The 57,671-nt window shown below is 58.8% G+C and carries 50 protein-coding genes and 1 riboswitch (2 of these 51 cut by a window edge); of the genes, 31 read left to right on the top strand and 19 right to left on the bottom strand.

Features of this window, described 5'->3' with window-relative positions:
- Positions 1-71 carry the 3' end of a GlsB/YeaQ/YmgE family stress response membrane protein gene (locus tag R3D51_18700; protein MEZ5901514.1) on the top strand. It extends 211 nt beyond the left edge of the window, so the window shows 71 of its 282 coding nt (coding positions 212-282); its start codon lies off the left edge, out of view; it ends in the stop codon at positions 69-71.
- 141 nt (positions 72-212) lie between these two features.
- Here R3D51_18700 and R3D51_18695 read toward each other — a convergent pair whose 3' ends face one another.
- Positions 213-341: a hypothetical protein gene (locus R3D51_18695; GenBank protein MEZ5901513.1), complete on the bottom strand. Its 129-nt coding sequence runs from the start codon at positions 339-341 to the stop codon at positions 213-215.
- A 176-nt stretch (positions 342-517) separates the two neighbouring features.
- On the opposite strand from R3D51_18695, the gene R3D51_18690 reads away from it, so the two are divergent.
- The 8 genes from R3D51_18690 (at position 518) to R3D51_18655 (ending at position 7,514) form a co-directional block, all read left to right on the top strand.
- The gene (locus tag R3D51_18690) at positions 518-760 is read left to right on the top strand and encodes a hypothetical protein (protein MEZ5901512.1); all 243 of its coding nucleotides are present in this window, start codon (positions 518-520) and stop codon (positions 758-760) included.
- Between the two features lie 109 nt (positions 761-869).
- Entirely contained in the window at positions 870-1,202 is a 333-nt protein-coding gene (locus R3D51_18685) for a hypothetical protein (protein MEZ5901511.1), read from the top strand.
- A 111-nt stretch (positions 1,203-1,313) separates the two neighbouring features.
- On the top strand, positions 1,314-1,820 hold the full coding sequence (locus R3D51_18680) for a hypothetical protein (GenBank protein ID MEZ5901510.1): 507 nt from the start codon (positions 1,314-1,316) through the stop codon (positions 1,818-1,820).
- Positions 1,821-1,956: 136 nt separating this feature from the next.
- Positions 1,957-2,700, top strand: a complete 744-nt coding sequence (locus R3D51_18675) for a hypothetical protein (protein ID MEZ5901509.1) — start codon at positions 1,957-1,959, stop codon at positions 2,698-2,700.
- 134 nt (positions 2,701-2,834) lie between these two features.
- The gene (locus R3D51_18670) at positions 2,835-3,521 is read left to right on the top strand and encodes a DUF2270 domain-containing protein (protein MEZ5901508.1); all 687 of its coding nucleotides are present in this window, start codon (positions 2,835-2,837) and stop codon (positions 3,519-3,521) included.
- A gap of 94 nt (positions 3,522-3,615) precedes the next feature.
- On the top strand, positions 3,616-4,431 hold the full coding sequence (locus R3D51_18665; protein MEZ5901507.1) for a hypothetical protein: 816 nt from the start codon (positions 3,616-3,618) through the stop codon (positions 4,429-4,431).
- A 962-nt stretch (positions 4,432-5,393) separates the two neighbouring features.
- Positions 5,394-6,071 (top strand): response regulator transcription factor, encoded by a 678-nt coding sequence (locus R3D51_18660; GenBank protein ID MEZ5901506.1) that lies wholly within the window; start codon positions 5,394-5,396, stop codon positions 6,069-6,071.
- 3 nt (positions 6,072-6,074) lie between these two features.
- Positions 6,075-7,514, top strand: a complete 1,440-nt coding sequence (locus R3D51_18655) for a HAMP domain-containing sensor histidine kinase (protein MEZ5901505.1) — start codon at positions 6,075-6,077, stop codon at positions 7,512-7,514.
- Positions 7,515-7,938: 424 nt separating this feature from the next.
- On the opposite strand, the gene R3D51_18650 is transcribed toward R3D51_18655, so the two are convergent.
- The 5 genes from R3D51_18650 to R3D51_18630 form a co-directional block, all read right to left on the bottom strand.
- A complete protein-coding gene (locus R3D51_18650) occupies positions 7,939-8,979 on the bottom strand; it encodes a DUF3445 domain-containing protein (GenBank protein MEZ5901504.1) in 1,041 nt (346 codons plus the stop codon).
- 19 nt (positions 8,980-8,998) lie between these two features.
- Positions 8,999-9,961, bottom strand: coding sequence for a PDR/VanB family oxidoreductase (locus tag R3D51_18645; protein ID MEZ5901503.1), 963 nt, complete (start codon positions 9,959-9,961; stop codon positions 8,999-9,001).
- Positions 9,958-10,563, bottom strand: a complete 606-nt coding sequence (locus R3D51_18640; GenBank protein MEZ5901502.1) for a dimethylamine monooxygenase subunit DmmA family protein — start codon at positions 10,561-10,563, stop codon at positions 9,958-9,960. Before R3D51_18640 ends, R3D51_18645 begins: the two co-directional genes overlap by 4 nt.
- 131 nt (positions 10,564-10,694) lie before the next feature.
- On the bottom strand, positions 10,695-10,886 hold the full coding sequence (locus R3D51_18635; GenBank protein ID MEZ5901501.1) for a hypothetical protein: 192 nt from the start codon (positions 10,884-10,886) through the stop codon (positions 10,695-10,697).
- Positions 10,887-10,947: 61 nt separating this feature from the next.
- Positions 10,948-12,360: an ammonium transporter gene (locus R3D51_18630; GenBank protein ID MEZ5901500.1), complete on the bottom strand. Its 1,413-nt coding sequence runs from the start codon at positions 12,358-12,360 to the stop codon at positions 10,948-10,950.
- Between the two features lie 341 nt (positions 12,361-12,701).
- On the opposite strand from R3D51_18630, the gene R3D51_18625 reads away from it, so the two are divergent.
- Positions 12,702-13,427 carry a type 1 glutamine amidotransferase gene (locus R3D51_18625; protein MEZ5901499.1) on the top strand — a complete coding sequence of 242 codons (726 nt, stop codon included), beginning with the start codon at positions 12,702-12,704 and terminating at the stop codon, positions 13,425-13,427.
- 13 nt (positions 13,428-13,440) lie between these two features.
- On the opposite strand, the gene R3D51_18620 is transcribed toward R3D51_18625, so the two are convergent.
- On the bottom strand, positions 13,441-14,997 hold the full coding sequence (locus R3D51_18620; protein ID MEZ5901498.1) for an AAA family ATPase: 1,557 nt from the start codon (positions 14,995-14,997) through the stop codon (positions 13,441-13,443).
- Positions 14,997-15,572 (bottom strand): hypothetical protein, encoded by a 576-nt coding sequence (locus R3D51_18615; GenBank protein MEZ5901497.1) that lies wholly within the window; start codon positions 15,570-15,572, stop codon positions 14,997-14,999. The genes R3D51_18620 and R3D51_18615 overlap by 1 nt, the downstream gene beginning before the upstream one ends.
- 205 nt (positions 15,573-15,777) lie before the next feature.
- Here R3D51_18615 and R3D51_18610 point away from each other — a divergent pair, with 205 nt between their 5' ends.
- Positions 15,778-18,450 (top strand): bifunctional acetate--CoA ligase family protein/GNAT family N-acetyltransferase, encoded by a 2,673-nt coding sequence (locus R3D51_18610; GenBank protein ID MEZ5901496.1) that lies wholly within the window; start codon positions 15,778-15,780, stop codon positions 18,448-18,450.
- A gap of 21 nt (positions 18,451-18,471) precedes the next feature.
- Here R3D51_18610 and R3D51_18605 read toward each other — a convergent pair whose 3' ends face one another.
- Entirely contained in the window at positions 18,472-19,002 is a 531-nt protein-coding gene (locus R3D51_18605) for a DUF2478 domain-containing protein (protein MEZ5901495.1), read from the bottom strand.
- Positions 19,003-19,293: 291 nt separating this feature from the next.
- Between R3D51_18605 and R3D51_18600 the strand changes: the two genes are divergently transcribed.
- The 8 genes from R3D51_18600 to R3D51_18565 all read left to right on the top strand — a co-directional run bounded on the left by R3D51_18600 (position 19,294) and on the right by R3D51_18565 (position 29,463).
- Positions 19,294-21,015, top strand: coding sequence for an L-lactate permease (locus R3D51_18600; protein MEZ5901494.1), 1,722 nt, complete (start codon positions 19,294-19,296; stop codon positions 21,013-21,015).
- 133 nt (positions 21,016-21,148) lie between these two features.
- Positions 21,149-22,522 carry a LutB/LldF family L-lactate oxidation iron-sulfur protein gene (locus R3D51_18595; GenBank protein MEZ5901493.1) on the top strand — a complete coding sequence of 458 codons (1,374 nt, stop codon included), beginning with the start codon at positions 21,149-21,151 and terminating at the stop codon, positions 22,520-22,522.
- The gene (locus R3D51_18590; GenBank protein ID MEZ5901492.1) at positions 22,519-23,166 is read left to right on the top strand and encodes an LUD domain-containing protein; all 648 of its coding nucleotides are present in this window, start codon (positions 22,519-22,521) and stop codon (positions 23,164-23,166) included. The genes R3D51_18595 and R3D51_18590 overlap by 4 nt, the downstream gene beginning before the upstream one ends.
- Before the next feature lie 498 nt (positions 23,167-23,664).
- Positions 23,665-24,264 carry a ubiquinol-cytochrome c reductase iron-sulfur subunit gene (locus R3D51_18585; protein ID MEZ5901491.1) on the top strand — a complete coding sequence of 200 codons (600 nt, stop codon included), beginning with the start codon at positions 23,665-23,667 and terminating at the stop codon, positions 24,262-24,264.
- A gap of 41 nt (positions 24,265-24,305) precedes the next feature.
- On the top strand, positions 24,306-26,063 hold the full coding sequence (locus R3D51_18580; GenBank protein MEZ5901490.1) for a PQQ-dependent dehydrogenase, methanol/ethanol family: 1,758 nt from the start codon (positions 24,306-24,308) through the stop codon (positions 26,061-26,063).
- Positions 26,064-26,072: 9 nt separating this feature from the next.
- Positions 26,073-26,570 (top strand): hypothetical protein, encoded by a 498-nt coding sequence (locus R3D51_18575; GenBank protein ID MEZ5901489.1) that lies wholly within the window; start codon positions 26,073-26,075, stop codon positions 26,568-26,570.
- A 59-nt stretch (positions 26,571-26,629) separates the two neighbouring features.
- Positions 26,630-27,082, top strand: a complete 453-nt coding sequence (locus R3D51_18570) for a (2Fe-2S)-binding protein (protein ID MEZ5901488.1) — start codon at positions 26,630-26,632, stop codon at positions 27,080-27,082.
- A gap of 2 nt (positions 27,083-27,084) precedes the next feature.
- Positions 27,085-29,463, top strand: coding sequence for a molybdopterin cofactor-binding domain-containing protein (locus tag R3D51_18565; protein ID MEZ5901487.1), 2,379 nt, complete (start codon positions 27,085-27,087; stop codon positions 29,461-29,463).
- 85 nt (positions 29,464-29,548) lie between these two features.
- Here R3D51_18565 and R3D51_18560 read toward each other — a convergent pair whose 3' ends face one another.
- Positions 29,549-31,492: a sigma-54-dependent Fis family transcriptional regulator gene (locus R3D51_18560; protein ID MEZ5901486.1), complete on the bottom strand. Its 1,944-nt coding sequence runs from the start codon at positions 31,490-31,492 to the stop codon at positions 29,549-29,551.
- A 179-nt stretch (positions 31,493-31,671) separates the two neighbouring features.
- On the opposite strand from R3D51_18560, the gene R3D51_18555 reads away from it, so the two are divergent.
- From R3D51_18555 to R3D51_18545, 3 genes are all read left to right on the top strand, one after another.
- Positions 31,672-35,184, top strand: coding sequence for a pyruvate carboxylase (locus R3D51_18555; protein ID MEZ5901485.1), 3,513 nt, complete (start codon positions 31,672-31,674; stop codon positions 35,182-35,184).
- A 128-nt stretch (positions 35,185-35,312) separates the two neighbouring features.
- Complete coding sequence (gene dusA / locus R3D51_18550; GenBank protein MEZ5901484.1) at positions 35,313-36,323, top strand: tRNA dihydrouridine(20/20a) synthase DusA; 1,011 nt, start codon at positions 35,313-35,315, stop codon at positions 36,321-36,323.
- Positions 36,324-36,331: 8 nt separating this feature from the next.
- Positions 36,332-37,159 (top strand): sulfite exporter TauE/SafE family protein, encoded by an 828-nt coding sequence (locus tag R3D51_18545; GenBank protein ID MEZ5901483.1) that lies wholly within the window; start codon positions 36,332-36,334, stop codon positions 37,157-37,159.
- Between the two features lie 55 nt (positions 37,160-37,214).
- Here R3D51_18545 and R3D51_18540 read toward each other — a convergent pair whose 3' ends face one another.
- The 5 genes from R3D51_18540 to R3D51_18520 all read right to left on the bottom strand — a co-directional run bounded on the left by R3D51_18540 (position 37,215) and on the right by R3D51_18520 (position 42,117).
- Complete coding sequence (locus R3D51_18540; protein MEZ5901482.1) at positions 37,215-38,720, bottom strand: phosphomannomutase/phosphoglucomutase; 1,506 nt, start codon at positions 38,718-38,720, stop codon at positions 37,215-37,217.
- A gap of 121 nt (positions 38,721-38,841) precedes the next feature.
- Positions 38,842-39,396, bottom strand: a complete 555-nt coding sequence (locus R3D51_18535) for a TIGR02281 family clan AA aspartic protease (GenBank protein MEZ5901481.1) — start codon at positions 39,394-39,396, stop codon at positions 38,842-38,844.
- Between the two features lie 45 nt (positions 39,397-39,441).
- Positions 39,442-40,140 (bottom strand): TIGR02281 family clan AA aspartic protease, encoded by a 699-nt coding sequence (locus R3D51_18530; protein MEZ5901480.1) that lies wholly within the window; start codon positions 40,138-40,140, stop codon positions 39,442-39,444.
- A gap of 18 nt (positions 40,141-40,158) precedes the next feature.
- Entirely contained in the window at positions 40,159-40,335 is a 177-nt protein-coding gene (locus R3D51_18525) for a DUF1289 domain-containing protein (protein MEZ5901479.1), read from the bottom strand.
- 138 nt (positions 40,336-40,473) lie between these two features.
- Positions 40,474-42,117: a HAMP domain-containing sensor histidine kinase gene (locus R3D51_18520; protein ID MEZ5901478.1), complete on the bottom strand. Its 1,644-nt coding sequence runs from the start codon at positions 42,115-42,117 to the stop codon at positions 40,474-40,476.
- A gap of 161 nt (positions 42,118-42,278) precedes the next feature.
- Between R3D51_18520 and R3D51_18515 the strand changes: the two genes are divergently transcribed.
- Positions 42,279-42,794, top strand: a complete 516-nt coding sequence (locus tag R3D51_18515; protein ID MEZ5901477.1) for a thermonuclease family protein — start codon at positions 42,279-42,281, stop codon at positions 42,792-42,794.
- Between the two features lie 68 nt (positions 42,795-42,862).
- Complete coding sequence (locus R3D51_18510) at positions 42,863-43,489, top strand: uracil-DNA glycosylase family protein (GenBank protein MEZ5901476.1); 627 nt, start codon at positions 42,863-42,865, stop codon at positions 43,487-43,489.
- 16 nt (positions 43,490-43,505) lie between these two features.
- Here the strand turns inward: R3D51_18510 and R3D51_18505 are convergent, their stop codons facing one another.
- Positions 43,506-44,000: a sulfur transferase domain-containing protein gene (locus R3D51_18505; protein MEZ5901475.1), complete on the bottom strand. Its 495-nt coding sequence runs from the start codon at positions 43,998-44,000 to the stop codon at positions 43,506-43,508.
- A gap of 185 nt (positions 44,001-44,185) precedes the next feature.
- Between R3D51_18505 and R3D51_18500 the strand changes: the two genes are divergently transcribed.
- A complete protein-coding gene (locus R3D51_18500) occupies positions 44,186-44,689 on the top strand; it encodes an Lrp/AsnC family transcriptional regulator (protein ID MEZ5901474.1) in 504 nt (167 codons plus the stop codon).
- 37 nt (positions 44,690-44,726) lie between these two features.
- Here the strand turns inward: R3D51_18500 and R3D51_18495 are convergent, their stop codons facing one another.
- Complete coding sequence (locus tag R3D51_18495) at positions 44,727-45,608, bottom strand: NAD(P)-dependent oxidoreductase (protein MEZ5901473.1); 882 nt, start codon at positions 45,606-45,608, stop codon at positions 44,727-44,729.
- 198 nt (positions 45,609-45,806) lie between these two features.
- Here R3D51_18495 and R3D51_18490 point away from each other — a divergent pair, with 198 nt between their 5' ends.
- Positions 45,807-47,060, top strand: coding sequence for a threonine ammonia-lyase (locus tag R3D51_18490; protein MEZ5901472.1), 1,254 nt, complete (start codon positions 45,807-45,809; stop codon positions 47,058-47,060).
- A gap of 429 nt (positions 47,061-47,489) precedes the next feature.
- On the opposite strand, the gene R3D51_18485 is transcribed toward R3D51_18490, so the two are convergent.
- On the bottom strand, positions 47,490-49,124 hold the full coding sequence (locus R3D51_18485; GenBank protein ID MEZ5901471.1) for a thiamine pyrophosphate-binding protein: 1,635 nt from the start codon (positions 49,122-49,124) through the stop codon (positions 47,490-47,492).
- A gap of 228 nt (positions 49,125-49,352) precedes the next feature.
- Here R3D51_18485 and R3D51_18480 point away from each other — a divergent pair, with 228 nt between their 5' ends.
- Positions 49,353-51,272 carry a caspase family protein gene (locus tag R3D51_18480; GenBank protein ID MEZ5901470.1) on the top strand — a complete coding sequence of 640 codons (1,920 nt, stop codon included), beginning with the start codon at positions 49,353-49,355 and terminating at the stop codon, positions 51,270-51,272.
- A gap of 209 nt (positions 51,273-51,481) precedes the next feature.
- A complete protein-coding gene (locus R3D51_18475; GenBank protein MEZ5901469.1) occupies positions 51,482-53,896 on the top strand; it encodes a DUF4384 domain-containing protein in 2,415 nt (804 codons plus the stop codon).
- A 37-nt stretch (positions 53,897-53,933) separates the two neighbouring features.
- Here the strand turns inward: R3D51_18475 and R3D51_18470 are convergent, their stop codons facing one another.
- Positions 53,934-55,001, bottom strand: coding sequence for a YeeE/YedE family protein (locus R3D51_18470; GenBank protein MEZ5901468.1), 1,068 nt, complete (start codon positions 54,999-55,001; stop codon positions 53,934-53,936).
- Positions 55,002-55,275: 274 nt separating this feature from the next.
- On the opposite strand from R3D51_18470, the gene R3D51_18465 reads away from it, so the two are divergent.
- The 3 genes from R3D51_18465 to R3D51_18455 all read left to right on the top strand — a co-directional run.
- Positions 55,276-56,451 carry a type III PLP-dependent enzyme gene (locus tag R3D51_18465; GenBank protein ID MEZ5901467.1) on the top strand — a complete coding sequence of 392 codons (1,176 nt, stop codon included), beginning with the start codon at positions 55,276-55,278 and terminating at the stop codon, positions 56,449-56,451.
- A 229-nt stretch (positions 56,452-56,680) separates the two neighbouring features.
- A complete protein-coding gene (locus R3D51_18460; GenBank protein ID MEZ5901466.1) occupies positions 56,681-56,881 on the top strand; it encodes a hypothetical protein in 201 nt (66 codons plus the stop codon).
- Between the two features lie 127 nt (positions 56,882-57,008).
- Positions 57,009-57,136, top strand: a riboswitch (guanidine-I (ykkC/yxkD leader).
- 129 nt (positions 57,137-57,265) lie between these two features.
- Positions 57,266-57,671, top strand: the 5' end (the start) of a protein-coding gene (locus tag R3D51_18455) for a putative urea ABC transporter substrate-binding protein (GenBank protein ID MEZ5901465.1). 659 nt of this gene lie beyond the right edge of the window; 406 of the gene's 1,065 nt are visible here — the first part of the coding sequence; the start codon lies at positions 57,266-57,268; its stop codon lies beyond the right edge, outside the window.

The raw sequence follows: 57,671 nt of genomic DNA, 5'->3' as shown, positions 1-57,671 counted from the left end.
TCGTTGCAGCGTTTGCAGGGTCTTTGATTGTTCTGATTGCGCGCTGGTTCTGGCTGAAGTCCAAGACTTGAGTGACGAGAGCATCGTCGGGCTTAAGAACTTGTAGTTGGTCCTCGCGCGCGACCACCAATAAAAAAACTGAGCTCCGGGCGCAGCGGAGCTCAGTTCTGTTTAGGACACAATCAATTGCGCGGAAGTTCCGCGCCGGATGATTATTTTGCAGCTTGAACAGCGGCTGGCGCTGCTGCGCCGAGTTTCATTGGCACGTACTCAGCCTCACGACGGCACGCACCCAATGCGACTGCGGCGACAATCAACGTCAAAGCGATCATCGATCTCATTGGCATAAACTCCCAAATAAATGCCCGGTCTTCAATTGGCCGGAGAGCCGACGATAGCGAGGTTGGATCGCTTGAGACATACAATGCGGTCGCTGACGTCCATAATGTGCCGAGCCGGTTGCGCAAGTGACACACACTGTTTGATCCATATCTCTCTTTGGAGCTGAGCGAAATGAATGTCTGGACCAGCAATTGCTGGTCTGCGTACTAAGAACTTCCGTGCCGTTTCGGCTACTCTGGCGTCGGGTGCTTTATGCACAGGGCCGACGCGGGATGTGGAAAAATGGCGTGCGTTGGCATTCGTGCACGTCCTGCTTCCTGCATTCGATGCAGGTGCGCATCACTGCGACAGTGAAATGACAGCGGATGGACGCGATCGCTTTTCCACAAGTTATCAACAGTCTATGGCTGCTGCCTGAGATTTCCGTTCAGCCTTAATCGAGCTGGCGAGATCGGCAGTGAATTGCGAATAAAAACAATCATTTGGAATACGCTCCTTCTTTGGTGTTCAGCGTCGGGAGAGCAGTCATGTTGCGTTTGAGTTACTCGGCTTTTGCCGCAGCCAATCTTATGAGTGCACTCGTTTCGAGCAAATCGGCGCGCGCCGATGAATATGTGGGAAGCCTCAAAGACAGCCCTCCACCTCCGAATGAATATGTCTGGGATGGACTTTCCGTCGGCGCTGGAATTGGCGTCGGCTCCTTCAATCACAACGTCAATGTTAATCAGGGTAATCACGGAGATGGAGATAATGAGTGTTTTGAGTGTTCCGAAATCTATCGGGTTCAACTGCAGATGGGATTTGGAACTCAATCGTTCAGTGATGACGATTGGAACGTCTTTGGTACCCTCCAAATTTGATACGACAGGGTCCTTGGTAATCGCTTCCTGATCGGTGCATTTCTCGATTTTGACTTTTATCCAGATGCGGACAGTTCGTTCTCCAGCGCGCCGATCAAGAAACCGGGCGACATGAATTACGTGCCGGTCCTCAATGGTCCGGGTTCTAGTGTGAGCGGAAAAGTATCGCTCGAGCACGCTTGGTATGCGGGTGCCCGTATCGGTGTGCTGCTCAGGCCCGATTTTCTTCTCTTTGCTTCTGGTGGCTACACGGAAGCGAGTCTGGATGGGTCGATTAACTTTGGCGGCCCGATGATCATGCCTGCCTTTGATATGATGATGCCTCCGCCACCGCATGGTGCAACGCTGTCAGCTCCAGATGAGCTTCATGGTTGGTTTATGGGGGTTGGCGGCGAACGCAAACTCGATAGCAATCTCTCCCTAAAGATTGAGTATAGGTATGCCCGGTACCAGGGCGAGTCCTTCTCCAGCAGCCATCACAACGGCTATCAGGTGAGCGCGCTGGACGGTTATGGCCCGGGGATGAGCGCCGACATTGATGCGGACATACATACCGTAAGAGCGGCGCTCGTTTTCAAATTGAATGACTGCGAGCGGGACGCGGTTCCTTTGAAGTGACGGACGTTTTTGTTGTGCCGCAAGGCGCCGGTCTCGATCTTTCCCAGACCAGCGCCTTGTTATTTTCGCGCGAATGCGGTCGCATTTGCTGACGTTGGGTCTTCCGGCTATCCTCCGTTTAGCCTTGGAGGCCCACATGGCGATGTGTTTGAGCCATTCGCGGACAGAGAAAGGCACGATTGCCGGCTTGCGATTGCGCTGGAGCTTCGCAATGGTCGTGTGGCTCGTGGTCAGCCTGTTGTGCGCGATGCCGTGTGATGTTTTCGCACGGCCCCCGAGCAAGTGCCGGTTGGGCAATCAGTCCGACTACGTTGCAATCGCAAGCGCGTCAGTTTCGGAAGACATGCGCAAGGACCTTCGTCTTCGTGTTCTGATCGATGCGTTGGACGACGTTGACGTCGTTTTTCGCGGGCAGCTTGCCAGGCGCTGGTATCTCTCCGACGTTCTTGAAACCGATAGTCCAAAGATCCTGGAAGTCTATGATAATGTTACTGTGTTGAAAGGCAGTCTGCCTCAGACCGCCAAAGACCGAAAAGCCTACATTATTCGCGAGAGGATTTGCGATGGCGGTTGCTGGCTCAATGCATTGCCTGAAGTCTTCGATGGCCGCGACGAGCCGGAAGTCACAGTTCTTGCGATGACCAACTCGCTGTCCGGCGAAGTAAGGGACCGGCGATCGAACAGGGTCATTTATACTGGACGCGTAGATGCGCTCGCTGGTCCGTGCGATCCGCGCATGATCAACGGTGATGCGGTCGCCAGGCTGATCGCTTCACCCGGCGAGGTTGATCGGTTGAGGCGCGCCTACCCGCCACGCAGCGATGAAGAAAAGCAGCGGGACGAGGATCTCATTATTCGTCGCGTGATCGGTGCTCATTAGCCTTGTGCACCCGCGAAGAAGCTACGGAGCAGATTGCCGATTAGAGGTTGAGGCCGATCTACGACAAGCTAGACTGAACTCTAATTGGCGAAACTGGATAGCTTCTCCCACAGATCTATCGCATAGAGTGTCTCATGGTGGCGATACCACAATCTTCGGCCCACAAAGACTTCCCTGCATTCAACGCTGCGGAGATGGGAGCCATAGCTCATCTGTACCGAGGCGAGGTTTACCGGAGCACCGTTTGGCGTACGCGGCTCGACAACACGACGAACTGGGCCGTCGCCGCTCTTGGCCTTGCAATGTCGGCTTCCTATTCGCACCCGGATGCGTCTGCGCTGCCGCTCATTCTCATCGGTATTCTTATCGTCGTATTTCTGCTATTTGAGGCCCGACGTTATCGCTATTTCAACGTCTGGCGTGCTCGTGCGCGATGGTTGGAAACGCATTTCTATGCTCCCATGCTGCGCGGAGAAGACGGAGCAAGTAAAGAAGATTGGGAACTGGTGCTGGCGCGCGATTATTGCGAGCCGCGCCACCATATCAGCATGGCCCGTGCGGTGGGCAGGCGTTTGAGGCGCACCTACGCCTGGCTTCTGCTCATTCAAGCTCTCGCGTACCTCGGCAAGATTGCGATACATCCTTCTGCCGTCGAGAGCTTCGGCCAGTTTGTCGATCGAGCCGCCATAGGCCCAGTGCCTGGTGCCGTCATCCTGCTTGGCGGATTGGCCTTTTATGGTGTCTGGATCATTTTCGGCATCGTTACGCTGCGTGTGGAGCGCCAAGCCCATGGCCGCGCGCGCTCCGTCAGCATGGGCTGAGGCTCGTGGCGTCGCGCGAGCGGCGACCAGAGGTTAGCAGTCGCGTAAGACTCTTGCGTCAAACTTGTCGCCCGGTAGAGCCGGAGGCGAGGTCGTGCAGGCGCGGACGGTGCGTGCAGGTTTGAGGACTTTGCCGATTGGCGTTGCCTTGCCGACGCTGGTCATGCTCGGGGCTGTCGTCAACGCGCTCGCCGTGCGCATCGCCGAGTCCCTGACTCAGGGGCACGGGCTGCTTGGTGCCGGGATCGGTCCCTTCCTGCTGGTCAGCCTGTTCGTGGCTACCCGGTTGAGCATGGGAACGGGTGAGGTTGGCCGCCCACGGTTTGCCCTCGCGCTCGATGCTGTGACCGTGATGCTGGTTCTGGTGCCGAGCAGCGCAGTCTCATGGTTTGCTCTTTTGATCTATGCCGGGTGTCAGGCTGCCACCTCGATTGGGGAACGGCGCAAGCGTGCGCTGATGTTTCTAGCCATCGCGGCAACCGCGCTGTGGTCGTCTGTGATCATTAAGCTCATAGCGGGGCCGGTTACGACATCGGAAGCCTTTCTGCTTGGCAAGCTGCTGGCGAGTCTCAGGCCCGATATCGTGCAGACAGGGAACGTCATCGGCGATCCCGAAGGGCACAGTCTTATTTTGATGACGCGATGCACGACGCTCAATGCGCTGCCGTCAGCATTGGTTTCACTGGTTGGCGTCGCCTTGCTATTGGGACGGATCAATCTCGATCGCCTTTGGCAATCGGCCGTTATGTTGAGCGTGCTTCTCCTCGGCGCAAACCTGATCCGGCTTGGGGCCATGGCGTGGTCGGCGGATAGCTACACGATGGTACACGGGCCGATAGGCGCAAACGTGTTCGACGGGTTCCAGGCTTTGACGGTTCTCACTCTGGGTAATTGGTTGAGCCGCCCATGAGAAGCGACCTTCTACGTGCGGGTTTGATTGTAGTCTCGATGGTGCTCGCGCTGGCGCTTAAGTTCGAACGCTAGCGGGAGGCGTGTTCGTTCTCTGGCGTCGGCGGCGCAAGAAGCGATAGACGCAACTCACCCGGCTTCCTCAAAATTTCAGCCTACGCGTGTCTGAGCTTTGGCCGATGCGCGTGGATGCGGAAGACGAGCGTGTCCGCGCAAACGCGCTGGCGACGGAAAATATCTAGCGGGCTCTCCTCGTAAGACCCTCGTAAGTTGGGACTGATCAACCCCCACAGGCGTGTTGCCAAACACCATCCTCCGTACCCGCCGATCATGCTAGTATGCGCGGCTAAGTCGGCTGGTTTGGCCGTCTTGATGTGACAAACCGGGTCCGATTGCACCGTTATGCAGAGATATCAATCCAGAGGGAGAGGCGCGGCTTTCGTTAGGCTTGCGGCGGTCTGCGTGGTCGCCATTTCATTCGCGGCGCCTGGCACTGCACGGGACGAGTCGACAACTCCCGATCATGTCACGGCCGAAAGCAGATTCGGTCACGGGAGCATCGAAGGGAAAGTGCGCGGCACCAACCTTGGGCCGCAAGTAGAATTGCCAAGCGGGATTTGGATTTATTGCCGCCGCAGCTGTTCTGAAACGCTGCGCGTAGAGACGATCGATTTCTTCGAGGCCAACATCAATAGTCCCCCCCAGCCGGGCCAGGGCGGCGTCGGATCTGAGTGCGGAATATTCGGCTGCCTGGACTTTAATATCTCGCATTAGGCGCGATCTGAGCGTCTTTCCCAATCCCCTCCTGGAATTGAATTTGTAAGGAAACGGTAAGGTTGCGAGCGCAAACCGGCCTTTCATTAGCCGTAAAAGACCAGAAGTTCCGCGTTGCGGCAGCTATTTGGCACCGCACTCAGGGTTCAATTCGGCTGGTATGGCGGCCACGAACGGGGGATCGAAGAGTTGCGACTTCTATTGATCGAAGACAACCAGCGCTTGTCCGAGTATGTCGCTTCCGCCTTGAGGCGCGAAGGTTTCGCCGTTGATACGGTTTTCAACGGCGCCGACGGATACGCCGCGGTTACGACTATGGCCTATAACGCTGTCGTGCTGGATCTGGGCCTGCCCGATGTCGATGGACTTCACTGGCTGTCCGATGTGCGCAAGCAAATCGATCACACGCCGATGCTGGTTCTCACCGCGCGCGACGGGGTCAATGATATTGTGAATGGACTGAACTCAGGCGCTGACGACTATATGCGCAAGCCATTCGAGGTCGATGAGCTGGTAGCGCGTGTGCGCGCTCTGTTGCGGCGACCCGGTCAGGCCTTGGGCTCTGTACTTTCCCAGGGCAATCTCACGTTCAACGTGAACAGTCGGGAGATAACGATAAACGGAGCAGCGCATGATCTCGGCCGCCGGGAGGCGGCAGTTCTGGAGCTGTTGCTGCGGCGGAGCGGGCGTGTGGTCTCCAAGGCAGTTATCGAGGAGGAGACCTATAGCTTTGGCGAAGAGCTTGCGTCCAATGCCATCGAGGTTCTCATACATCGATTGCGCAAGCGCCTGAGCGAAGCGGGCGCGGACGTTCACATTCATACGCTGCGGGGCGTCGGCTACGTCTTGAACAATGCAACGGCCTGACGCATGCAGGTCTTCAAGGCGGCCAGACAGTCCATCTGGAGCCGGTTGATTGTTGGCCTGGTCACCGTTGCCGTTCTAGCAGCCCTCGCAACGAGTTACCTGATCTATACTCGGTTTGTTGCCATCAACAGCGCATTCCGCGATCGCACGCTTCAAGGTGATGCGATGATTATGCGCAAGCTCTTGAAACGCGCCTCCGAAGGAAAGCCTCTGCAGTTTCCGGACTTCCTTGCGGACAATTTTCAACAGGGGCGAGGCAAATACGCCATCGTTAGCGACAAGGGCGTATTGATTTCGGGCTCGCCGGGCGTAAACGAGCCGCTTGCAGCAATCGACGACGACAAAGAGCGTGATTTCTTCTTGTCCGACAACGACCACGATGGTCGCATGCTCTATGGATATACGCTGCGCGGCACTTACGGCACGCGCCCAGTGTGGATACAGGTAGCTGTGCCCGATGGCGAGCTTGCCGCTGACACAGTCCTTGCGGAGTTCGTAGAGGATATCGGCTGGGTCTGGGTGCCTGTCTTGTTCGGCCTGTTGGGCATCAACCTTATGGTGGCACGTATTGGTCTGGCGCCATTGCGCGAAGCGGCCTCGCAGGCGGAGGCCATCGGGCCCAACGCGGTCTCCGGTCGCCTCGACGCTAGTGGCCTCCCGCGCGAGGTCGAGGCGCTCGTGAACGCCATCAACCGTGCTTTCGATCGTTTGGAAGATGGGCTTGAAGCTCAGAAGGCGTTCATTGCGGATGCCGCGCACGAGCTGCGGACGCCGGTCGCGGTTCTCAAAGCTCATTCATCTTTGCTGACGCCTGGGCCGGAGGTTGAAAAGCTGAAAGAAGAGATCAGAGCGATGGAGCGCTTGGTCAATCAGCTTCTCGACTCAGCAAGAATTGGCGCCATGAACGTCGAGGCTGGTGCCAGGGTAGATCTCACGGACGTTGCCATCAACGTTGCCCATCACCTTGGACCGATATGTTTGCAAAGGGGGAGATCGATAGAGGTCGATTCGCCTGGGCCGGTCCTTATCAACGGATCGGCTGAGCTGCTGCGCTGTGCGGTGCGAAATCTGGCCGAGAACGCCATGCGCTTCACACCGCGCAATACCAGTATCGAAATCACTGTCGCACAGGATGCCAACGATGCAGTGATTTCCGTGCGCGACCATGGTCCGGGCGTGAAGCTTCAAGAGCGCGCCGATATCTTCAAACGATTCTGGCAGGGCGGTCGGGATCGCGGCGGTGGCGCGGGGCTTGGCATGGATATCGTTGCACGGATCGTAAAGGTGCATTCCGGCTCGATCGAGTTGAAAGACGCGCCAGGCGGCGGTGCATTGTTCGAGATGCGCTTTGCGAAGGCCCCCGAGGAAATCGTGAAGGGGGCGATGTCGTCGCTTCCCGGCACGAGCGAACGAAATACGTTGGCAGCGATTGCGACGCGCTAGAGCGCGTCGCTTGCCTTCGTTCATACGATGGTCTGCATCTTTGCCAACAAACCTGCACCTCAGAAGCGCGCTATGACAGCGATCTTGAAGAGATCGAGATCGGCGCCGACGTCTTGAGGCCCAGATACTATCGAACTGAAGTTCTCCCGAACCGAAGGAGTAGTGATCGTATTCACCGCGAAGGGTGAAACGGTCGTTCCAAACCCATTCCACGCGCTTCCATAGCTTCCGCAACTCGTTGACCGATCTGTGGCGCAGCAGATGGCCGATAAGCGCATCCGCTCCTACCTCGTCAGCCAAGGCGCCTGGCCAGCCGCGCTTGAGGGCAGGCTGCGTCACGCAGTTCGCCGCTGAATCCAAAAGTGCATTTGGAACAGGTCAGAGCGCGATTTGCGACGTCTGAAGTCATTGGTGCTGTGTTCAATTATTCAGGCCAAGTGCCGAGTGATGTCGGTGCTCCATCATCGTATTTGGACAGCCATGCGATGGTGGTGTCGCGATAACGCGACAGACCTTTGTAGTTGGCGATCTCGGGATGAAGATCGCGCAAAACGCGGTGCATCCGACGGCCCCACTTCGGCACCGTCACAAGTTCGTTCATCTTGATCAGATAGCCGCGAATGGAAAACACGATGGCGTTTGATCGCGGCAGCCGCCACAGCCCCTGCAACTCGACGCGCAGATGCACCTTGTCCCCGACGTTTTTCGGCGTCACGGTCGTGCGATCCGTGCCCCACTGGGGATAGGTTTCCGGCGAAGTATCGAGCCGCGGATTGATCGTCATCGTCCAGTTGAGACGTCGCACGGGACGCCCCAATTGCATGTTGAGCAGAAACCTGAGGGCACGGTCGAAGACACCAACCTGATGAGCCAAGGGCACGGGTGCGTGCCATTCCATGAAGCTCATGCCGATGTCAAAATCCAAAGACCAGTCTGCCTGGGAGGTGACCATGCCTGCATCGATCCAAAGATCGCCGTCGCGCTGATCCAGGATGCAGAAATCACCCTGACACTGGCGCGTAATGTACTCCATGGGCTTGTGGGGAAGCGTTGCAGCGTCCCCAAAAACGAACTTGTGCTCGATGCCGAGCGGCCGGTTTATCCAGTGCCAGTTATCGCCGTCGCGATCCAGCGTGAAATGATCGGGATAACTCTCTGACATGGAAGTCATGAGAAGTTCTAACAGATCCCATTCTGCCGTCAGCATGTGCGGCAGTGATTGGCAGCGCAACGGATCGAGATTGAGTGTAATGGCGCGATCGCGCATGTCGGAGACGTAGTGTTCGTCGATGTCGATCGGAAATTCGTACGCCGACCCCTTCGGTCCTGTAACGTGCGGCTCGATGTTGACCGAGTACATGTACTTGTCCTCGGCGAACGGGAATGGGAAGCGCAGGATGGACTCTTTGCTGTTGGAGAAAGTGTAGTCGTCGCGATAGGTCTCGTCTTTGAACATCAAGCCCATTTCGGCAGCTCCTCGCATTTTACAGATCGAGTACGATGGGTGACCCGTCCGTGCGCGAGACACACGGCATGATCTTCTTGCCTGATGCCTTTTCAGCCTCGCTCAAATAGTGGTCGTGGTGTTCGATGGCGCCAGCGCAGGAGCGAACAGTGGTCTCACATTGCCCGCACGCGCCGCCGCGGCACAAATACGGTGCGGCCACACCCGCCGCCTCGATGGCTTCCAGAAGGCTCTGGCTTTCGCTCACGGCAACTTCGAGATTTGACCGCGCGAGCGTTGCTGTGAAAGCCTTTCCCGGTTCCGGCGCTGAAAAACGCTCACAATGCAGGTTCTCATCAGGCCAACCATAGCCGCGTGCGCTGTCCAGCACCCAGTCGATCATTCCGGACGGGCCGCAGACATAGAGGTGGGTGCCGAGAGGTTGGCAATCGAGCAGAGCATTGAGATCGATGGTTTCTCCCTTGCTATTAAAGTAAGTCTTGACGCGCGGACCATAGAGAGAAGTCAAGAGCTGCCAGTAAGCGCCGGTCTGCGGGCTCCGCATGGCATAGTGCAATTCGAAATTGGCGCACTCTTTGGTGAGTTGGGACATCATTGCCATGAAGGGCGTGATACCGATGCCACCTGCTATGAAGATGTGCTTGCGCGCCCTGCGGTCTAGGGGAAACAGGTTGACCGGTGTCGAGATCGACAATTCGGAGCCTGGCTGAAGACGATCGTGGATAAAGGCTGAACCCCCGCGCGAATTCGGAACGCGCAGAACGCTGATCTCGTAGGACGAAACATCGAATGGCGATCCCATGAGCGAATAGGGATTGCGTGCCGTTCGTTCATGTCCCGCCAGCTCGACGATCGTATGTGCGCCGCCGGAAAACTCGGGAAGTCCACTATCGGAGACCGGAACCAGTTTCAAGCGGCGCACACTCGGCGTCACCGCGACGGCGTCCGCCACGCGCACACGTATGGAATTTGAGGCATTCATTTGTAGATCTCCTCGGGCGCGGGGGCTTCGCCGGGAACTTCGGCGTCGATGCACACGCCCATGAATGCGCCAAGACGGCGAGAGTAGTGATCGCGCACAAGCAGGTTTAATCCGCAGTGATCGCACACGACCGGGTTGGTGGTGACGTTCTCCGTCATGCCTTTGCAATGCACGCATTGGACGCGCCGTCTGGCGCTTCCGCGGTGCTCGCTGAAGACCGATTTCTGGTCGATACCAGCTTCGATGGCATACTGGATGACGCTGCCGATGAATGGCTCGCTACCGGCGACGTACAGACGTGTTCCCATATTGGCCGTCGAAAGCACGTTCTTAAGCCGGAAGAGTAGGGTGGCGAGACTTGGATGGATCCATAGTGCGCCAGGTTCCAGCGCCTCAAGCGGCGCCTCGTAACTTTTGCCTGCTGGCCCGTCGGGCAGGAAGACGATCGTGGTGCGATTGAAGAATTGGGGAGGCGCGGATTTGGCCAGATCGAGCACGGCGCCCGCGCCTTCGCCCTCGCAAAGAATGAGGTTATGACGTGCGGTTGCGTCGGGCTTCAGCCCTGGATAAACGGGTCGGCTCGGAATTCCGGCAGCGAGCATCGCGGGCCTCGATGTGATGCGCATCCTTCGTCGTTTGGGGGCCCCGGAGCGTCGCTCCCCGAGACCCCCAGGGAGCACATGCGGACAGGTCGCCTGCCCCATCCGCATGTCCATTTGCGATCGGATCGGCTTTATTCGGCCGGGCTTGCCGTGAAGTTGCCGATGATCGCTTTGTGGTGCTTCGATTCCATGGACAGCTGCCATGCGAAGAAGACGACGAACAGTGCAACGATCGCCAGGGTGAAGGGGACTTCATCACCATGGAATGGATAGATCGCGGAGAGTTCGGAGAGTTTTGCAAGAGATGTGACGCCGGTGTTCATGTTGGTTCTCCTAAGTTGAGAGGTAATGTCTGCTCAGTTTAGAAACGCCTGATGAGTGTCCTCAGACTTTGAACTCCTTGCGTTGCAGGGCTTCGAAGGCCGCCTCGGTTCCCGACATGCCGGGATACGTGGTGTGGCTCATCTCGCCATCGAGGCCGGTGAGTTCCACCTTCGGATCAACGCGCAGCATGCCAAGGGCTTTCAGCAGCTTGCCGAGCAGGTAAGCGGGCACGAAGCCGAAGCCGAAGCAGAAGATGAGCGTGACGATCGTGTTGCCCATCGGCGTGATGATGGGCAGACCTTCGGCGTTTGTGCCGAACCAGCCTGCGCCCTCCGACAGCGCAACGGCTGTGCCGGCGCTGGGCATGACCGCGGGGTAGCCCCACAGGACGAAGCCCGCGATGATGCCGCCGAACATGCCGCAGTAGCCATGCACGGCCACGGCGCCGACAGCGTCATCGAGCTTGAACTTCTTTTCCACCCAGTTGTGCAACTGATAGGCAATGATCGTGCCCATCACGGCGATCACGAATGCGATGGCTGGGTGATAGAGATCGTTGCCCGCACTCGCTGAGATGAGTCCGGTCAGACCGCCAGAGAACGTCCAGTAGGCGTTGCCGTGCGAAATTAGGTAGGCCGACATCATGCCGCCGAACAGGGCGAGCAGGAAGTTCATCGTCACACCCGACAGCGTAATCGGAACGCCGTAGATGTTGGTGGCGGTGTAGAATGCTTCCTGGCCTTCCGGCGCGACGTTCACGATCGGGATGTGGCAAGCGGCGTAGAAACCCCAGAAGCCAACATAGATCAGGAACAGTCCAATGGTGACCATCCAGGGATTGTGGGCAGGGATTTCGCGCGGCGTGCCGTCGGGCGCAAATTTGCCGATACGCGGCCCCAGGTTGATGAGGATGCCGAGAGCGGCAAAGCCTGAAACGCCGTGCAGAACGGCGGAGCAGTATTGGTCATGGAACCCAAAATATTGAGTCATCCAGCCATTGCCGGCCCAGCCCCAAGCGGCCGGAATGACCCAGGCAATCGCGCCGACCCAGACTGCGATGATCAGGAATCCGGTCGTCTTGGAACGCTCGATGATCGAGCCCGAAACGATCGAAGCGGCGGTCATGCCGAACAGTGCGAATGCTGCCCAGAACACGCCGGAGATGTGATCGGAGAGGTTTGGTGCAAGCTTATCTGACCAGGGCTCGAAGCCCGTGGCGAAGCTGACCGAACTGGTGCTGACGGGCCAGCCCTGAGGGGCAATATAGAGCCACATGCCAAATAGGAAGAATGCAATTCCCACCACGGGAATAGCCATCGCATTCTTCAGGAGTGTGTGTTGCACGTTCTTTGTGCGCGACACGCCGACTTCATACATGCAGAAGCCGATGTGGATTAGAAACATTAGAACCACGGTCAACCAATAATAGAATTCCGTGAAAATCGTAGTCATTGCTGTCGCTTGATCGGCCATACGGTGTCTCCCCTGCCGCTCGCAGTCCGCCCGCTAAGCCGGTTGGGGTACCCTCGTCGGGATCCCGAACCAGTTGCGGTGATTTCCTCTAACGCAACGAATGTGCCAGAAGAGAAAACCGTGCTAGTAATCGTGCGTCGGGTCAGCAAATCGTCGAAATCTCGGACGTTTGGCGGTAGCTGCTGGCTCTGCGCCAAGCACGTCGGGGGATGTATGCGGATCTCAACGTCTGCTCGCTTTCCCGGCAACGCGCTCATTGTTCGGGCTTGCAGGGTTTCGGCAGGGGGCGGCACAAAAACTCAGCGTACGCCGTGGCGGCGCTTCGAGCAGGGAGACACTGAATGCATATCCTCGTTCTCCAACATCTGGCCGTTGAGCATCCAGGCACATTGCGCGATTTCCTGCAGGAGGATGGCGTGACGTGGGAGACGGTTGAACTCGATGCGGGGGAAACGATACCTGCGCTCGCCCGCTTTGATATGATGTGGGTTATGGGTGGCCCCCAGGATGTCTGGCAGACGACTGAGTTCCCATGGCTAGTGGATGAGATCGCCGCCATTCGGACCTTCGTCACGCAGTTGCGACGTCCCTATCTGGGGCTTTGTCTGGGCCACCAGCTGCTCGCGGCGGCGCTTGGTGGCGAGGTTGGATTGGCGCGCGAAGGCGAAGTCGGTCTCATGGACGTGAAGTTGTCGGAGCAGGGCCGCCGCGATCGACTTCTGCAAGGGATGCCTGATCCCTTGCCGGTGCTTCAATGGCACGGGGCGGAGGTAAAGAGCGTACCTTCCGATGTTGCTGTGCTCGCATCGTCGGAACGCTGCGCCATCCAGGCTATCCGCTATGGCGCGTGCGCCTATGGGCTGCAGTTTCATGCCGAGGTTACTGCTACGACAGTTGCCGATTGGGCTGCGATCCCGGCCTACGCTCAAGCCCTGGATCGTGCTCTAGGCTCGGGCGCAGCAGCACGCTTGGAAGCGGATGTGGCGGCCAAACTTTCCAACTTCAACGCCGTCGCGCGCACGCTCTACCGCAACTTGATGCAGGCTTCGGCACAGCCTGCAACTTGATGGAGGTATTGCGTTATGGCGCTGCGTTCGATGCGCGGTCTGCGATACCTAGAACGCCGCGCGCTTCCGAAAGTGTTTGCGGCGCTGAAGCCGTTGCATCGAGCCGCGGCCAGCGAATGTTGCCGATATCGTAGCCGAGCTGCTTTTCGACCACCGCTGATGTCGCGTCCGAAGCATCGCCTACACGGTTTGCTACGCGCGTCTTGAGTGTCTGCGCGTCGCCTTCAAGCCAAAGTCCGAAAAATGGGACACCGGTTCGGTGTGCGAGAGCCTCGACGTCGTCGCGTTCCGATGGATCAGCCATGACCGCGTCGATGATGACGCTATGACCGGCACGTAGTGCTGCTTCGCCGCGTGCGATCAGGCGGTTGTAGACAGCGTTGGCCGTTTGCTTCGAGTAAGCTGATGGCGGAAGACGATCGGTTGGCTCGACGCCAGCCAGCGCCTTCCGCTCCAAGTCGCTGCGCAAATGAAGTGCGCCCGGAGCTGGATCGATGAGGGGCGCAAGGGCGCGAGCGAGGGTCGTCTTTCCTGTGCCGGACAGTCCCGCAACGACGATTAGGCGGGGTGGTGGCGGCTGAAGCCAGTGGTGGGCGTGTGCAAGCGATCTGTGTGCTGAAGCTCGCAGTGTGCCGCTGTCGCCATGTGTGGCCGCGAATCGGTCCATAGCAACGAGGGCACGCACGCAGGCACGCAACGACATGAACAAGGGCAGCAGCCGCAGGGCCTCCACATCACTGATGTCCTGAGTGCGCCACAAGTAGCGATTTAGCAGTGCATTCGCCGCTTCGCGCGCGTTCATTCGTTCCAGATCCATGAGCAGGAAGGCAAAGTCATACATCGTGTCGATCGTGGCGAGCTCTTCATCGAATTCGAGCGCGTCGAACAGAACGGGATGTCCCTTCCAAAGGACGATGTTGGCCGTATGCAGATCGCCATGGCAGCGTCTGATGTGCCCGCTCTTAGCCCGGGTTGCGCGCAAGGCTTGGGTTCCGGAGAGAACCGTTTGAAATGTTGCGCGAAGATCTTGTAACAAACCTGACAGCTCGGGTGTGGCTGACGTCTCCAATCCTGAAAGAACGCCTGCCGTAACATCGCTCATGCGTTCCGCCTCGGCCTTGGAGGCCGGCGCGTTTGCGTGGTAGAGGGCAATGCCATCAGCCAGTTCATCCAGCATTTTCGGCGTGAGTGCGCCGCGCGCGGTCACAGACTTGAGAAGATCCCCCTGGTCGAAGCGGTGCATCCGGACAGCCCATTCCACAGGCGTGCCAGAACCATTGACGAGCAGGCGACCGTCGCGCTCGCGCGTAATGGGGATGACATCGCGGTAGAGGCCTCCAGCCCCTGGGCTGTTGATGGCAAGCTCGTGCAGGCAATAGCGCTTGCGCAGATCCAGCGTGGAGAAATCGAGATAAGGTAGTTTCACGGCGCGTTTGATTTTCATGACGCTGTCGCCCGCCAGGAAGATGCGCGCGCCGTGGGTATCGACCACGTCCACTTTATCGGGTTTTTCCGGCCAATTCTTCGGATTACTCAGGTAAGCGAAAATCTCGTCTTGGGCTTGCGCCATCAGGTCGTCTCATTCGCTGCCTGGCGCTGAGCGGTGCGCAAGGAGGGCAGAAAACGCTCCAATTCCTTATCGACCTCTACGCCGAGCGTGCTGTTGAAAACATTGACAGCCATCATCATGCCCGCGAAGCCCACGATGTTGACGAGATCCCGGTCACTAAACCGGGCTTTGAGATCCTTCCATAGGGCTTCATTATCTGACGTATGGTGGCCTGCGCTTTCCACCACCATGCTCTCCGCCAGACGCACAAGGAGGGCCTCGTCGGGTGTTGTGGTAAATGCGTCCGGCGCGATCCCCACTTCATCGAGTTCCTTGCGGAAATAGAGTGTACACAGGACGCATCCGTTACGCGCGGATATCGCGTGCGCGAACACTGCGGCTGCCCGATGCCCGACGAGCTTTTCCAGTTCGTCCCAAAGTGGATACCAGCCCATATAGGCTGCATAGGCGGGCTCCGACTGCAGAAGTGTGCGTTTCATGTTGGTGACGCGCCCGCGTTCACGCATCTCGCTGTCCCACGCCGCGCGCAGCTCTGCACTGGCGGTTTCGTAGTTCGCGTGACCAACTCGACTCATCTTCAGCCCTCCCCGGGGATCGGCAGATTGAACTTTTATCCTTGGTGGAGCGGTACCGGCGCTGCGTCAAGGGGCTGCACTGAGAACCTTGCGCTGTCACAACAATTGCACGTTCAGCGCTTTCTCTGGCAAGACAAGCGCACGACGGCAATCCGTCATTGACGGCGCAGTTGATCAGGTAAAGGACCCACGAGGCAATGACCCTATGACCGTTCGCAATCTCGATGCTCTTTTCCAACCCCGCTCGGTCGTATTCGTGGGCGCCAGCTCAGAACCTGGTACAGTTGGCGAGACCATTGTCAAAAATCTGATGGCCGGAGGATTTGGCGGAAAGATCCTGCTCGTCAATCCGCGTCATAGCGAAATTCATGGTCAGCCTTGCTTCAAATCAATCGATGATCTTCCTGTAGTTCCGGATTTGGCGGTGGTGGCGACACCCGCCAAGACGGTTCCCGACATCATTGCTCAATTGGGCAAGAAGGGCGTGCGCGCGGCCGTCGTCGTGACAGCTGGGCTAGGCCCGCTAAAAGCGACGATGCTCGATAACGCTCGGCCCTATTGCCTTCGCATTCTGGGGCCAAACGGCATTGGCTTGATGCTACCGACACTCGGTCTCAACGCGAGCTTTGCGCATCGCGATGCGCCGAAGGGGACAATCGCATTCCTGTCTCAGTCGGGAGCGCTGCTGACGACGGTGATTGACTGGGCTGCCGGTCGCGACATTGGATTTTCGCATGTGGTCTCGCTCGGTGACATGTCGGACATCGATTTCGGTGATCTTCTCGACTACTTCGCGGGAGACATGGAGAGCCGAGCCATCCTGGTCTACATGGAGGCGCTCACCAATGCTTCCAAGTTTATTTCGGCCGCCCGCCGCGCTGCACGCGTGAAGCCGGTAATCGTGGTGAAGAGCGGACGCCATGAAGCCGGAGCGCGCGCAGCCATGTCCCACACTGGCGCTCTTGCCGGTTCAGACGCTGCATACGATGCCGCCTTCCGCCGTACTGGCCTTTTGCGTGTGCAAACGTTGCCAGATATGTTTGCCGCCGCCGAGGTTCTTGCACGCCGTCCCAGGCTCCATGGGGAACGCTTGACCATTCTCACCAATGGCGGCGGCGCGGGTGTCCTTGCTGTCGATGCCCTGCAGGACGAGGGCGGAATTGTTGCACCTCTTGAGCCGGAGACGAAGGCCAAGCTTGACGCCGTGCTCCCTGCTGGATGGTCGGGTGGCAATCCCGTCGACATCATCGGAGACGCCGGTCCTGAACGGTATCGTGCGGCCATGGATGCGCTTCTGGAGGATAAATCGGTTGACGCCCTCCTCGTCATGCAGTGTCCAACGGCGCTCGCTGATCCACTCGCGAATGCACAAGCGATTTTGGACGAATATCATGCGCAAACCCGCGACAACTTAAACCCAAAGCCGTTGCTGACGTGCTGGTTGGGCGAGGGATCGGCGCGGGCTTCACGCGAACTGTTTGTGAAAGACAAAATCCCAACGTTCGAAACGCCAAGCGACGCCGTCGTCGGGTTTATGCAACTTGTCAGATATGCGCGGGCACAGCAGGAACTCATCCAGACACCCGATGCTGGGCCGAAGTTCGAGGCCGATGACGACAGCGAGGTGACGCGGATCATCGCATCGGCGTTGAGCGAGGGCCGCGACGTTCTCAATGCCATTGAGGCCAAGGCCGTGCTTGCCGCTGAAGGCATCCCGGTCGCCGAGACGATCGTTGCGCGCAACGCGGCAGAAGTCGAAGCCGCCGCCGCCCAGGTGCTAGTCCACAACGCAGCCTGTGTGATCAAGATCCTTTCGCCGGACATCTCGCATAAGTCCGACGTGGGAGGCGTGCGGCTTGGGCTTGAAAGCGCGAAAGCCGCCGCCATTGCCGCGCAGGAAATGATGGAGCGGGTTGCATCTGTAAGGCCGGACGCAAAGATCGAAGGCTTCATGGTGGAAGCCATGATCCGTCGCCCAGGCGCGCATGAAACCATAGTCGGAATGAGCGTGGATCGCACGTTCGGGCCGATGATCCTGTTCGGAGCCGGTGGAACCGCGGTTGAGGTGGTGGCCGATCGTGCTCTGGCGCTGCCTCCGCTTGATGATGTGCTCGCCCGACAAATGATCAAGGAAACGCGCATCTCGAAGTTGCTCAAGGGCTATCGCAATACGCCACCGGCGAACGTGGGGGCCATTGCCGACACGCTGGTCAAGATCAGCCATCTGGTCGTGCGACACCCCGAGATCCGCGAACTGGACATCAATCCGCTGATCGTTGACGAGGAGGGCGTGCTGGCGCTCGACGCACGCATTCGGGTGGAGGATGAAAGGCTGAAGCCGCGTATGGCGCTCGCCATCAGGCCTTATCCGCTTCAGTGGGAGACTCGCTTTGACATCGCGGGTGTCGGTGACGTGTTGGTTCGCCCGGTGCGCCCTGAGGACGAACGGCTTTATGAGAAGTTCTTTTCCAATATTTCTTCGGAAGATGTGCGGATGCGCTTCTTCACGCCACGGGTGGCGCTATCGCACCAATTTCTCGCACGCCTTACGCAAATCGACTATGCGCGCGAGATGGCCTTCGTTGCGCTTGCGCCCGAAAGCGGCGATTTGCTGGGTGTCGTCCGTCTGGTTCTCGATCCCGATCTGGCGACGGGGGAATACGGAATCCTGGTACGCTCAGATCAGAAGGGTAGGGGGCTCGGGTGGCGTCTGATGCAGCACCTCATTACCTATGCCCGCGCCGAGGATGTCCGCAGCATCACCGGATTGGTGCTATCGGAAAATACAACCATGATTGAGATGGCTCGCCGGCTTGGGTTCAAGATGACGATCGGCGAGGATGATCCTGAAGTGGTCGAAGTGCGCCTCGATCTCTAGTGGCACGTAAGGATTGGGCCCTCAGCGGTCAGCCGGCTTGCGCTCCGCGAGGGTGCGAGCGGCCCAGTCTTTGACGTCCTCAGGGCTTGCAGACAGATAGATACCTTCTCCGCTCGTGAAGTCTTCCCACAACGCGCGATGCGCATTGTTGAGCCCGGTGAGAACCGGCAATTCATTGGCAACAGCGGCTTCGATGATCGGACGGAAGCCCGCACGTGCTGCCTCCTGTTTGCCGAAGCGATTGAGGATGACGAGGTCGACGTTCGTATCGATCGTGTTTGCCACCAGTCCCGCAACGGTTTCCAAAGCATAGGAATCGAGTCGGCATCCGCCGCCGCCCGCGGCAGGCTCGCCGGATACGTCGAGGCGGCGGCCCGTGGAGAGATCCTCCAGGATCATCGCGTCGTGCGGTAGGCCCTCGCGCGGCTCATTCCATTGCACCGCACCAGCGAGCTTGTAACCCTTGGCGCGCAACTCATGCGCAATGGCACACAGGACGGCGTCGATGTCGTCGCCCTGTCCGGCATCGTATGCTATTGCAGCGAGTTTCATGGGCATTATCCTTCTCGTGCGGCGACCAATTCGCGCCGCGGTCGCTCGTAAACTTTAGACTAACGGACTGTCGGTTCTTTCGCTACGCGCCCAACGTCTCAGGTCGGCTTTCGTGCGCTGCACGCATGTCTTCAGGGTAGGGAAGGAGAACATCATCTACCGCTATCCCCAATATACGTATTTGCCCACGACAGGCTTATGGTCTATTTACCTGACCAAGAAGCCCATAATGGCTAGTCGGTCCACGACACTACAATGGCCAGGGAATTATAAAAAAGGGGGAAGCCGAGGATGTGGTCACAGGTCTACGATCCGTTTGGGAACATGCTGTTGTCGGCGGCTGTGGCTGCCTTGCCCGTGTTCGTGCTTCTGGGATCGATTGCGATCTTCGAGATCAAAGCTCACTACGCGGCAATCCTGGGTTTGATCTCAGCACTTCTTGTGGCCGTGCTCGGCTTCGGTATGCCAGCGGACATGGCGGCGAAAGCTGCGGGCCTTGGGGCCGCTTTCGGCCTGATGCCAATCGGCTGGATCATTCTCAACGTCATCTTTCTTTATAACCTTACAAACGAGAAGGGTGACTTCGAACGCTTGCAGGTTTCGATCCGCAACATCTCCGATGACAGGCGTATCCAGTTGCTGTTCATCGCATTTTCTCTCGGCGCGTTCTTCGAAGGAGCCGCCGGTTTCGGCACCCCGGTCGCGGTGACGGCGGCCATGCTGATTGGCCTAGGGTTCTCGCCCTTGGCCGCATCTGGCTTGTCGCTGATTGCCAACACTGCTCCGGTGGCCTTCGGAGCGCTGGGCACACCCGTCATCGCGCTTTCCGCCGTCACCGGCCTCGACCTTCTTTCATTGACCGCGCAAGTGGGCCGCCAGCTGACGCCGTTCTGCATTCTCGTCCCGTTCTGGCTGATCTGGGCCTTCGTCGGTTTCCGTAAAATGATGGAGGTTTGGCCGCCTATCCTTGTTGCAGGCGTTTCGTTCGCTATTCCCCAGTATTTGATCTCGAACTACCACGGTCCGTGGCTTGTCAACGTGGTGGCAGCCATCTGTTCCATGGGCGCACTGGCGCTGTTCCTCAGGTTCTGGAAGCCCGCCAACCCGATGACGGATATGCCGGACCATCATGCCGCGGAGAACCATCCGGGCACCTCGGCTGCCGCGCTTACGGGTGGCGGCGCGCGCGTATGGGCGCCATGGGTGATCCTCAGCCTGTTCGTGTTCGCATGGGGCGTGCCGCAGGTGAAAGAGGTCTTGAACGGTTGTCCCACCGCACTTTCCGCAGGTGAGACCCGCTCGGCGATTTCTGAATCGGCCTGCTCGCTCACCAAGCTCGCCTTCAACAAATTCCCGATCCCGGGCCTGAACGAGCAAGTCCAGAAGATGCCTCCGGTCGTGGCACATCCTGAACCCGAGAAGGCGGTCTATACGTTCAATATCCTTTCGGCCACCGGAACGAGCATTTTCCTCGCGGCAATCGTGGCGGCGTTCGTGCTCGGATATACTGTTCCACAGATGATCCGAATGTACGGCAAGACGATTTGGATGGTGCGATATTCTCTGCTCACGATCGCAGCAATGCTGGCCATCGGCTATGTGACCCGCTACGCCGGCACCGACGCAACAATGGGATTGCTGTTGGCTAACACAGGTTTCCTGTATCCGTTCTTCGGCACCATGATTGGTTGGCTCGGTGTGGCGCTGACAGGATCCGATACGGCATCAAACGTGCTGTTCGGCGGCCTCCAGAAGGTCAGTGCTCAGCAGCTGGGTCTGAGCCCCATTCTGATGGCGGCGGCGAACAGCTCCGGCGGCGTGATGGGCAAAATGATAGACGCGCAGTCCATCGTCGTCGCCTCGACGGCCACGAAGTGGTACGGCAACGAAGGCTCAATCCTTCGCTTCGTCTTCTTCCACTCGGTGGCCCTGGCTTGCCTCGTTGGCCTGCTAGTGATGGCACAGGCCTACATGTTCCCCTTCATGATCGTGTCTGGGCCGGTCACACCGTAAGTTATTTCGACGACATCGCGGCCCGACGTGCGCATGCATGCGGGCCGCAATGGTTTTCTTCAAAGTGTGAGAAGTTCCTTTGAGCGGCATGGAACATTCGACGGCGAATTTCGAGACCCGCGCTGTACGCGCAATGGCTGATAATAACCTGCAGTCTTCGCTGGCCGCTTTGCGCCGGGGTTTTGTCGGGAACCGCGCCAAAGCCGTTGCCGAGTTTCCCGATTTCGAGGCATTGCGGGCGCAGGGTGCGGCGATCAAGGATCACACCCTCGCCAATCTCGATTTCTACCTTGAACGCTACGAGCAGGCTGTAACGTCACGCGGTGGACAAGTGCACTGGGCGCGCGATGCCCAACATGCGTGCGAGATAATTCGCGATATTTGCCGACGAACCAACGCCAAAACCGTCACTAAAGGTAAGTCCATGGTGTCGGAGGAGATCGGTCTCAACGCGGTACTGGAAGCCGAAGGGCTCGAGGTGCTCGAGACCGACGCGGGCGAATATATCGTGCAGCTTGCCGGTGAGGCACCCAGCCACATCGTCATGCCGACCGTCCATAAAACGGTGGAGCAGATCTCGGCGCTGTTTGCCGAAAAGCACAAGGCATATGGCTTCAAGCAGACCAGCGATCCAGCAGAGTTGATAGGTCAGATCCGTACGGTGCTGCGTAAAAAGTTTTTTGCGGCAGATATAGGCGTCACCGGAGCGAACTTCCTCATTGCCGAAACCGGCTCCAATATCGTCGTAACCAACGAGGGCAATGGAGACCTCACTTCCACGCTGGCGCGCGTGCATGTTGTGACCGTCGGCATCGAGAAGTTGGTTCCTACCATCAATGATGCGGTGACGATGTTGCGGCTCTTGGCGCGCAGCGCGCTCGGCATGGAATTCACCACCTACATGAGCTTGATGAGTGGAAAACGGCTCGCCGGCGACATCGACGGACCTGAAGAATATCACGTGGTTCTGGTCGATAACGGCCGCAGCAAGATGCTCAACGGGCCCTTCAAACCAATGCTTCGGTGCATTCGCTGTGGCGCGTGCATGAACCATTGTCCGGTCTACATGTCCGTTGGGGGGCACGCCTACAACTGGGTCTATCCGGGTCCAATGGGTGCCGTCCTAACCCCCATGATCGCAGGACATGAAAAGGGCGGTGAGCTGCCCCACGCCTGCACGCTCAATGGTCGCTGTCAGCAGGTGTGTCCGGTCAAAATTCCTTTGCCAGACATGTTGCGCCGATTGCGCCACGATCAGTGGGAGGCGGGTATGACGTCCTCCACAGTGCGTGCTGGGTTGGGGCTGTGGTCGTGGGTTGCCCGTCGTCCACGCCTTTACAACATTGCTGCTCGAATAGCGGCGCGTTCGATGCGTCTGATGGGCGGCACGCGCGGTCGGATTCGCTCACTCCCGCTTGGCAGCGGTTGGACGGGTGAGCGCGACATGCCGGCGCCTCAAGGCAAGACGTTTCAAGAAATCTGGAAAGATCGCGGAGGTGCCCGATGAGTGGCTCGGCACGCGATGAGATTATGGCACGCATCAAGGCCGCAACAGCCGCCACAAGGGACAGTGACCCGCTTTCTGTATGGTCGAAGGACCGCCCGGCATCGATCCGCCCGCAGCTGCCGGGCGATGTCGAAGCGAGTTTTCGGGCCAAGGCGGCGACAAATCTCATAAGCATCCGGGACGTCGGCGGCATAGAAGGTGTGCCCGTTGCTGTCGCTGAAATTCTGGCGCGCGCCAATCTCGCACCAGATATTTCCGTCTCGCCAACTCTGCGCGATCTGCCGTGGCCCCGCACCGTGCAGGTGCGAGACGAGAAAGCGCGCGTCGATGAGAAATTGACGGTCACCCGCGCGGTGGCGGGGATCGCTGAAACGGGAAGTGTCGTTCTTTGCTCCAGCAAGGATGCCCCCTCAAGCCTCAACTATGCGCCAGAGATCCATGTGATCGTGCTCGATAAGGCCGACATCACGGCGTTTCTGGAAGATGGCTTGGCTAAAGCGAAGGCGGCCTACGATCCCTGGCCGCGGGCGGTCAATCTCGTGTCGGGGCCGTCGCGCACAGCAGATGTTGCGGGCATCGTCGTCAGACCTGCACATGGTCCCAAGGCTGTGCATGTGCTGCTGACCTCATCTGCGAAAACATAACTGTTCAAGCAACATTTGAGGTGAGCTCCGGGCGTTGCAGCCACGACGGGGCACAACGCCCTTCTACATGTCTGTGCGCGCGCTTCATGGCACGCACAATGCGCTCGGCCTGTCAAAAGGTGCGTGTCACGTGAACGCAAGGTGTCACATGTAACATGTCACCTGTCTCGGAGGTTACGCCATCACCGCACAATTTTGATTGCGCTGCACAACATATTGGCTTGTTCGTGCCGAAACCGACGAAGCAACGCATGCATCGGTTCCCGAAGGCCGTGCACCGGAGCGGTGAGAAATAGCTGATATTAGTCAATTTGATAGGAGGTTCCTGAGCCACCGCGAGCGTTAGCTCAACGCGAGTTTGGTGCTCCATTCCCTCGGAGTATTTTGCTCGCAGAGCGCCCGCCTGACGGTTGCTGTGCAGCATGGCACGGAAAATGTCTCTCCCACTGTGATGGTCGCAAGACCGTAAGACAAAAAAAGAAAAAGTAGTGGGTGGAAATGACTAGGCCGACAAAGACCGGAGGCGATACGCAGCCGGAAAAGATGTTGACGCGTCGTAGCATGGCGCAGGCGCTGGCGCTTTGTGGTTGCGCTGCGGCGGCGGTTGCGAGCGTTCCACGCCGTGCTGTCGCGGAAACAGATCCGACGGCGACGCTCCAAAAGGGCGATCGATTTGCAATCATTCCCGATAGCGGAGACCCGACGCCGATCAAGCTGGACGAGCTCAAACCCGGACAGGCGATCATGGGTGCTTATCCCGTCGATCCCACAACGGGCCATCCGCGCACCGAAACGCGCCTGAACATGGTCAACCTCGTTCGCCTGTCGGGCGAGCACAAGAACCTCGAAGCGACCAAAGGGGTCGAGGTGTTTTCAGCTATTTGCACGCACAAGGGCTGCGCGGTTGCCTCGTGGCAGCCAGACGTCAATCACTGGCGGTGCTTCTGTCATATGTCGGAATTCGACGCCGCAAACAAAGGCGACGTGGTCGCTGGACCGGCGACCGAACCGCTTCCGACGTTACCGATCGGGGTCGATGCCGAGGGCTACATCGTGGCGACGGGAGAGTTCTCCGCCGCACCGGGCGCCCAAAGCTGACAATCAAAAGAAACGACAAGCTCACTTTGAAGGAGGAAAGAATGGCACTAACGAGAAGACGAATGCGAGCGAGTGTTCTCGCCGCCCTATCGATGGGCGTCTGCGGCGTAGCGGCCGCGGGCGATTACTCTCCAGTCACCGACGAGCGGTTGCAGCATCCTGAAGCTGAGAACTGGCTGAGCTGGCGCGGAAACTACCAGGGCTGGGGCTACAGCCCGCTCGACCAGATCAATTCTTCCAACGTCAAGGATCTTGTGCCGGTCTGGTCGTATGCTACGGGTCTGCAAGAGGGACATCAGGCGCCCCCTATCGTCAACAACGGTGTGATGTTCGTCTCGACGCCCGAGAACAACATCATTGCTCTCGACGCGGCGACAGGCGTCGAGAAGTGGCGTTATCGCCGCAAACTTCCCAAGGAGCTGTTCCAGCTTCACCCGACCAATCGCGGCGTCGGTCTTTATAAGGATAAGGTCTATCTGGCGACGCTCGATGCCTGCGTTGTGGCGCTCAATGCGTCCGACGGCAAAGAAGCCTGGAGCAACTGCGTCGGCGATTGGAAGATTGGCGAATACAGCACGCTGTCTCCGCTGATTGCCGATGGCAAAGTCATCACCGGCGTCTCTGGCGGTGAATTCGGTATTCGCGGCGCCATCACGGCGCTCAACGCCGATACCGGCGAGATTGCTTGGAAGACTTTCACTATTCCGGCGCCCGGCGAGCCCGGCTCCAACACCTGGCGCGGTGAAGACTGGAAGACCGGTGGCGGCTCAATCTGGATGCAGGGCAACTATGATCCTGAAACCAAGCTCGCCTTCTTCGGAACGGGCAATGGCGCACCCTGGATGCCGGACACGCGTCCTGGCGATAACCTGTACACGTCTTCCGTTCTCGCGATCGACGTGACGACGGGCGCCATCAAAGGCCATCACCAGTATCACTGGAACGATGCTTGGGACTGGGACGAGGTCTCCTCGCCATTGCTCATCGACTATGAGCGCAATGGTAAGAAGGTCAAAGGTCTCGTCCACGCGGGCCGCAATGGATACCTGTGGTGGCTGTCACGCAGTGCCGACGAGATTGGATTCGTCGATGCCGAGAACTATGTCGAGCAATCGGTGTTCGACAAGATCGATCCCAAGACCGGTCGTCCGTCCTACAACCAGGACAAGATCCCGCTTCTCGACAAGACTGTGAAGTTCTGCCCGAGCCTGTGGGGTGGCAAGGACTGGCCGCCGGAGGCGTACAATCCCAAGACCGGCATGCTCTACATTCCTTCGCACATCAACCTGTGCTCGGAATACGGCGGCGCTGGCAAACTCGACAAGCTGAAACCAGGCGAGCTGTGGCTCAGCGTTCCGGTTGACGTCGTGTTCGCAAGCCTTCGCTTCTCCGACAAAGTAGACACGTCGAAGCCGATTCCGATCGGCAGCTTGCAGGCATTCGACGTCAAGACGGGCAAGCGTTCGTGGGCGACGAACTTCAACGACACGCCGTTCTGGGCGCCGTTGTTGACGACCGGTGGCAACCTCGTGTTCGCCGGCGGCACGGTGGATCGCAAGTTCCACGCTATGGATGCAACCAACGGCAAGATCCTCTGGGAGATGGCCCTGCCTTCAGGCGTGAACGGCGTTCCTTCGAGCTTCTCGGTTAACGGCACGCAGTACATCGCCGTCCAGTCGGGTTGGGGTGTCGATGCAGAGCGCATGCATGCTCTGATGCAGAAGATCATGCCTGAGGGTCGCAAGCTGCCCGTGGTTCCGCAAGGTGGATCCATCTGGGTCTTCGCTCTCAAGAAGTAAGGAGCTAGCGTGCTTGATCACCTTCCCATGATGCACGTTCGCAGAGGGGGCTTCGGCCTCCTCTGCATCCTATGTCTGATATTTTCTGCGCCGGCGCATGCAGCTGCGGAAGATGCCGCACACTATCCCGCAACCACCGATGAACTTGTCTCGACGGTTCGCAAGGCCATTGAAACAAAGGATTTTGAATCGATCGATCACATCGTCAATTGGGCAGGGATCTCCGACTATAAGCGTCGCGAATTCTCGGCCATCATCAGGCACGGGTTGGGTCGGCCAATTGCGAAAATTGAACTTGAGCAGATTGACGACGCCACACGCGAGGGCCTTCACAACATCAAGGCGCACAAGCTCAATATGCAGGTCTCCCACATTCTCCGTGTCACCTATGCGGACGGTGAGCCAGGGGAAGCGGCCCCTGCCGGCGTTTACATGATCGGCAGAATGGCGGACGCCTACCGGATCGCTCTTTTAGTCAAGGAAAAGGGGACGACGGAACACGACTAGCAAAAGATGCGTCGCTGACGCGGGCGCGAAAATCAAGAAGAACAGCTGGAGGACAAGAAATGGTTGCAGTGAAAATCAACGGCAAGGATTACGCTTTCGACGGCGATCCAAACATGCCACTCCTATGGTTTATTCGCGATGAGGCAAATCTGACAGGCACCAAGTACGGTTGCGGCACGGGCCTGTGCGGCGCCTGCACTGTGCATGTCGATGGAACAGCAGCCCGCGCCTGCCAGACCACCATGGCGGATATTGCTGGAAAGGCCGTGACCACGATCGAAGGGCTGAGCCCGGATGGTAATCATCCGGTTCAAAAGGCTTGGCGTGAGGTCAGCGTTCCCCAATGCGGCTTCTGCCAAGCAGGTCAGATCATGCAGGCAGCCTCGATGCTCGCAAAGAACGCGCAGCCGAGCGACGCCGAGATCGAGAAGGAAATGTCTGGGAATATCTGCCGCTGCGGTTGCTATCAGCGCATTCACACCGCAGTGCGTCTTGCAGCGGGAGGTGCATGATCATGCGTCACTTTATCGAAGAACATGCCGAGGCCGCTGCGCGCGGCGCTCGGATTGAAAAGACCGGATTTATAATCGAGAACGTGAGCCGCCGTTCGATTTTGGGTGGAATCCTCACCACGACTGGTCTGGTTATGTCGTTGCGGATGCTGGCACCGACCGAGGCAAAGGCGGTGACCTTGTATCCTCACGGTGGTCTTGGCATGCCGAATGGCGTTGTCATGGATCCCAAAGTATTTGTGGCGCTCGACAAGGACGGCACCGTCACTATCGTGGCGCATCGATCGGAAATGGGAACCGGTGCCCGCACCGCGCTGCCAATGATCATTGCCGACGAGATGGAGGCCGATTGGGCGCGGGTTAAAATCGTGCAGGCTCCTGGTGATGAGCCGCGCTACGGCAACCAGGACACCGACGGCTCTCGAAGCGTGCGCCATTACATCCAGCCGATGCGAGTCATCGGTGCTTCGATGAAGCAGATGCTCGAAACGGTCGCAGCATTGAAGTGGGGCGTCGACCGATCGCTGTGCAAAGCCAGCAACCACAAAGTTATCCAGTACACCAAGGATGGGAAAGAGACCGGGAAGGTCTACACCTTTGGCGAACTGGCAGAGGCAGCAACGAACCGGGCCGTACCTGATATCGAAACGGTCGAGTTCAAGAAGCCGGCCGAGTTTCGCTACATGGTCAAGAACCCGGTCAAAATTGTCGATCTTTTCGACATCACCGTGGGTGCGGCAAAGTACGGTGCCGACGTTCGCGTTCCGGGTCTGAAGTATGCTGTGATGGCGCGGCCGCCAGTGATCGGAGCCAAGTTGAAGTCATTTGATCCTGCTGATGCGCTGAAGGTTCCCGGCGTGGAAGCGGTCTACGAGATCGAAGGCAAGGCGCCGCCGGCGAAGTTTGCTTCCCTCGGCGGCGTAGCTGTCGTTGCTCGCAACACCTACGCGGCAATGGCTGGGCGGGATGCGCTCAAACTCGAATGGGATTACGGCCCGCACGCGAGCTACAACAGCGTCGCATACCACAAGGAAATGGAAGAAACGGCCAACAAGCCCGGCAAGGTCATCCGCAATCTTGGTGATCCCGATGCAGCATTCGCCAGCGCCAAGGAAGTCGTGTCTGCAACCTACCATCAGCAGCACGTCGCTCAGGCTTCGATGGAACCGCCAGTTGCGATTGCGCAGTTCGCCAACGGCAAGATCGACGTTTGGGCTCCGCTTCAAAGTCCGTATGGTTCGCGCAAAGACATTTGCGACACCTACAAGGTTGCCGAACAGAACGTGACGGTTAACGTGACGCTTCTAGGTGGTGGCTTTGGCCGCAAGTCCAAGTGCGATTACGCGCTTGAAGCGGTCGAACTGTCGAAGCGGTCCAACGGTGCTCCTGTGATGCTGTTGTGGACGCGCGAGGACGATATTCGCAACGGCTTTTACCACACGACGTCGTGTGAGCATCTCGATGCGGCCATCGACGACAGCGGCAAGGTGACGGCATGGCGTCATCGGTCCGTTGCGCCGTCAATCCTTTCGACGTTCGCGCCCGATAGTGGTTACCAGTTCAACCTCGAATATGGCATGGGCCTTGTCGATGTGCCGGTTGAGGTTCCTAACATTCGCTGCGAAAACGGGCAGGCAATGGCCCACACCCGCATCGGCTGGTTCCGTTCTGTTTCCAATATTCCGCGGGCGTTCGCGGTGCAGTCGTTCATTTGTGAACTCGCCCACAAGCTGGGCAAGGATCCAAAGGACTTCCTGCTGGAAATTATCGGCTCAGATCGCAAAGTGGACCTGAAGGCGGCTGGCATGCCGGACGACTTCTGGAATTACGGCGAGCCATACGACCAGTTCCCGATCGACACATCTCGACTGAAGCGGGTTATTGCCACGGCAGCTGAAAAGGCTGGTTGGGGCAAGAAGCTGCCGGAAGGTCAGGGTATGGGAATTGCGGGACACCGTTGCTTCGCATCCTACGTCGCCTCGGTCGTGCATGTCTCCATCGACAAGGACGGCGTTGTGCGCGTGCCTGAGGTTACCACTGCTATCGATTGCGGAATGTACGTTCACCCAGAGCGTATTCGTTCGCAGATCGAAGGTGCTGCCGTGATGGCGATGTCCACTGCGCTTTACAGCGGCATCACTTTCAAGGACGGCATCGTTGAGCAGTCGAACTTCTCCGACTTCGAGGTGGCGCGAATCTCGAACTACCCGAAGAAGGTCAATGTCCACATTCTGGAGCCCGCATCTCCAGAACACCACACCTCAGGTGTCGGCGAGCCCGGCGTTCCTCCATTCGCTCCGGCCCTCGCCAACGCCATCTTTGCAGCAAGTGGAAAGCGGGTTCGCAACTTGCCAATGGGTGAAAAGCTGCAAAACGCCTGATCACTCCCTGTACTTGCGGTATCATTCTGCGCCCCTCGCGTCGGCCACGCGAGGGGTCCTTTTTTTAGAACGATGAATGTCTCGATCAGGAGACGGGCCGCTTGAGATCGCGTTCCTTCATCCAGCGATGAACAGTCTGGCGGCTGACGTTGAGATCGCGTGCCGTCTGGCTGACGCTCCAGGCGTTGCGGCGCAGGACGTCCTCGAGATCCGCTTCCGGAGTCGGAGCGCTCTTGGGGATGGAGTCGTCGCCGGATGCCTCTTCGACGATTTCTTCGGGCAGATGTTCGGGAAAGATTTCTTCGCCGCCTGAGCTTGCCAAGGCAAAACGCATAGCGAGGCGAGCCTGGCGCATGTTGCCTGGCCATGGATAGGAGGTCAAAATTTGCATGGCCGCTTCGGAGATGTCGGGAAGAGTACGGATTCCCACAGCATAGCACTCAAGTTCCAGCGCGCCGATTATAATCGGTTTTTTGTCACAGCGCTCGCGAAGCGGCGGCAGCGCAATACGGCAACCTGAGATGCGGAAATAGAGATCCTGGCGGAAACTTTTCCGCTCCACCATTGTCTTGAGATCCTGGTGCGTGGCGCAGATCAAATTGAAATCGACCTTGATCGGCACGTGTCCCCCGAGGGGGACAACCTCGTTGCGGGCGAGCACGCGCAAAAGGCGCGTCTGCAAGGTCAGCGGCATATCGCCGATTTCATCCAAGAACAGCGTGCCCGCGTTGGCATCGAGAATTCTGCCCCGCTGGCCCTCGCGCTTGGCACCGGTGAAGCTCCCGGCTTCGTAGCCGAAAAGTTCGCTTTCTATGAGATTTTCCGGAATGGACGAACAATCGATGGCGACGAACGGTGAGGCCGCACGCGGCCCCTTGGCATGAATGGCACGCGCAAACTCCTCTTTGCCTGTGCCGGTCTCTCCTTGAATGAGGAAGGGAATTCGATGGGCGATGAAGCGGTCGATCTTTCCAGCGACAGCGCAAAGCCCTGGGTCGTCTCCTGCCAGCCTTTCCAACGTCAGCACAGGCTTAGAAATTGGCTGTAGCTTTTTCGGTTTGCTGCGAGCCAGATCAGCTCTGGCGACCGACGCCATGGGCCGGGGTGAAAGCTGAGCGGGCGCGCGAAGCACGGTAAAGTAAGGCAGATCGCCCACAAGGTTCACCACCGCCTTGTGCTCCACGTGCATCGGCCCCGCCTGGACCGCAGGTGTCCGCCAAGCCAGATCAACGACGTTAGCGAAATTCATCTTGCTATAGGTGTCGAGTGTCGGAGCATCGGATCCGTCGTTGCTATTGCCTTGCGCGTCGATGACACAGCCATCTTCGCCGACGGCGAGCGTGACCGTGTGGCCCGAGAGGCCGTCGTTGCCAAGGTCAACAGTCAAGATGGTCCGGTCGCGATAACGTTCCAAAAAATAGAGGCGTTCGATGCGGCGCGCAGTTCGCACCACCAAGTCGAGCACCAATCCCTGGATTTCCTGGGGGAGGTTAGCGACCGAGGACGCATCCAAGGATGCGATGACGCGACCACGGGCATCAAATAGCGGCGCGGCTGCGCAGGTCAACTCGGCGTACTTGAGCAAGAAATGGTTGCGCTGGTGAACGATTATGGGAAGCCGGGACATAATCGACGTGCCAATCCCGTTCGTCCCCACGTGGGGTTCGCCCCAGGCTGCGCCCGCGCAAACGCCCATGCGCCAGAGTTTGCGATCGGGCGATCCGCTGGCAACAAAATCGACGGCGACGCCATTTGCATCGGAAAGAACAACGACGTAGCTGGCCGGCGCGAGCCTTGCCAGGAGCGCCTCGAGTTCTGGCCGAGCCACACGCGTGAGAAGCTCTAGGGGCTCTGCAACGCATCTCAACTCACCCGGGGTGAGCAGGTATGGTCCTGCACGCCTGCTGCGATCTAAGCGGTAAGCCTCTTCACAGCGGGTGCGCGATTGGGCAAGCAAATCCTGGATGAAGGATTTACTTATCGCATCGATGGCTGTCAGTTCGGCACTTTTCGGAAAAGTGTCGACCATATCGGCTATCCTTACATCAAACGAAGCTTCGGTTAGGACCTTACAACAAAGATTTGCTCTGACCAATCGCGCGGTCTAATTATTTTACCAGTTCGCGTGCGGGGCCTTGCGAATATTCCAAAATATTGAAAAAACGTCAGAAAGCTGCGCTGCGGTGCAAAAAGGGAAGCAAAAATATCATGAGCGATGACGTCCGCAGGCACGAGGCAATGACAGGGGCAAAGCCTAGACAGATCCGGCGCCTGCTTGCCGCGAACCGGTCGGAGATCGCGACGCGTATTTTTCGCGCCGCAGCAGAGCTTGGAATTAGAACCGTTGCCATCTACGCCGAGCACGACAGGCTTTCATTGCATCGCTTTAAGGCCGATCAGGCCTTCATGGTCGGTCACGGGAAGGGGCCAATCGAAGCTTATCTGTCGATCGATGACATTATACGGGTAGCGCTCGATACTAAGTGCGATGCGATCCACCCCGGTTATGGCTTTTTGTCGGAAAGCCCGGAATTCGCCGAGGCGTGTGCGAAAGCGGGCATTATTTTCATAGGTCCATCTCCCGACACGATGCGCAAGCTTGGCAATAAAGTCGATGCTCGCAACATCGCTGTGGCGAATGGCGTGCCTGTCATGCCCGCAAGTCCTCCGCTACCTACCGATCCAGCAGCGATCAAAAAGGCAGGCGCCGAAGTCGGCTATCCTGTCATGCTCAAGGCGTCTTGGGGCGGCGGTGGCCGCGGCATGCGTGTAGTCGAGAGCGAACGGGATCTTCTCGATGCTGTGATGATCGGTCGTCGCGAGGCAAAGGCGGCGTTCGGCAAGGACGACGTGTACCTGGAAAAGCTTATACGCAATGCTCGGCATGTTGAGGTTCAGATTCTCGGCGATCAGCACGGCAATCTCGTCCACCTGTTTGAGCGAGATTGTTCGATCCAGCGTCGCAATCAGAAACTCGTCGAACGCGCGCCCGCACCCTATATGGATGAAAAAACCCGCGCCAAACTCTGCGCGTGCGCCTTGGCCATAGGCCACGCGACCGATTACGTGGGCGCGGGCACAGTTGAATTTCTCCTCGATGTCGATACCGGCGCTTTCTACTTCATCGAGGTCAATCCGAGAATTCAAGTCGAGCACACCGTCACCGAGGTCGTCACCGGTCTCGATATTGTGAAGGCGCAAATCAAGATTCTCGAAGGTGGTCGGATCGCCCACCGAGGTGCCGACGGTCACTGGGAGACGGGCATTCCCCCCCAGGAAGACATCAAGCTCAATGGTCATGCCATCCAGTGCCGCATTACGACCGAGAACCCTGAGAATAACTTTATTCCTGATTTTGGTCGCATCAGCGCCTATCGCGGCGCCATGGGCTTTGGAATCCGCATTGACGGAGGCACGGCGTTTTCCGGAGCTGTTGTCACGCGATACTACGATCCGCTTCTTGAAAAATTGACAGCGTGGGCCGGAACGACGGACGAAGTCATCGACAGAATGAATCGTGCGCTGCTCGAATATCGCATTCGGGGTGTGGCCACCAATCTAGCGTTCCTACACAACGTCATTGCGCACACGCGTTTCCGAAACAACGAATACACGACGCGCTTCATTGACGAAACGCCATCGCTTTTCGATTTTCCCGAACGGCGCGACCGGGCTTCGAAACTGATGCGGTGGATCGCGGACGTATCGGTCAACGGTCATCCCGAAACGCGCGGACGGCCTCAGGCGCCAGAATATTCCAACGTCGTCTTGCCATCTTTCGCCCGAGCTCCCCTAACAGGTACGCGCCAGGTGCTTCAGGAGTTGGGACCGGATGGGTTTGCGGATTGGATGAAGAGGGAAAAGCGCGTTCTCATCACCGACACGACGATGCGTGATGCGCACCAATCGCTAATGGCGACGCGTATGCGCACGCGCGATATCGTCTCGATAGCGGACAGCTATGCGCGAGGGTTGCCGCAATTATTCTCGCTGGAATGCTGGGGCGGCGCGACTTTCGACGTTGCGATGCGCTATCTCCAGGAAGATCCCTGGGAGCGTCTGGCCGCTATTCGCGAGAACGTTCCCAATATCCTCACGCAGATGCTGCTGCGTGGATCCAACGGCGTCGGATACACGAATTATCCAGATAACGTCGTGCGCTTTTTCGTTCGCCAGGCGGCGGATGCCGGGATGGACCTGTTTCGCATTTTCGACTGTTTCAACTGGGTCGAAAACATGCGCGTGTCCATCGATGCCGTGTGCGACGCAGGCAAGCTGGCAGAAGGCGCCATTTGCTACACGGGTGACTTTCTCGATCCGAGCCGGCCAAAGTACACTCTGAAATACTACGTGGATCTTGCCAAAGAGCTTCAACAGGCTGGCATTCACATCCTTGGGATCAAGGATATGGCCGGTTTGCTGAAGCCGGCTGCGGCGCGCGTTCTGGTCAAGGAGTTGAAAGACGCGACCGGCCTGCCAGTGCATTTGCACACGCATGACACCACAGGAATTTCTGCCGCAACAATTCTTGCGGCGATCGATGCGGGGGTCGATGCTGTCGATGCCGCCATGGATTCCATGAGCGGGGGAACGTCTCAGCCGTGCCTAGGCTCCATCGTACAGGCTCTTGCGCGAACCGAGCGGGATACGGGCATCGATAGTGATGCGTTGCGACGGATCAACGGCTATTGGGAAGGCGTGCGCACGCAGTACGCGCCATTTGAAAGCGGCCAGCTTTCTGGCGCTTCGGAAGTCTACCTGCACGAGATGCCGGGCGGACAGTTCACGAATCTCAAAGAGCAGGCTCGCTCTCTCGGGTTTGAAGCGCGCTGGCCAGAGGTTGCAAATGCGTACCGTGCGGCCAACGATTTTTTCGGCGATATCATCAAAGTCACGCCATCGTCGAAGGTTGTGGGCGATATGGCGCTGATGATGGTTGCACAGAATTTATCGCCGGAGGATCTCATGGATCCAAAGCGCGATGTCACCTTCCCGAACTCCGTTATCGAAATGATGCGCGGCGAGTTGGGCCAGCCACCCGGCGGCTGGCCTGCCGGTGTGCAGGACCGGATTCTGAAGGGCGAAGCGGCCATAAAGGATCGGCCTGGCGCACTTCTCGGCGACATTGATCTTGAAAGCGAGCGCAAGACGGCTGAAGGCAAATGCGGGCGCGCGATCGATGATTGCGATCTGGCCTCATATCTGATGTATCCGAAGGTCTTCACCGAATACGCGTCCACGGCAGCCAAGTATGGTCCGGTATCTGTCTTGCCGACGCCGGTGTTCTATTCCGGCATGAAGCCCGGCACGGAGATCACCGTGGATCTGCAACGCGGAAAGTCGATCATCATCCAATTGACGGCGATTGGTGAGACGCGGCCCGACGGTCAGGTCGAAGTGTTCTTCGAACTCAATGGCCAGCCGCGCGTCATCGTCGTTCCCAATCGCAGCGTCAGTCCTGCAACCCAGGTTCGCAGGAGCGCGGAGGACGGCAACGAAAGTCATGTGGCCGCTCCAATGCCGGGTGCGATTGCTTCAATCGCGGTGCAAACAGGTCAGCACGTAAATGCAGGCGACGTCTTGCTCACGATCGAGGCCATGAAAATGGAAACGTCGATCCAGGCTCCGCGGGACGGTGTGGTCGAGGAAATTCTGGTCGAAGCAGGCAACCAAGTCAGCGCCAAGGATCTTCTGATCGTTCTCGGCTCCGGAGGCAGTTGACCGCAGTTGGACCAAACAAACGCGCGTTGCTGCCGACCCGGCCCTGGGGTACACGTCGGACAAGATGCGTCGCGCCACCGAAGGGGCGGCCTCTTAATGGCGAAAGAACGCCCTGATTGCCTGGATCAATGCAACCACTGAACCGCAAATTCTGTGTGGCCCCTATGATGGATTGGACGGACCGGCATTGCCGCGTCTTCCATCGCCAGCTCACGCGCCATGCGCTGCTCTATACCGAGATGGTCACTGCTGAAGCAGTCATTCACGGCCACCGCGACATGCTTTTGGCGTTCTCGCCTCAAGAGCATCCCGTCGCCTTGCAGCTCGGTGGGTCGCAGCCTGACCGTCTGGCGGAGGCAGCATCCATCGGCGCGGACTTCGGTTATGATGAGATCAACCTCAATGTCGGATGCCCGTCCGATCGCGTTCAGGAAGGTCGGTTCGGCGCCTGCCTGATGGCCGAGCCGCAGCTGGTGGCCGATTGCATCGCCGCCATGCAGGCGCGCGTCGAGGTTCCCGTTACCGTAAAATGCCGTATCGGCATTGACGATCAGGATGCGGAGTCCGATTTCCAGCGCTTCATTGAGGTTGTCTCACGGGCGGGCTGCCGAACCTTTATCGTCCACGCGCGCAAGGCTTGGCTCAACGGTCTGTCGCCGAAGGAAAACCGCGAAGTCCCTCCGCTCGACTACGCGCGCGTCTACAGGTTGAAACAGGCCAGGCCGGATCTGGAAATCATTGTGAACGGCGGAATTGAAACGCTGCAGCAGTGCGATGAACATCTGCGTCACGTCGATGGGGTGATGCTGGGGCGCGCGGCCTATCATGAGCCGTATCTTCTTTCGGAGGTCGATCGGCGCTACTACGACCCCACGGCGTCGGTTTCGACGCGCGCCGATGCCTTGCGCGGGCTGGCCGACTATGTGGCGATCCATTTAGGCAAAGGTGGCCGTCTGTCGAACATCACGCGTCATGTTTTGGGTCTTTATCATGGTCGTCCGCGCGGCCGGCTGTTCCGCCGTCACTTGAGTGAGCAGGGGATCAAACCAGGCGCCGATGTGCGCGTTCTGATGGAAGCAATTGCCATCGCAGAGGGCGCGATGGGCACGCAACAAACAGGTGCCGCAGCCGCGGAGTGACGGGGACAATGGAGACATCATCCATCGCTGCCATAGCAATCCTGATTGCCGGATTAGCTGGAGCAGGATTTGCGACAGGATTCCTGGCGGGGCTCTTAGGGGTCGGCGGTGGGGCTTTTCTTGTACCCGTTCTCTATGAACTGTTTTCGCATTACGGGGTCGATGAAAGCGTCCGCATGCACATGGTGCTCGGAACCTCGCTCGCGGTGATTGTGCCGACGTCGCTGCGTTCGTTCTCTGGGCATTACGCCAAGGGTGCGGTCGACATGGACATTTGGCGGCGAATGGCGCCTTGGGTTGCTGCCGGAGTCGTCCTTGGCGTCTTAACGGCCAAGCTTTCAAGTACGGCCGGGCTGAAGTGGGTCTGGATCGTCTCCGGTACGGTAATCGCGATGAAGTTTGCAATCGGCCGCGACGACTGGCGGTTGGGGCAACAGATCCCCAAGAGCAAAGGCGTCGAAGCAGCCGCTCTAATCATAGGTTTGATTTCGGCCTTGATGAGCATAGGCGGAGGCATGTTCATCGTCTCGCTTCTGACGCTTTATGGCGTTCCGATCCACCGAGCCGTGGCGACATCAGCGGGCTTTGGGCCTGTAATCGCTGTGCCGGGGACGCTCGGCTTCATGTTGGCGGGATGGGGCGTTCCGCTGCGTCCGCCATACTCTATCGGATATGTGAATATTCCCGCTGCGCTTCTCATCATGCCGACAAGCATGTATGCGGTGCCACTGGGCGTGAAGGCTGCCCACGCGCTCTCCAAACGCAAGTTGGAAATTGCTTTTGCAGTCTTCTTATTCTGCGTGGTCGGACGCTTCCTGTATTCGCTGCTCAAATAAGAAAGGCCGGTGACAACACCGGCCCTTCAATTCGTTCACGGCGTCGCGTCACTCCTCACACCGCAATCTTCTGGTTGTAATCGCCCACCTCGGGAAAGCGCGTCAGCACGGTATCGAGATCCTTGAAGATCGCTTTCATGTTGGCTTCTGACGTGGGGCTCTCGACCACGATCACCAGTTCAGGCTTGTTGGAGGAAGCACGGATCAGACCCCATGTGCCGTCCTCTAGCACGACGCGCACGCCATTGACGGTGATGAGTTCGCGGATCTTCTGTCCGGCGACGTTTGCGCCTTCGGCTTCCTGCTTCTTGTAGTGGGCGATGATCCGGTCCACGACGCCGTACTTTTTCTCATCGTCACAGTGGGGAGACATAGTCGGCGATCCCCAGGTCTTGGGAAGGGCATCGCGCAGATCGACCATGCTCTTGTCCGGGTTGCGATCGAGCATGTCGCAAACAGCAAGCGCAGCGACGAGGCCATCGTCGTAGCCGCGGCCCAACGGGGTGTTGAAGAAGAAGTGGCCGGACTTTTCAAAACCCACGAGCGTCTTGTTCTCGAAATTGTAGCGCTTGATGTAGCTGTGCCCGGTCTTCCAGTACGCGGTTGTCGCGCCGTTGGCCTTGAGCACCGGATCGGTGGTGAAGAGGCCGGTCGATTTCACGTCGACGACAAATTTTGCGTTCTTGTGGATCGACGAGATGTCGCGCGCCAGCATTACGCCAACCTTGTCGGCAAAGATCTCATGGCCGTCGTTGGCAACGACGCCGCAGCGATCTCCATCGCCATCGAAGGCAAGACCGACGTCGGCATTCGTCTCCAGCACCTTGGCGGAGACTGCCTTCAGCATCTTCATGTCTTCGGGGTTGGGATTGTGGTTTGGGAACGAATGGTCAAGGTCGGTGTTGAGCGGAATAACCTCGCAGCCGACTGCTTCCAGCACCTGAGGTGCAAAGGCGCCAGCCGTGCCGTTGCCACATGCGCATACCACCTTGAGGCGGCGCTTGAGCTTTGGCCGATCTGTCAAGGACTTCACATAGCGTGCGCCCATGTCCTCAACAAAGATGTAGTGTCCCCCGGCTTTGGTTTCGTATGCCCCCGACAGAACGATCTCTTTCAATTCGCTCATGTCGTCGGGCCCAAACGTCAGCGGTCGCGACAAGCCCATCTTGATGCCGGTCCAGCCGTTGTCGTTATGTGATGCAGTCACCATGGCGACGCCTTCGACGTCGAGCGCAAACTGGGCGTAGTAGGCCATCGGCGACAAGGCGAGGCCGATATCGTGGACTTCGCAACCGCCGGCCAGGAGTCCGGTCATCAACGCCTGCTTCACCGCGCCGGAATACCATCGGAAATCATGACCAACGACGATGCGTTTGGGCACGCCGCGTCGGGCAAACAAGGTGGCAACGCCAAGTCCGACCGCGTTGAGACCCATGAGGTTGATCTCTTCGGGAAACAGCCAGCGGGCGTCATACTCGCGAAACCCTGTCGGTTTCACGAGTGGAAGTCGCTCGAAATCGGCGGTGTTGGGCTTAAGGTCGGCACGCGGTTTTGGCAGCATAAGGCTCGAACCCTTCTGACAGGATGAAGTGCGCGCTGGACCCTATAGGCTTTGCAAGCCATAGGGAATGGGTGCACGCGGAATTTGCTAGAAGAGGCAAAAGTGGCGCCGCAATGACGTTCTACTCGTGTAGAACCAACGCATGGGGGCGCATTTCGACGCGGGACAGGCGGCTGAGGAAAGTCATACCAAGCAGCGTCTTGTGAAGCTTGCCTTGTTCGGCAACGGCGCCGCGCACGTTGCGCACGGTGATGTCTCCGACCGTGATGCTGCCCAACTCAACAGGGGCGACCCGCGCAACGCCATTTGCCGTGCGCACTTCGTGGGTGAAGTCTGAAGGCCTGAGGTATAGTCCGGCGCGCTGCGCGTCGTCGTAGGTGAGTGCGACGAGCGTTGCCCCAGTATCGACCATCACCTCGACACGAGAGCCGTTGATCTCCACTTCGGTTTCGAAGTGTCCCGCGTCGTTGGCTGCGATTTCGAGTTCGTCGGAGCTATCATGATGCTCAGACACGCGTTCGCTCGCCTGAGGCTGGCCGTGCGACATGGTCCGCTCGAGGGCCATGGCCGTGATCTTGCCGACTTCGTCGCGATGCTTGATGGCATAGACCGCACCGACAGTCACCAAAGCTGTGAGCGCGACGAACTGAAAGAAGCTTGAGGAGCCCGACGACATACCTGGCAGTTCCAAATGTTAGGCGAGTAGGCGCAGTCGCATCCTTCACTCGCGCAAGGTCATGAAATCTCCGGAGATCTCATATGACCGCAAACGTCTTAAGAAACTCATACCGAGCAAGTTTTCGTTAAGACTTCCCGGCTGGGCCACAAGGGCTTCCAGGTCGTTGAGTTGCAGCGCGCCGATGGTGAGTGTGCGCAGACGGACGGCAGCGGCGCTCCTCTGTCCGTTGGCCGTCTCAATGGGAACGCTGTAGTCGAGTGCGGTTGTGTCGAGACCCGCCCGTTCGGCGTCAGATTGCTTGAGAACGACGGAGCTTGCGCCGGTGTCTATAAGCATGTCGACAGGGGCTCCGTTCACTGCGGATCTGGCCACGAACTGGCCCTGCTCATTGCGGCGGATGAGAACGGACTTCAATCCGTCCTGTCCCACACTCGGCACGTCGCTGGCTGGGGTCGCAACGCCCGCCCGGTCGAGCCAGCTTGCGAGATCGAAGTCGGGTGCGAAATAGAACCAGGCGCCAGCCCCTGTTCCCAGCAGCAATAGGGGCACGAGCAATCTGCGCAGGCGCTGACCGCCGTCGTGACCGGAGCGGGTTGCAAGGGCGTACAGAACCAGCAGAGCGAAGGCGACGGCCGCGGCAATTCCGATAGCGGAAGTCTGTTGAAGATCCTCCCCACCAGTGCCGAGATAGATAAAGAGCGCTGATAACAGAAACGAAAAGAGCAGCAGCCAGCCTAGCACGTGCCGCCTCCTTTCAGCTCAGGATTTGGACAATGTGGTTTGCATATTGCGCGAGGGAAGCTCTTCCATGATGCGTTTGCGTTGGGCGTCGGTCATCGTAGACCAACGCCCGATCTCCTCCAGCGTGCGCTGGCACCCGGTGCAGCGTTTGGTGGCGGGGTCGATAGCGCAGATTTTGACGCAGGGTGAATCCATTGGCACCTGGAATGAAAGCTCCGCGAAGCAGACGCGGTGCGCGTAAAGGTTGATCCCTCAGATACGGTCAATCGCCCGAGATGACAACATCGCACGCTGCAGTCGAAATCATGTGGAAATTCGGGTGTGCTTATATAGCTACCCAGCCAAATGCGGTGTCTTTGCCTTGTAAGGCTCGTTGGAGCCGTAAGGAGAGGCGGCCACGCGCATACGAGGCGGTCGCGTGGAGCGCGGCAGCATATCGGGATCCCGGTGGCGTTCGCGGCCCAGGGGCTGGAGTGGTGCGACTGCGTGCAGCACACGCTGCTTGGGCAGCGTCACGGTCACTTCCGTACCCTTCCGCAGTTCGGACTTCAGCGTGAACGTTCCGCCATGGAGCTGAATCAGGTTCTGAACGATCGGTAGGCCAAGTCCGGTCCCGCCCTCAGCGCTCTCGTGGGCCAGAGAGCCCTGACCGAAGGCCTGCATGACCTTGGGGATCTCGTCCTTGGGAATGCCTGGGCCGGTATCACGAACGGACATGCTGAGCCCGCCATCGGGAAGGAAGCCGATTGAGATCGTGATGCGGCCGCCCTTGGGCGTGAACTTCAAGGCGTTGGAGAGCAGGTTCAGGCAGATCTGGCGCATGGCGCGCGGATCGGCCCACACTTGCGGCAGATTGGGAGCAAAGTCCTCTACCATCAACAAGCCTTTGCTATCGGCCTTCAGCTTCACCAGACGTTCGCAATCTTCCGCGACATCGGTAAGCCGTATCGTTTCCTCATGCAGTTCGTAGCGTCCGGCTTCGATACGAGACAGATCAAGAATTTCGTTGATGATGTGGAGTAAGTGGCTGCCGGAAGCGTAGATGTTGCGCGCATACTCGCAATAGGTCTCGTTTCCTATCGGTCCGAGTAGCTCCTTTTCCATGACTTCGGAGAAGCCCATGATGGCGTTGAGTGGCGTTCTGAGTTCATGGCTCATGGTGGCCAGGAACCGCGACTTCGCCTTGTTGCCGGCTTCCGCACGGCGGCGCGCTTCATCGGAAATGGCTTTGGCTTCTTCCAGCTCGGCAATCAGGCCGTCTTTTTCTGCGCGGAACTCGATCATCGACAGTGCTGTCGAATACAGACCCCGTGTCAGATACACAAAGAACAGATGGATGCCGATCGCCATTGAGGCGAGGGCGAAATAGAACGGGCTCGAAAGCCATAGTAACCGCGCGGCAACCGCGAGCGTCATCGGGACGGTGCCAGCGAGGAAGACGCCGCGCACGGTCGAGGCGAACGTCATGCGGATGGCAAGCACGACCATCAAGGTTGCAAAGATGAAGACATGCGAGGAGAAGGCGGCCTCGCCATGTCCAGAGTGCATGCTGCCCGAACCGATGAGAGCAAAGCCAGCCAGCACCATGCCGTTCAGCAGCTCAAGAAGCAGGAAGAAGCGCCGCCACTCTGCGACGTTGACTTCAGTGCGAGGCATAGCCAGGAGCTTCTTGCACTGAACGTTCATCAGCCAGCGAGTTGCAATTACGGCGGCGATCCATGCGCCCGCTTCGGCCCAGGAAGCCCAAAACATCGAGGCAATCGAGAAAAGGATGCAGAGAGCCGGCATGGCCAACGGCGCGCTCGTCTCGTTCCTGGCGTACATCGCCAGGAGCTCGTACTCGAATTCGGGTTTGATCTCGTTTCCGTTGACAAGACGCTCGCGGTAGAGCTTGAGGTCGTCGGGCTTTCTCGAGGCGCGATTTTGCTGTGGCGAACGACGCCCCGAAGGCTGCGCGATGTCGGCGGTGTCGTCCATCAATAATTGCCGTTATGCCAATTGGCCAAATGAGCGTTCCTCCGCTGGAGGTCGCTAATCCATCGAGGTTAATCTGGCGGCAATTCGCTAAGTTAGTGTTTAACATGTCGACGCAAAGCAATAGAGACGGGATGCGCGCCATACGAGGGAACAGCCGCCAGATGCGGTCGATTGCCCGCCTGATCGCGACAGTCATTTTGGCGATCGTAGCCGGGCTTCTTGGACGTAACCATCTGGGAAACAACCCAAAAAGCACAGATCCTGTTCCTGCCGACGTGCGTGGCGCTGCCCGTGTGATCGACGGCGACAGCCTGTACGTCGGCGGGGACGAAGTTCGCCTCAAGGGAATTGATGCTCCTGAAGGCCGCCAGACCTGTCTGCGCGACGGTAGGGACTGGGATTGTGGCAACGCCGCGCGCGACGCCTTACGTAGGCTAATCAGCAAGGACGTTGTTGTGTGCCGGGGTGTGGAGCGGGACAAGCATGGCCGGGTGCTAGCCTATTGCACCGCTGGCGGCCGGGATCTCAACGCCGGAATGGTCTTTCAAGGTATGGCGGTGGCCAATGGTGGATACAACCGCGAGGAGGCCGAGGCCCGAGCCAATAAGCGTGGGCTGTGGTCTTCGCAGTTCGAAACGCCGCGGGACTGGCGGCATGAACGCGGCATCGGACTTTGAAGCGGTGGTGCTCAGGGTGTTCGCTGCCCTTCGCCGCCAAATAGCTTGAAGAAGGAGCCGGGACTGCCATGGCTCGCCACTTGGATAAGCTTGTCGCCGAAATCCGCGCCTGCCGGATCTGTCGCGATCACCCACGTGCCAAGCCTTTGCCCCATGAGCCGCGTCCGGTTCTGCGCGTTAGCACGACCGCCCGTATCGGTGTCTTCGGGCAGGCGCCGGGCACTCGCGTCCATGCCTCAGGAATGCCGTTTACGGACCCCTCCGGCGTTCGCTTGCGTCAATGGATGGGCGTAAGCGAAGACGAGTTCTACGACGTCCGCCGTGTCGCCATTGTGCCGATGGGCTTTTGTTTTCCGGGCTTGGACGCCAAGGGCGGCGACTTGCCGCCGCGCGCTGAATGCGCAGCTCTCTGGCGCCAGCGGCTGATGGATCAGCTTGCCCAAATCGAAGTCGCGCTCTTGATTGGCCGGTATGCTCATGCCTGGCACTTAGGGGCTGCTCAGGGCGCCACTTTATCCGACACGGTCGCGGATTGGCGGAAGATTACCGCACGGACCGACGCCAAAATGCAGTTGTGGCCATTGCCCCATCCCTCATGGCGCAACAATGCCTGGTTGAAAAAGAACCCCTGGTTCGACGCGGAGCTTCTCCCGGTTTTGAAAGCTAGAATTCGATCGGTGATTGAAGGCGGCTAAAGAAAAGTCGAGGCGATCACGCAGCTGGTTGCGGGCAGGACTTCATCGCGCGCTCACGCTCCTTGTGCGTATGCCGTGCCCCTTGGTGCGCCTGTGTTTCGAGCTCGTCGCGAAGAAAGGCGAAATCGAGCCCTGCTTTCGATAGACTATCGAGCACGGCATCGACTGGATGCGCACGCGCACGCGCGGCCGCCCAAGCAATGGCGGCACGCTGACCACTGGCGCACATTGCCAATACTGGCCCGTGCGTCTGATTGAGAACGCTCTGCAGGGCATCGACGGTCCGATTGGAGAAAATGTCCAGGGTTGAGGTGGGGATGTAAGCGAATGTCATTCCTGCCGCCTGGGCGGCCTCCATCGCTTCCTTCGAACTGAGCGCATCTGGCCGTTCCCCGTCGGGCAGCAGGCTCACCACAGTTTTGAACCCGTGCTTCGCCGCGCGCTCGAAATCGGTGCTTGAAAGAGCACCTGTGACGGCAAAATCTCGGGTTATGGGCACTGGCGTAAGCATCGAGCCTCAACGACGTTCTCAGACTCGAAGATTTGATCGATTGCTCAAGCAAAACAAGAGCAACCGGACGAAAGAACGAAAAAAAATACCAGAATTTACATTGACTGGGGTATAAAAGAAAACGACTATCTCAAAATATCGAAAATGTAGAAACTGCGTTCTTTCCCATCCCCGGAGTTCGGCGCATGCTTGATGAAATGGACGTCAAGATCCTTAAAATCTTGCAGGAAGATTGCACTCGCCCTGTAGCGGAAATTGGCAAGGAGGTCGGCTTGTCAACGACGCCGTGCTGGCGAAGGGTGCAGAAGCTGGAAGAGGCAGGCGTGATCAAGCGGCGCGTTGCGGTCCTCGACCCCGACAAGGTCAATGCGGGCGTGACTGTGTTCGTGTCGATCAAGACCGACCACCACTCCCTCGACTGGCTGGAGCGATTCCGCAGTGCCGTCGCTGACTTCCCTGAGGTGGTCGAATTCTATCGCATGTCTGGCGACATCGACTATCTGCTGCGCGTGGCCGTGCCTGACATCGGCGCCTACGACGTGTTCTATAAGAAGCTTATCTCGCGCATTGAGATCGCCAAGGTTTCCTCGGCCTTTGCCATGGAGCAGATGAAGTACACCACGTCGCTGCCGCTCCAATTCGCGCTGGAGACCATTCAGGGACGATCGCTCAAAGCGCAGGCTTCCTGAAACGCGTCTTGAGCGAGGATTTGCCAATCCAGCCCGACTAGCCGGTCTTCTTGGTGAGGCGGGTGATTAGGCTTGAGGTATCAAACCGACTGCCGCCTGCTGCCTGCACTTCGCCGTAGTAGCCATCCACGATGGCGGTGACCGGCAATTGTGCACCATTGCGCGCAGCCTCCGAAAGGCAGAAGCCTAAGTCCTTGCGCATCCAATCAACGGCAAAGCCGAAGTTGAACTCGCGCGCGTGCATGGTCTTCCAGCGGTTTTCCATCTGCCAGGATTGGGCAGCGCCCTTCGAGATCGTATCGATGACTGCGGGCACATCCAGTCCCGCGCACTCGGCAAAATGAATAGCTTCGGACAAACCCTGCACCAACCCCGCGATAGCGATCTGATTGACCATTTTGGTGAGCTGACCGGCGCCTGAGGGACCAATGAGCTTCACCATGCGCGCAAAGTTGGCAATCACCGGCTCCGCGCGGGAATAGGCCTGTGCATCGCCGCCCGCCATCACCGTAAGGACGCCATTTTCGGCGCCCGCCTGTCCACCCGAAACTGGTGCGTCGATAAAGAAGATGCCGCTGCTTGCCGCTTTCTCGGATAGTTCGCGCGCCAGTTCAGCGGACGTTGTCGTGTTGTCGATGAAGATGCAGCCCTTGCCCATAGCTGAGAATGCGCCCTGCGGCCCGGTTGCGACGGCCCGGACGTCATCGTCGTTGCCGACGCAGGAAAAGACGAACTCGGCCCCTTTGGCCGCCTCCTGCGGGGTGGGGGCGCTCTTTCCGGCTGGAAACTTCTCAAGCCACGCTTGCGCGCGCGCCGGGCTTCGATTGTAGACGGTGACCTCGTGCCCGCCGCGGGTCAGCAAATGCCCAGCCATGGGAAATCCCATGACGCCCAATCCAAGGAAGGCTACCTTCGCCATCGTATCTGCTCCACTGCGCTTTACATGCCGTAGCTTGGCTTCTAACCGAGCGCACCGCGCACGCAAAGCAAAAGCGGCCATGGGGGAGGTGTTCTTGCTTTCGTTACTGGGCGAGCGCCAGTGGGAGCGATAAAAAGTTCGCTGAATTGCCGCGTCCTCCGGTCGGCGAGGTGATATCGAAAAGGATTGGCCGCGTTTATGAGCAAGCATGGAACGCCACGGGACGTTGCTCTCCCTGTCACGCTGGCAGACGTCCAACGGGCCGCGGGTGTCTTGAAGGGCGCGATCATCGAGACGGATTTCGACAATAGCCGCACTCTCAGTGCAATTTTCGGGGCTGACGTTTGGCTCAAGTTCGAGAATTTGCAGTTCACCGCCAGCTACAAAGAGCGCGGCGCTCTGAACAAACTGATGAGCCTCACGCCCGAGGAGAGGGCCTGTGGTGTCATTGCCATGTCGGCAGGTAATCATGCACAGGGGGTCGCCTATCATGCCGAGCTACTTGGCATCCCGGCGACCATCGTGATGCCCGCTACGACACCAACGGTGAAGGTGGAGAACACCAAGGCGCTGGGTGCATCGGTCATTCTGCATGGAGACGACTTCGAAGAAGCCGCGCGCTTTGCCAGGGCCCACGGCGCATCTCACAGCATGACGTTCATCCACCCATTCGATGATCCTGTTGTGATTGCAGGGCAGGGCACCATCGCACTTGAAATGCTCGCCAATGTGCCAGATCTCGACACGCTCATTGTTCCGATCGGCGGCGGCGGCTTGATTTCCGGCATGGCGGTTGCCGCGAAGGGATTAAAGCCTGACATCCGCGTGATTGGTGTTGAGGCCAAGCTCTATCCATCCATGTACAACGTAATGCGACACGCGAGTTTGCCCATTGGTGGGGAAACGCTTGCAGAAGGCATCGCCGTGCGGGAGCCGGGATACGTCACGCGCGAGATCGTGTCTGCTCTCGTCGACGACATCCTGCTGGTATCTGAAGCAGAACTCGAACGCGCGCTGACGTTGCTGATCACTGTTGAGAAGACCGTCGTCGAGGGAGCTGGCGCTGCTGGGCTCGCCGCGCTCCTGGCCGATCGGGCGCGTTTTCAAGGCCACAAAGTCGGTATCGTATTGTGTGGGGGAAACATAGATACGGGCTTGTTGGCAAGCGTGCTTACCCGCGAATTGGCGCGAGATGGTCGGCTATCGCGTATTGCGCTCGATCTTCCCGACCGCCCCGGTCAGCTTGCCAAGGTATCGGCGATCATCGGCGAGCAGGCGGCAAATGTTGTGGAGGTCTACCACCAGCGTGTCTTCACAGATCTGCCGGCGAAGGGTACCGAGCTCCACCTCGTGATCGAAACGCGCGACGCGGCCCACCTTCAAACTGTGCTCGCGGTCCTCAGGAGCGCGGGCTACGCGGTTCTAGCAAAAAGCGGCGGGGGATTGCGTTGAGAAAGGGAAAGGCCCCACGTCTGGCTGGAACGTGGGGCCCTGGCAGGGAGAGTGAGGGTCGTGGGGAAGAAAACAACTGCTAGTGGCTGGGAGGGTAGTTGGCGTCTACCCCAGGCTTCGACGACATTCCGGGGTCTCGAGGCATGTTGACTGACGCCACAAGCAACGCGCTTGTGGTTGCAACACAGGCCGCCATCGAAAGACGCGCGAGGATCCAGGTTGGCGCATCATTGATTTTGGCTGCTTCAAGGTCCATCGGATTTGACTTCGCTTAGACTGAGGTGTCTTCCAGTAATACCCTTGTAACCGATATTTCGTTTCTATGCGACGACGGCGTCGTTATATGGATAACGTTAAAAATTATGAATTCATGTTTTGTAAAGAAGTCTTAAGCGCCTGATAATTGCATTCACAGGTTCGGGGCTAATTCTAGGTGGTTGCGACCTCGATAACGGTCGGGCCCTTAAATCTAAGGGCCTGTTCGAGTGCATCGGCAAATGCGCCCATGCTATTGACGCAAAAGCCACGTGCGCCAGCGGCTGCGGCCTGTAATGCGAAATTCGGATTAATGAGGGTGGTCGCAATAACGCGAGCGGGGTCAGACTGCAATTGTGCGAATTGGATGCTGCCCAGCGTATTGTTATTTGCAACAATTACAGTAATTGGTAATTCCAATTGGACGGCGGTTGCTAATTCTGCTCCCGTCATTTGGAAGCAGCCGTCCCCTGCAACAGCGACGACTTCGCGGTCAGGAAATGCAAGCTTGGCTGCAATCGCCGCGGGGAGCCCGTATCCCATCGATCCCGACAACGGCGCAAGCTGGCTTGGATAGTGGCGGTAAACGTAGTAGCGCTGCAAGGAAGCAGCGTAGTGACCAGCACCGTTGCAAATGATCGTATCGACCGAAAGCCTGTGTGTGAGATGGGTCGCGATCTCTCCCATTGGTACGGTGTCGTTTTGCAGGCGACCGCCAATTGCATCGCCAGCGAGAGAGAGTTCATACGCGCTTCGCAGCGCCCTCCTCCAATCGCGCCAAGGCAGGGATCGAGGTGGAGGAAGGCCCGCCAAGGTATGCACAACCTCCATCGGGCACGCGGCGATAGCCAGATCCGGGGCATAAGGCGGACAACTCCGGGGATCGACGGCATCGGGCGAAACCAAGACCAGAGTTCGCCCGTCGGCTTGAGGGGGCACTAATGTGAAGCCCCGCGTTGTGATGTCGTCGAGACAAGCGCCAAAGGCGATCACGACATCAGCATGCGACACGGCTTCGGCGAGAGGAGTATGGGGCACGAAACCGAGATGACCGACATAGCTGTCGTTCGAATTATCGAAACGGTCCTGTCTTCGAAACGAAGTCGCGACAGGCAGACCGAATGTGTCGGCAAAGCGGGCAAGTGCTTCTGAGGCGGCTTGGCTCCACATCGGGCTGCCCACGATGATGAGCGGACGACGGGCCCGACTGACACAGTCCTGCAAAGCTTGGATGTCCTGTTCAGCAACGGCGCGGTGAACAGGCGCTCTACAGTGAGCTTCGGTCGCTGGCCCCATTTCCGCCAAAACGTCTTCGGGCAGTCCGACAACGACTGGGCCAGGCCGTCCGCTTACTGCCAGACGGAACGCAAACGTTAGCTGTTCGGTCAATGTGCTCGCACTATCGGCAATGGCAACGTTCTTTGCTATGCCGCCGAACAACTTGACGAGGTCGATTTGCTGGAAGGCCGGCAATTGCAAGCGCGATCGTGGCGGCATGCCTACGAGTAGCACCATCGGCGTTTGATCCTGCGCTGCGATGTAGACTCCCGCCAAGGCGTTAGCGGCGCCGGGACCGCGCGTCACGACCGCGACACCCGGTTTGCCGGTAAGCTTGCCGGTCGCCTCGGCCATCATAGCGGCCGCTGACTCATGGCGCGCGGTGACAGGGCGTAAGCGGCTTTCGCTATGGACGGCGTCGAGCAGACCCAAAAAGCTTTCGCCCGGCACCATGAACAAGTGGCGCACGTCCTCGCCGACGAGGTGATCAACGATGATTTGTCCACCCGTGCGCATGTGTTGTGCTGGCACAGCCTTCGTCAGATCGCAAGGTTATCCACAAGGCACCGTCCGCGCCTACGGAGCCACAGGTCGGCATTATCCCGCGCGCGTGCCCGAAACTTCCAGTGGAATGCGTGGATGGTTAACTCCCCGCTCTTTTCTGACCGGCTCAAGGCCGTAACTTGCCCCTTGGATTCGGAGGCATACGGCCCGGGCAACGAGAAACGCCTGAGCTGGAATTGTGAGGGGGCGTTGCGCGTGGGAAGCGCTCGCAAGCGCGAAACGGCGAATTGGCGATGGCGACGCACGTCCACGCGGGCGCGCAGGGTACGTTGGTGCCTTTTTCTGGTTTGTTTGCTGGCGTCGACCGCAGGGCTCGCGAGCGCGCTACGGGCAGAGACGCGCATCGCGCTGGTGGTTGGCAATGCCGCCTATAGCAACAAGCCGTTACACAATGCCCGCCACGACGGTGAGCTGATGGCCGACACACTCAAGGATGTCGGCTTTGAGGTGATCACCGCACTCGACGCCAACCCCAGTGCCATGCGCTCGGCCATCACCGAATTCGGACGTCGGCTCAAGCAGCCAGATACGGTCGCGCTGTTCTACTATGCCGGTCACGGCGTGCAATCGGACGGTCGCAACTATCTTATTCCAGTGGGTGCCGACATCGGAGACATGTCGGAGGTTGCCGTCAACGCGGTGGCACTCGATGACGTGATGAAGACGTTGGTGGCGGCGCGCACACGACTTAACATCGTCATACTCGATGCATGCCGCGACAATCCCTTCGGCACAGGCCGGGCGTTCGCCGAAGGCGGTCTTGCGCCATCGGTTGCTCCGTCGGGCACCTTTATCGGATATGCGACGGCGCCTGGACAGATTGCGCGCGACGGAGAGGTGAACAACAGTCCCTACACAGCCGCGCTTGCGTTCAATATTCCCCGCCCCGGCAGCACCCTGGAGGAGGTATTTCGAGACACGCGCCGTGCCGTGCTCGCGGCGACCGGCGGTCAGCAGGTGCCTTGGGAACACTCCTCGCTGGTCGGCGCGTTCTATTTCAAGGAAAAGCCCGCGACGCCTGAATCCAGCGCCGACCGCCAAGTTCACACCACCGAGCTGGCGGCGGACGCCCGGATCGCAGAGCTCGATGCGTGGGAGCGCATCAAACTTTCGCAAAACCCGCAGGACTTCAAAGCGCATATGACGCGCTTTCCGAATGGTCTCTTCTATGAGTTGGCCGCTTTCAAGCTGTCGCACCTTGCTCCAGATACAAAGCGCACCGCTTGGCGTTGGGTGATAACGGGGAGTGTTGCGCGCGCCGCCGAACCCGGCCACGCCGGCCCCCAGCATTCCGATCATGCCGAAAACGCCGGAGCGGCGTTCGAACGCGCGGTGGTGCTGGAAGGCTCAGCATCAAGCGGGCAGGACTGGGAGAAAGTGGTAGCCCTTTATCAGGAGGCTGCGGAGGGTGGCGTGCCACGCGCAATGTTTGAGACGGCGCGCGCCTATGACAAAGGCCGAGGCGTCTCGCGTGACTTGGCGAAAGCGGCGTACTGGTATGGGCGCGCGGCGGAGAACGGCCATGCGGCTGCGATGGCGTCGTTGGGGACCATGTATGAATTCGGCGAGGGCGTGCCGGCCAGCATGGTAGATGCGCTACAGCTTTATCAGATGGCTTCTGCCGCTGGAGATGCGGCAGGCACCACGAGCCTGGCCTATCTGCTCGCGGAGGGAAAAGGCGCCGCTCGAAATGAAAAGCAGGCCCGTAAGCTTTACGCAAAGGCCGCCGCGCAGGGGCATTCACGGGCTCTCTTCAACCTCGCCTTGATGGAGCTTCAGGGCAGAGGTGGCCGCCGCGACACATACAGCGCGGTGCGTCATCTGCGTGAAGCAGCAGACAAAGACCATGCCGGTGCGCTGGAGGAGTTGGCGCAGGTCTACGATCAAGGCATAGGCGTGCGCCGTGATCCGGCGCGTGCGGCGGCTTACATCGTCAGCGCGCTCAAGGCAGCGCAGAAGGAAGGGCGGACGCTCGAGATTTTCCGCCGCCGCTGGAGCACGGCGACCCGGCGTGAGCTGCAGCGGCTGAACTCGACCCAGGGCCTCTATTCCGCCATGGGCGAGGAGCCTACTGCCCAAACCCGCTGGGCGCTTTCACGGATGGTCATGCCGTAGGGTTTTTGAGAGCTATTACACATAGTTAATGGAAGCCGCGACACGTCGAGCAATTGCGCCGGACACAATGAGCTCAAGATGCGGCGCAAGCCTCGCCCGCTCCATGGCGCGCTCTAGGCGGGGCAGGCGTTGCCCGCTATGGTGCCGCCGCCAGGGCAGACGGCCGGGGGCACGAGCCGGCGCATTAGACAGGGACGACTGATCGACAGATGAGGTTTTCACCTTCGCGGTCCGGTGGGTGCCAGGGGCGATCGGGCTTCTCGCGACTTGCGGCTGTCTTCGCCAAGCTGGCCGTCGTTGCGATGATGTCGATTGTCGCCGCTTTTGCGTTTGCGACTGGGTCGCGACCTGTGATGGCGCAGTCGGTTGGGGATGCGGCAACCGGAACGGATCAGGCCATTTCAATTCCTCCCAAGCCCGAGGACCCGCGCGCCGCGAAAGCGTATGCGGTGTTCAGCACCTATTGCGCGCGTTGTCATCAAAACGGAAGGCTGGAAAAGCCGGTGGCAGCCGGTGGGCTTGCCAACATCCTTGCGCTGTCGGATTTGGCGAAGGATACGAGCTTGGTGACGCCGGGCATTCCCGACGCATCGATTCTTTATCAGGTGCTGGCAAGTGGACACGCGCCGCTTAACGTCTTCGGCAGCGGTTCTCAGATGCACGGCCCCGATCCTGACGACATCATGGCGGTGCGCGAGTGGTTGCGCGAAATGCCCAGCCGCAGCCAGCAATGCGCCGGGCGTGAACTCATCAGTACGGCTCAGGTGGACGGCTGGATCGAAGAGGCACTCCGCGTCGAGCGCGAGGGCGCGCGCGATGTGCGCTTTATTTCTCTCGTCAATCTTTACAACGGCTGTATGCAGTCCGATCAGATCGCGGCCGCGCGTCAGGCGATGTCGAAACTTCTGAATGGGCTGTCGTGGGGCGCCGCGCCACATGCGCTGAAGGCCGTCGATCCCAACGGCACACTCCTGTCGTTTCGCTTGCAGGATTACGGCTGGGTGCCCGGTCACTGGGATACCTTGGAACATGACTATCCGAAGGCGCTGATCGTGCCTTTATCCGACAACACGCGGCGTCTTGCAGGTGCGCAAAATCCTGTGGTGCGTGGTGACTGGTTTGCGGAGGCGGCGAGCGCGCCCGATCTCTATTACAAACTGCTCGGAGTGCCGCAGAAGCTCACCGAACTCGCGAAAATGAACGGCATCGACATCGACTACAACGTGCGGGTGCTACGCGCGCGGCGCGCCATCGTGCGTCAGAGTCAGGTGACGCGCGGCAATCGTCTCGTCGAGCGCCATCCCGGCGCGCGCGGTGGCTTCTGGCTGGTTTACGATTTCGCTTCGAGCTCGGGCGATCAGGATCTTTTCGAGCATCCGCTTGGTCCGAAGGCAGGCGGGGGCGTGCGTGCACCTTTCAAGCCGGACTTGTTGCGCGTTGTTTTTACGTTGCCGAACGGCTTTCTTGCGTACGCGCTGTACGATGCGGCGGGAAATCGGCTCGATCAAGTGCTCCCGGGAGTCGAGGAGCCGATCTATGCGGGGGACGTGGAACCGACATTGGCTGGGGGTGGATGTTTCTCGTGTCACAGCGATGGCGTGAAGATCGTTCGTGACGCTTACCGGCCGCAAATGATGCCGGCCCAAGCAGCAGCGCAGGTAACACAAGTCACTGGTCAGGCGGCGCTTGCTCCGCCACCTCCTGTAAGCGAGGTGGTGCGCACGGCGCTTCAGTTGGCGGCGACGGATGGTGAGCTTCTATTGCTTTCTAATGCCGACAACGAGCGGTATCGCAACGCGCTGATTGCGGCAGGCGTCGATCCTCGCCTAACGCTAGAGGGTGGAGAAGTGATCAGCGCGTTGGCGCAGCGCTATCGCACCGGGACAGACTACGAAGGCGCGGCGGTTGAAATGGATTTGACCCCTGAGACATTTACAGCAGCTCTTTCCAAGGCAACCGGTGAAACGGCTTTACTGGCGCGTCGCCTTCAGCAGCATCGTCTGCCGCGCGCCTCCATCGACAAGCTGTTTGCGTACCTGAAGGGTGTGGAGATGCCAGACGACAAAGCGAAACCGTCGTCAGCTTCCGCTAGCGATGGGAAGATCGATCTCGACCTGTGGATCGACAAAGCCAAGCCAGCGCCGGGTGATCTCATCGTCATCAACGCGCAGTCCGACACCGACTGCTATTTGACCGTGACGAACGTCGATCCTGCCGGGCGCGCGACAGTGCTGTTTCCGAACGATTTCGAGCCTGACAATCTACTAAGCGCCGGCAAGCCGATCCGGTTGCCGGGGAACGATGCCCCCTATCAGCTTCGCCGCAAGGAAACGGGGCGTGAATTGGTCGTCGCACAATGCTCGACGTCGGCTGCTCCCCCGATGGGCATAGAGCATGAGTTTGGCCGTCAACGCTTCACGGTGCTTGGAGACTGGGAGAACTTTGTCGAAGACGCCCTGGTGACGGAGGCGGACTTGCGCTCAAACCCGGAAAAGGCCGCTCGTGCCCGAAGCGCCCGGATTGAGGCCATGCGCCGAGACCGGGGGGCTGCGAGTGGTGAGCGGGCAGATACGGCGCCGGGACGCAATATGATCGACGGTCGCGCAGTGCTCGTTCTGCAATGAGGGCGTTGGGCGTCCGATTTAGGCAACTCGGTCGAGGCTATATATTCCGCTCAAGGCGGCCGAGGGCCAGCCACGCACCGGCAAAGATCGAGGTCGCCGCAACAAGTGACTGCACGCTCAGCGTCGAGAGTCCTGTCAGGCCCTGCCCGATGGAGCAACCAAGCGCAAATACACCGCCGATTCCCATCGCCATCGCCCCGCCAATGTGGCGCAACACGTCGCCTCGATCGGCAAAACCTGTCGTCTTGAAGCCGCCAGCAAGGAGGGAGGCTACGAAGCTGCCGAGAAGCGCGCCGAATACGGTGGCAGCACCAAACCCTGGCAAGCCAAGTGCGCTTGAGCGTTCCACCCAGTCGAGCGCGTCGGCGACAGGACGCACGAAACTCAACGACATGGGAGGAATGGGTCGCAGCGCCATCTCATCATAGGTCATTCCGGTGACGAACCATCCGGCGGTGACAAGCGCGCCTGCGCCAAGCCCAGCCAGCAAGTTGATAGGATCGCGCGCCAATTGCGCTTTTACAAATGCGAAGGCCAGTAGCGGAACGATCATCAGCGCGGCCACCATGGCACGTGCCGTCGTCGCGCCAAGTCCCAGTGTGAGAACAAATGGGCCTGAAAGGCGGGATAACTCTCTGTTGCCCGAGACGTCCAGCGCGGTCGTCATTTCGAAGCTGGAACGCAAGGGCGAGAATACGCCCGATATGGTCGCGAAGGCGGCGGCGGCCAGCACGAAGAGCGAAAGGAGCGCGCGCAGGTCGCCGCTGCCGGCGCGCACGAGGTTTCGGCTGGCGCATCCTCCCGTGTAGACCATGCCCGCTCCGAATACGAGGCCGCCGGCTACCGCACCTAGAACGCTGATGGAGGGGGCCAGAAACATGCTCAGCGAGAGATCGACCAAACGATAAGCGTCGAGCGTTTGGGCGCCCGCAATTGCAATTGCCGCTGCCAGTGCGACGGCGCCGAGGCGGCCTGGGCTTGCAAAGGTGCGAAAGTCTGAAATTGCTCCCATTACACAAAAATTCGTGCGTGCCGAAACGTACCCGAACGCGCCCCCAATCAGCAGGCCGACGAGGAACAAAGCCTCGTGGGGATTGTTCTGCAAAATTGTTCTCAGCGCTTCCATAGGGGGGGTGCTTGGGCCTCTCTTCTTCAATGGCGAAAGAATGTTTCGAGCACGCAGGCGGTGGCGTCAACGTTCGTCATAAGGTCTTCATCGATTAACACTCAAATGACCTGGATGGGCGCCACAGGCCAATAGGGTCTTTACAGGGGGGGGAGGTGCCCCTAAATGCACCTCCTCACCAAACTGCCGCCGCAGCTTGCGTTTGCGTTGTCTTTCGGGGGCTTGCCCGGTTTTCTGTCGAGGTCATCTGCTCATGGAAAAGTTCGCCAGCGCATTGGATATGGTCAAGGCGCTCAAGCCGGAAATTCCGGTTTTCGCCGCCCGTCCGCACGCGGCAGGCCGCGCGGCGCGCTGGTTCACGCAGAATTTCCCTGGTGAGGTAGCTTACGCCTACAAGGCGAATAGCTCGGTTTTCCTGCTGGGCGCTCTCTACGGCGCAGGCATCACCCAGTTTGACGTGGCCTCGGTAGTTGAGCTGGAGGACGCCGCGACAATTCCGGGCGTGCGCTTGCACTTCATGCACCCGGTTAAGCCGCGCCACGCCATCCGCAAGGCGTACTTTGATTACGACATCAAATGCTTTGCGCTCGACACCGAGGACGAGCTTCAGAAAATCGTGGAGGAGACCAATGGCGCCAAGGATCTGGAGCTGTTTGTGCGCATCGCGGTGCCGGCCAAGAACAGCCGTGTGCCGTTGGAACGGAAATTTGGAGTGACGGGCGCGAAGGCGGCCAAGCTGCTGGTCAAGACCCGGCAAGTCGCAGACGAACTCGGAATTACGTTTCACGTCGGCTCTCAGACCACGACGCCTGATGCCTATGCCATGGCGTTCGAGGAAGTGAAGAAGCTGATCGTCAAGGCCGGTGTCGTGGTAGACGCCATCGACGTCGGCGGCGGCTTTCCCTCCCAGTACACCGATAGCGTACCAGCGCGCCTGTCGGATTTCGTCGACGTCATTCAAGCCTCCATGGCCAAGTTGCCGGTAACGGAAGACTGTCGCCTGATCTGCGAGCCGGGGCGCGCTCTGGTGGCAGAAGCTGAGAGCCTCATCGTGAAGGTCGATCTGCGCAAGGACGATGAGCTGTACATCAATGACGGTGGGTATGGTGCGCTGTTTGATAGCGCCCAGCTCGGGTTTGTCTTTCCGGTGCGCCTTATTCGCGAGGGGCTCGATCCCAACGAGCCGCTGCTGCCGTTCGAATTCTGGGGGCCGACGTGCGACAGCATCGACCACATGAAGGGGCCGTTCCTATTGCCGGCGTCTGTGCGGGAAGGCGATTACATCGAGATCGGCAACATTGGCGCTTATGGTCGTGCCTTGGCTACGCGCTTCAACGGCTACGGCGCCTATCACGATGTTATCCTGCAGGATGAGCCGATCTACTCCATCTACTTGGAGGAGCAGGACCGCGTGGCAAACAAGGCATAATGAACGCCTATTTTGCCGGACGGTGCCGGGCGACTTAATGCGCGGATGCGTGTGCGGATCGTCAGCCGCTAATTGCAAATGTTTGCCTTTTCGGGACGCCGCTGTGGCCGATGTAGCGCGCAGGGTGTATGATAATATTTGGCCCTGTGGATCGCGGGGATGCCTTCACCATACTATGACTTTCATTTGCTACGTATCGATTGCTTTTTATTGATTGCGGGAGCGGCTTATGCGGAAATTCTGGTGGCCTTGGCGGGTCGGTACGCTGGATGCGGTCGGCAAAGAAATCGTGCGCTCCAGGCTTCGTGAGGTCGATTTCGAACTCAAACAGATCATGTCGGACGTCGCGCGCGTGTCGGTGCAGAAGGCTCGACGATCAGGACCAAAGCCGTCGCTCAAGTCGTTCTCCAAGGTCGATCCGGCCGAGTAGGTCAGCGGCGTCGCTGCTCAGAGATTGCGCGGGCTGCTCGATCTCAGTGCAGCTTAACAAACGAGCGGCGGAAAAAGCGTGTAATATTCGAAGATCAATTTTGGCACGCGCCCTGCAATGTAACCTCTCATAAAGCCTCTAGGGTTCCGGCGGCGCGCCATACGGCGCGTCGCGGCTGGTCCGAGAGAGGCACTCCCTGGTATTTTCCAAAACGGGATAAGCCAGGAGCCACGGCGGGACAAAAGCCCGGGAGACCTGTGCCGCTCGCGAGCCTGCCGCTCGTGGGAGGAGGGGCTCCTGAAGTCGCTTTCGCAAGCCCGTTCTCTCATGATCGTCAAGCTCCCTGCGGCCACAGTACGGATGTGGTCTAAACAGGGGTGATCTATGAAACGATCCTTATCCAAATGTTTGCAAGGCATGCTCGCCATCGGCGCGGCGGTGGCGTTGGCTGTTTCGCCTGCCTCAGCGGAAGCCAAGAAGGACTTCAAGGTCGCCTGGTCGATCTATGTCGGCTGGATGCCGTGGGGCTATGCAGCCGATGCTGGCATCGTGAAGAAGTGGGCCGACAAGTACGGCATCAACATCGAGGTCAAGCAGTTCAACGACTACGTTGAATCGATCAATCAATACACCGCCGGCGCTTTCGACGCGGTGACCGTCACCAACATGGACGCGCTGTCCATTCCCGCCGCGGGTGGCGTCGACACGACCGCCGTGATTGTCGGTGACTTCTCCAACGGCAACGACGCGGTGATCTTGAAGGGCAAGGATAAGCTTGCAGACATCAAGG

This window comes from Hyphomicrobiaceae bacterium (assembly GCA_041397645.1).
Lineage (GTDB): Bacteria > Pseudomonadota > Alphaproteobacteria > Rhizobiales > Hyphomicrobiaceae > Hyphomicrobium_B.
The sequence above is the reverse complement of the archived record's forward strand: the minus strand, read 5'-3'. Positions and strand labels throughout refer to the sequence as shown.

Bases quoted from the DNA above. Each gene is read 5' to 3' on its own strand.
- R3D51_18695 (MEZ5901513.1), bottom strand. From the start codon at position 341: ATGAGATCGATGATCGCTTTGACGTTGATTGTCGCCGCAGTCGCATTG.
- R3D51_18690 (MEZ5901512.1), top strand. From the start codon at position 518: ATGTCTGGACCAGCAATTGCTGGTCTGCGTACTAAGAACTTCCGTGCC.
- R3D51_18685 (MEZ5901511.1), top strand. From the start codon at position 870: ATGTTGCGTTTGAGTTACTCGGCTTTTGCCGCAGCCAATCTTATGAGT.
- R3D51_18680 (MEZ5901510.1), top strand. From the start codon at position 1,314: ATGAATTACGTGCCGGTCCTCAATGGTCCGGGTTCTAGTGTGAGCGGA.
- R3D51_18675 (MEZ5901509.1), top strand. From the start codon at position 1,957: ATGGCGATGTGTTTGAGCCATTCGCGGACAGAGAAAGGCACGATTGCC.
- R3D51_18670 (MEZ5901508.1), top strand. From the start codon at position 2,835: ATGGTGGCGATACCACAATCTTCGGCCCACAAAGACTTCCCTGCATTC.
- R3D51_18655 (MEZ5901505.1), top strand. From the start codon at position 6,075: ATGCAGGTCTTCAAGGCGGCCAGACAGTCCATCTGGAGCCGGTTGATT.
- R3D51_18650 (MEZ5901504.1), bottom strand. From the start codon at position 8,979: ATGGGCTTGATGTTCAAAGACGAGACCTATCGCGACGACTACACTTTC.
- R3D51_18645 (MEZ5901503.1), bottom strand. From the start codon at position 9,961: ATGAATGCCTCAAATTCCATACGTGTGCGCGTGGCGGACGCCGTCGCG.
- R3D51_18640 (MEZ5901502.1), bottom strand. From the start codon at position 10,563: ATGCTCGCTGCCGGAATTCCGAGCCGACCCGTTTATCCAGGGCTGAAG.
- R3D51_18635 (MEZ5901501.1), bottom strand. From the start codon at position 10,886: ATGAACACCGGCGTCACATCTCTTGCAAAACTCTCCGAACTCTCCGCG.
- R3D51_18630 (MEZ5901500.1), bottom strand. From the start codon at position 12,360: ATGGCCGATCAAGCGACAGCAATGACTACGATTTTCACGGAATTCTAT.
- R3D51_18625 (MEZ5901499.1), top strand. From the start codon at position 12,702: ATGCATATCCTCGTTCTCCAACATCTGGCCGTTGAGCATCCAGGCACA.
- R3D51_18620 (MEZ5901498.1), bottom strand. From the start codon at position 14,997: ATGGCGCAAGCCCAAGACGAGATTTTCGCTTACCTGAGTAATCCGAAG.
- R3D51_18615 (MEZ5901497.1), bottom strand. From the start codon at position 15,572: ATGAGTCGAGTTGGTCACGCGAACTACGAAACCGCCAGTGCAGAGCTG.
- R3D51_18610 (MEZ5901496.1), top strand. From the start codon at position 15,778: ATGACCGTTCGCAATCTCGATGCTCTTTTCCAACCCCGCTCGGTCGTA.
- R3D51_18605 (MEZ5901495.1), bottom strand. From the start codon at position 19,002: ATGAAACTCGCTGCAATAGCATACGATGCCGGACAGGGCGACGACATC.
- R3D51_18600 (MEZ5901494.1), top strand. From the start codon at position 19,294: ATGTGGTCACAGGTCTACGATCCGTTTGGGAACATGCTGTTGTCGGCG.
- R3D51_18595 (MEZ5901493.1), top strand. From the start codon at position 21,149: ATGGCTGATAATAACCTGCAGTCTTCGCTGGCCGCTTTGCGCCGGGGT.
- R3D51_18590 (MEZ5901492.1), top strand. From the start codon at position 22,519: ATGAGTGGCTCGGCACGCGATGAGATTATGGCACGCATCAAGGCCGCA.
- R3D51_18585 (MEZ5901491.1), top strand. From the start codon at position 23,665: ATGACTAGGCCGACAAAGACCGGAGGCGATACGCAGCCGGAAAAGATG.
- R3D51_18580 (MEZ5901490.1), top strand. From the start codon at position 24,306: ATGGCACTAACGAGAAGACGAATGCGAGCGAGTGTTCTCGCCGCCCTA.
- R3D51_18570 (MEZ5901488.1), top strand. From the start codon at position 26,630: ATGGTTGCAGTGAAAATCAACGGCAAGGATTACGCTTTCGACGGCGAT.
- R3D51_18565 (MEZ5901487.1), top strand. From the start codon at position 27,085: ATGCGTCACTTTATCGAAGAACATGCCGAGGCCGCTGCGCGCGGCGCT.
- R3D51_18560 (MEZ5901486.1), bottom strand. From the start codon at position 31,492: ATGGTCGACACTTTTCCGAAAAGTGCCGAACTGACAGCCATCGATGCG.
- R3D51_18555 (MEZ5901485.1), top strand. From the start codon at position 31,672: ATGAGCGATGACGTCCGCAGGCACGAGGCAATGACAGGGGCAAAGCCT.
- dusA (MEZ5901484.1), top strand. From the start codon at position 35,313: ATGCAACCACTGAACCGCAAATTCTGTGTGGCCCCTATGATGGATTGG.
- R3D51_18545 (MEZ5901483.1), top strand. From the start codon at position 36,332: ATGGAGACATCATCCATCGCTGCCATAGCAATCCTGATTGCCGGATTA.
- R3D51_18540 (MEZ5901482.1), bottom strand. From the start codon at position 38,720: ATGCTGCCAAAACCGCGTGCCGACCTTAAGCCCAACACCGCCGATTTC.
- R3D51_18535 (MEZ5901481.1), bottom strand. From the start codon at position 39,396: ATGTCGTCGGGCTCCTCAAGCTTCTTTCAGTTCGTCGCGCTCACAGCT.
- R3D51_18525 (MEZ5901479.1), bottom strand. From the start codon at position 40,335: ATGGATTCACCCTGCGTCAAAATCTGCGCTATCGACCCCGCCACCAAA.
- R3D51_18520 (MEZ5901478.1), bottom strand. From the start codon at position 42,117: ATGGACGACACCGCCGACATCGCGCAGCCTTCGGGGCGTCGTTCGCCA.
- R3D51_18515 (MEZ5901477.1), top strand. From the start codon at position 42,279: ATGCGGTCGATTGCCCGCCTGATCGCGACAGTCATTTTGGCGATCGTA.
- R3D51_18510 (MEZ5901476.1), top strand. From the start codon at position 42,863: ATGGCTCGCCACTTGGATAAGCTTGTCGCCGAAATCCGCGCCTGCCGG.
- R3D51_18505 (MEZ5901475.1), bottom strand. From the start codon at position 44,000: ATGCTTACGCCAGTGCCCATAACCCGAGATTTTGCCGTCACAGGTGCT.
- R3D51_18500 (MEZ5901474.1), top strand. From the start codon at position 44,186: ATGCTTGATGAAATGGACGTCAAGATCCTTAAAATCTTGCAGGAAGAT.
- R3D51_18495 (MEZ5901473.1), bottom strand. From the start codon at position 45,608: ATGGCGAAGGTAGCCTTCCTTGGATTGGGCGTCATGGGATTTCCCATG.
- R3D51_18490 (MEZ5901472.1), top strand. From the start codon at position 45,807: ATGAGCAAGCATGGAACGCCACGGGACGTTGCTCTCCCTGTCACGCTG.
- R3D51_18475 (MEZ5901469.1), top strand. From the start codon at position 51,482: ATGAGGTTTTCACCTTCGCGGTCCGGTGGGTGCCAGGGGCGATCGGGC.
- R3D51_18465 (MEZ5901467.1), top strand. From the start codon at position 55,276: ATGGAAAAGTTCGCCAGCGCATTGGATATGGTCAAGGCGCTCAAGCCG.
- R3D51_18460 (MEZ5901466.1), top strand. From the start codon at position 56,681: ATGCGGAAATTCTGGTGGCCTTGGCGGGTCGGTACGCTGGATGCGGTC.